Here is a 56,491-nt window from a genome sequence, read left to right on the forward strand (position 1 = left end):
GTGCGTGGTGGTGGAGGACAGCCCGTTCGGGGTGACCGCGGCGATGCGCGCGGGCATGCGCTGCCTGGCCTTCGCCGGCGGCCTCATCCCCGGCGACCGCCTCGCCGGTCTGGGCGCCACCCTGTTCCACGACCCGGCCACGCTGCCGGAGCTGATCACCTCCCTCGAACGCTGAGTCGTCACCCCTGGCGGGTACGGCCGTTCTCGTCCAGGTAGTCGCGCCACGACCGCTTCGGGGTCCAGCCCAGCAGGCGGTGGGCCTTGTCGCACGAGATGCCCGAGGAGTCCGGGCGGGAGATCGGCCGCAGCTCGATCCGGTCGCCGTAGTGCTCCCGCAGCTTGACGGCGAAGTCGTGCCCGCCCGCGTTGTCGGGCGCGGCGATGTAGAACACCTCGTGCCCGGGCAGGTCGGACTCGACGGCCAGGACGATCGCGTCCGCGAGGTCGTACACGTCGGTGTAGCTCCACAGCCCCGCGCCGATCAAGGAGGCGTCGCGGACCTGCGGTCCGATGTTGCGCTCGTAGTTGCCCTCGTGCTGCACCCAGCTCGGCCGCAGCGAGATGCACCTGATGTCGGAGCGGCGCACCGCGGCGTCCATGAGCTGCTCGCCGAAGTGCTTGGACAGCGCGTACGGGTCCTGCGGCCGGGCCGGGTGCTCCTCGTCCACCGGCGCGTAGTCGGGCAGGAAGGGCCGGTCGGCGAAGAAGTAGCCGGGGACGGTCTCGCTGGAGATGTTCACGAAGCGGGGGACGCCCAGGCGGATCGCCGCCTCGATCATGTTGAACGTGGCCATCAGGTTGTTCTGGAAGACCACGTGCGGCGCGTTGGCGGTGGGGTCGGGGATGGCGGCGGCGTGCACGACCGCGTCGGCCCCGTGGACCACGGCGTACGCCTGCCCGGCGTCGGTCAGCTCGGCCTGCTTGTAGGCGGGTTCGCCGGGCTCGTGCCGCTCCCAGACCGGGCGCGTGAGATCCACGCCGGTCACCTCGTGACCGGCCTCGGCCAGCGCCTTGACGGCCGCCCGGCCGACCTTGCCATGGGCTCCGGTGACGACGACGCGCATGGGTCCACTCCTTCATGGGGTTCGTGCGAGCAATCTACGCGAGATCGCTCCGCCGTCGCCGCTCAGCCCACCCCTGTCAGCGACACGGTGGACCCGGCGCGGGTCTTGGTGACCTTGAGCTGCGCCGTGATCCTCGACCGCAGCTCGGCGACGTGGCTGACGATGCCCACGGCCCGCCCGCCGTCGCGCAGCCCGTCGAGGATGTCCAGCACGCCGTCGAGGGTGTCCTCGTCGAGGGTGCCGAAGCCCTCGTCCACGAAGAGCGTGCCCAGCTCGGTGCCCCCGGCCTCGGCCGTGACGACGTCCGCGAGCCCCAGCGCCAGCGCCAGTGACGTGATGAAGCTTTCACCGCCGGACAGCGTGGCCGGGTCGCGGTCGACGCCGGTCCACCCGTCGGCCACCCGCAGCCCCAGCCCGCCCCCGGAGCGCCCCCGGGACCCGGCCGTCTTGCGCAGGTCGTGACGCAGCAGGTAGCGGCCTGCCGACATGTGGTCGAGCCGTTCGTTCGCGGCGTCCACCACCTGCCGCAGCCGCTCCCCCAGCACGTACGACGACAGGCTCATGCTCCACTGGTTGTCGCCGGACGTGCCGCTGGCCAGCGCCGCCATACGCTCGGCCAGCCGGTGCCGCTCGGCCGCCGGGCGCCAGCGCTCGATGCGATCGGACAGCTCGCCGTGCAGCTGGGCCAGCCGCTCCGCCCTGGCCACGGCCCGGTCGCGCGCGCTCGACAGCCTCGTGTGCGCCTCCTCCAGCCGGTCACGCTCGCTCCCGATCGAGGCCAGGTCGGGCGCGGGCGCGGCGGCTGCCGCGACCAGCTCGGGGTCGGCCAGGACGCTCGTGACGGCGGCGTGCTCGTCGTCCAGCCGCCGCAGCGCCTCCGCCCGCCGCTCCCGCTCCACGGGACTCCGGAACGCCGCCTCCGCCTCCGGCACATCCGCGAACCCGGCCTCGGCCGCCGCCTCCTCCGCGGCCCGCCGGGCCCTGCCCAGCTCGTCGATGGACGCCACCGCCGCCTGCGTGGCCTCCAGGGCCTCCCGCAGCAGCCCGGCCTCGTCGTGCAGCCTCGACAGGCGCGCGGTCAGGGTGGGATCGTCGCCCCGCGCCGCGTCCAGCCGGGCGCCGAGCCGTCCGGCGTCGCCGCTCAGCTCCTCATGACGGGTGCGGTACGAGGCCAGCCGCGCCTCGACCCGGCGCCTCTCCTCCTCCAGCTCCAGGCGTTCCCGGCCGAGCGCCGCCGCCTCCCGCGCCAGCACCGGCTCCCCGTCCGCCGACGCGCGCAGCCTGCGCAGCTCCCCCTCGGCCCGCGCCAGCACACCCCGCCCGTCCGGACGTGCGGATTCCGGGTCCGCGGTGGGCAGGGTCGTCTGGAGGAGGCGGGTGCGTTCGGACTCCAGGTGGGTGTGGTGGGCGCGGTGGCCGGCGAGGGTCTCGGCGATCTCCCTGGCCTGGTCCCTGACCCGTTCGCGCTCGATCTCGACGCGTTCGAGCGCCGCGGCCAGGGCGGGCTCGCGGTCGGCCACCGCCTCGAGGCGGGCCAGCTCCTGCTCCGCCCCCAGCACCTGCGCCTCGGCCGTATCGACGTCCAGACCCCCGGTGGCCTCGACCGCGTCGGCGTGCCGGGACTCCAGGGAGGCCAGGGCGCGTTCGGCGGCCTCGCGCTGGGCCAGGGCGGCTTCGTGGGCGCTCTCGGCCTCGTGCTCGTCGTCGGCCGACGGCGCGCTGGGGACCGGGGAGGCGGGATCGGGGTGGTGGTCGGAGCCGCAGACCGCGCAGGGCCGGCCGTCGGACAGGTCACGGGCCAGCTCCGCCGCCATGCCGTCGATGCGCGCCTGGCGCAGGTCGAGCCAGCGTTCGCGGAGCGCCTGGGCGTGGTCCACGAGCGCCTGGTGGGCGGCGGCGGCCGCCTCCAGCTCAGCGGCGAGGGCCTCGCGGCGGTGGGTTGCCTCCAGCGCGGCCCTGGCGGCGTCGAGCCCTGCCGACGCCGCGGGGATGGCCGCCGCCTCCGCCTGGACGTCGGCCAGGGCCGCGGCGGCGTCGGCGATCCGCTCGGGCAGCTCGGCCTCGGCGGCGGACACCTCGGCCTCGCGCTGGGCCAGCGCGTCGAGCTCGGCCGCCAGCCTGGCCAGCTCGTCGTCGATCTCGATCAGGTGGGCGGCGGCGTCGCGTACGGCCTGCGCGGCCGGGATCCTGGCGGCGTCCATGCGCGCCCCGGCCAGCTTGCCCTCGGCACGCTCGATGAGGGCGGGCAGGGCGGCCAGCCGCGCGCTGACGGCCTCGTCGGCGCCGACCAGCTCGGCCAGCTCCTCCTCCACGCGCAGCAGGTCACGCCGGACCACCGACAGCCGGGCCTCCTCGGTGAGCAGCTCCGACAGCCGCGCGATCTCGGCCTGCCGCTCCCGCTCCAGCGCGGCCAGCTCGGCCGCCGACGGCTCACCCACCGACCGCCCTCCCTGCACGGGCCCGACGACAGCTGAGCCCTCCGAAGCCGAGCCGCCCGGTGAGTGGCCGGTGGCGTCGGCCGTCTGCCGGGCGAGGAGGGGGCGGGCCCGGGCGAGGGCGTCGGCGGCGAGGGCGCGTGCCTTGGCGGCGGCCTCCGAACGCTGCCTGACCGCCGTGATCAGAGGCAGCACCCGATCGGCCCTGGCCGCGTCGTCGAGGATGGCCTGCAGGTCGGCCCGTTCGTCCGCCCGCTCGTCAAGGGTGCGGCGCATGGTGAGCGCCTCGGCGTGCCGGCGCTGCCGGTCGGCCAGCGCGGCGGCCTGCTCGAACCGCAGCCGCGCCGAACGCGCGGCCTGCCCGGCCGCCTCGTGCTCCTCGCCCGCCCGGCCCACGACGGCCCGCGCGGCGTCGAGCAGCGCCCCCGCCCATCGCAGGAGATCGTCCTCGGGCTCGGAGGCCTCGTCCAGGTCGTCGCCCGCCGCCTCCTCGACCCGCTGGACGGCGAAGTCGACCTCCTGCCGGAGCTCCTGCGCCTCCCGGAAAGCCAGCTTGCGGTGCTCGGCCAGCCACGACTCCGCCTGGGTGAAGACCTTGACCGAGAACAGCCGCTCCAACAGCCTGCGGCGCTCCTCCCCCTCGGCCCGCAGGAACTTGGCGAAATTGCCCTGAGGCAACATCGCCACCTGGCAGAACTGGGCGGCGTTCATGCCCAGCAGCCCGCCGATCAGGTCGCCCGCCTCGTCCAGCCGGGTGGTCAGGCCCTGCCACTCCGACCCGCGCCACTCCGAGACGACGACCTTGGGCTTCTCCTCGGTGAACCCCGTCCCGCGCAGCTTGGGCCGCTGCCAGGACGGCGAGCGCTGGATGCGGAGTAACCGCCCGCGGATGGTGACCTCCAGCGTGACCGAGGGTCCGGCCGACGGCGGGGCGTGGTCGCAGCGCAGGCTGCGGGCGTCGTTGCGCTGCGGGTCGGGCACCTGACCGTAGAGGCCGAAGCAGAGCGCGTCGAGGATGGTGGTCTTGCCCGCCCCCGTGGGCCCCTGGATCAGGAACAGGCCCGCCTCGGCCAGCGCGTCGAAGTCGACCGCCTCAGTGCCCGGGAACGACCCGAACGCCGTCAGCGAGAGCCGGTGCGGCCGCATCTACGCCATCGTCTCCTTCACCCTCGACGCCTCGATGGCCTGTCTTAGCAGGTCTTCCTCGTCACGTGCGGCAGGCTCGCCGCGTACTTCCCTGACGAAATCGAGGGCCACCTCCGCCTCCGGCCGCCCGCTCAACCGTACGGGCTGGGCGGCGGGCGCGGCGCCGACCGGGTCGAAGGAGAGGGCGAGGGTGTGGGGGAAGCGGGCGCGGAGCCGGTCCATGGCCGATTTGGGGCGGACGGCGTCGGTGAGGGTGACGTGCAGCCAGTGGTCCTCGTACGGGGTGTGCCGGGCAGAGGTCAGCAGCTCCTCCAGGTCCCCCCGCAGCCGCCCCACGGGCCGCGGCACCGGCGCCGGCACGAAGTCGGCCCCCGAGCCGAGCGTGACCAGCCACGAGCCCTTGACGTGGCCGACCTCCGAGAACGAGTACGCCAGCGGCGACCCCGAGTAACGCACCGTCTCCGACATGCGCTGCCGCCCGTGGAGGTGGCCCAGCGCGACGTAGGACACCCCGTCGAAGGCCGACAGCGGGACGTGGGCCACCCCGCCCACGCTGATGTCGCGCTCGCTGTCGCTGGCCCGGCCCCCGACGACGAAGCAGTGCGACAGCACCACCGAGGCGCGGTGGCGGGCGGCGTCGGCCCTGACGCGGTCCATCGCGTACGTGAGGGCGGCCGTGTGGCTCCGGTCGGGCAGCTCCCAGGCGTGGCGGACCAGCTCGGGCTCCAGGTAGGGGATGCCGTAGAAGGCCACGTCGTCGATCAGCACCGGCTCCCAGGAAAGGTCGGGCGAGGTGCGTACGTGCACCCCGGCGGCCTCGAAGAGGCCCGAGCCGAAGCGCAGCCGCAGCGCCGAGTCGTGGTTGCCGCTGATCAGCACCACCCGCGCCCCCGCCGCGCGCAGCCGCCCGAGCGCCGAGTCCAGGAGCGCGACCGCGTCGACCGGCGGCAGCGCGCGGTCGTAGACGTCGCCCGCGACCGCCACCACGTCGACCCGCTCCGCCCGGACCGTCTCCACCAGGTGGTCGACGAACGCCTCCTGCGCCGAAAGCAGGCTCTCGCGATGGAACGAGCGCCCCAGATGCCAGTCTGAGGTGTGCAGGATCCGCATGTCGCAGGAAGCTAACAGCTCTCACCGACAAATGCGGCCTCATCTGTCCCGCAGGCCGGGAGTAGGCTAGAAGATCGGCGGGCAAACCAACGCACATGGGGAGGCCGATGCGCACTGGCCGTGGCACCTTGAGCGTCGCCGCCGGTCTGGTGCTGGTGGCTCTCGCGACGGTCGGATACGTGCTGCCGCCCGCGTTCGATCCGCCGCCGCTCAAGGTCGATCCAGCCTTCCAGACGATCCCGGCGCAGCCCACGAGCGAGCTGCGGCCGGTGGTGGCGGTCGATCCCGTCCGCAGGGAGGAGATCTCCGTCTCGGCGGAGGGTCAACGCCTGGACGGAACACTCCGGTTGCCGGTGACGCCAGGGCGGCACCCGGCGATGGTGTTCGTGTCGGGTTCGGGCAACGGGTCGCGGACGGAGTTCACGCCGCAGGCGGAGTTCCTGGCCAAGGCGGGCGTGGTGACGATCGCGTTCGACAAGCGCACGGTCGGCTACAACTTCCGCCAGCGGGACTTCTCGCTGCTCGCCGACGACGCCCTGCGCATGGTGGAGCTCCTGCGCACGCGTCCCGAGGTCGACCCGGCCCGCATCGGCCTGTGGGGGGTCAGCGAGGGCGGCTGGGTGGTGCCGATCGCCGCGGCGAAGAGCACGGCGGTGGGGTTCGTGATCCTGGTGTCGTCCCCGAACGTCTCCCCGCTGCGCCAGGTCGCCTGGGCGCTGAACGAGCAGCTGCTCCGGCTGCGGGCCCCGATCGGCGCCCGCGACCTGCTGACCCGGGCCATGGGCGGGGTCGGCTTCAACTTCCTCAGATATGACGCGCTGCCGGCATTAAGCGGGATCAGACAACCGGTCCTGGCCTTCTACGGCACCACCGACCCCTCGATCCCGTTCGTCGAGTCCACCCAGGCGCTCGTCAAGGGCATGAACAAGGCGGGCAACGACGACTACACGATCCGCTTCATGGCCAACGGCGACCACGCCATGCGGGTGAGCGGCGGCCCCTTCACCAAGGGCTACCTCGAGACCCTGGCCAACTGGATCACCGGCCTGCCCGGCACCGCGCGGCCCGCCCTGCACATGGCGGGCGCCACGCCGGTGCAGCGGTTCGAGGCCAGCGACGTGCCGGCCGCCCCCTGGTACGCGGGCGGCACGATGCTCGGGCTGACGATCTGCCTGGCCGCCGTCGGCTACGTGGCGGGCCCCGTCGCGGCCATGGTCGTACGCCTGCGCGGCCGTCCCCAGGTCCCCGCCGAGACGAACGCCAGGCTGTGGCCCCCGATCAGACGCCGGCTCAGCCGGATGGTCTGGACGGGCGTGGGCCTGCTGGCCTCGGTGATCGCGTTCATCACGTTGCTGGTGCTGTTCTCGGTCAACCAGGCGGGCGCCTGGCCGGCCGTGCTGGCCGGCTGGCTCATCGTGCGGCTGCTCGCGGCGCTCATGCTGATCCAGGAGGTGACGGCCGTGGCGGCGTTCGTGTCGGCGCTGCGCGAGGGCATGCGGCCCGGCCGCTGGCAGCACGTGGCGGTCGCCGGCGTGCTGGGCGGCACGGGGCTGCTGCTGGTGGCGGCGGCCTACTACGGGCTGTTCTCCTTCCCCTGGTAGACATAAGCGTCCATCCAGCGGTCCAGCTCGGCGAAGACCTGCTTGCGCGCCGGCTCCGCCGACAGCACCAGGTCGTGCAGGCCGTCCGGGATGCGCACGCACGTGACGTGCGGGCCGAGCGAGGTGGCCCAGCGGGCGATGTGCTGGGGATCGAGCACGATGTCCGCCGAGCGGGCCTCCGGGACGAGGTCGCGTACCCGCAGCCCGTTGGTGGAGGCCAGCACGAGGACCGGCACGTCCACCGCGAGCCCCGCCTGCAGCCGCCGCTGCGCCCGGCGGATGGCGGCCAGCCACATGGCGTGCACGGAGAAGCCGCCCAGCGGCTTGAGCTCCAGGTCGTAGTCCCACTCGCCGCCCTCGCTGCGGTGCAGCGTCTGCCCGTAGACGGTGCTGACCCCCAGCGGGAGCGCCCACCGCGTGTACGAGAGGGGCGTCTTGAACAGGTCGGCCGCCATGCGCAGCGGGGCGGGCACGTTCAGGTCGAAGAACGGGCTGTTGAGCACCATCCCCTGCACCAGCCCCCGCCCGCGGACCCGGTCGGCCCACAGGGAGGCGACCAGGCCGCCGGTCGAGTGGGCGTTGATCGTCAGCTCGTCGTGGTCCTGCCTGACGATGCGGACGGCCTCGTCGATCTCGGGGAAGTAGTCGGTGACGCTCCTGATCAGGCCCCTGGTCTGGTGCGGCAGCAACGAACGCCCGTATTTGCGCAGGTCGAGAGCGTAGAAGTCGATGCCGCGCTGGATGTAGTGGTCGGCGAGGTGGTCCTGGAAGAAGTAGTCGGTGAACCCGTGCAGGTAGAGCACCGCCCTGCGGGATCCCGCCTTCCTGGAGACCAGCGTCGCGACGACCTCGCCCTCGAAGTCGTCCGGCAGCTGCAGCACGGTGATCTCGTACATGCTAGACACCATAAGGATTGTCCGGCCATGACGGGACACCGGGCGGCAGATCCTCGCTCACCCGCATCGGGAAGTCCGCCGGGCGCTTCTCCAGGAACGCCGTCACCCCCTCGACCGTGTCGGGCGCGCCGCCCAGCTCGGCCATGACGCGCGAGTCGGCCGCGTGCGCCTCCCACGGCGAGGACGACGACAGGCCCGACCACATCAGCCTGCGGATGGCGGCCACGGAGACGGCCGAGGTGTTGTCGGCGATCTCGCGGGCCAGCGCGTACGCCGCCGGCAGCAGCTCCTCGGGCGGATACACCCGCGAGACCAGCCGCCCTTCGAGCGCCTCGGAGGCGGGGAAGATCCGGCCGGTCGCGGCCCATTCCATGGCCTGGGCGATGCCGGCGATCCTGGGCAGGAACCAGCTCGACGCGGCCTCGGTGACGATGCCGCGCCGCGCGAACACGAACCCGAACCGGGCCTGCGCCGAGGCCAGCCGGATGTCCATGGGCAGCGTCATCGTCAGCCCGACGCCCACGGCGGGGCCGTTGATCGCGGCGATGACCGGCTTGAGCGAGCGGGCGATCCGGAGCGCGACCGTGCCGCCGCCGTCGCGCGGCACCCCGTCCACCAGCTCGCCGCGCGCGCCGTCCGCGCCGTGCGCGAAGGTGTCCCCGCCGCCGCTCAGGTCCGCCCCGGCGCAGAACGCGCGGCCCGCCCCGGTGACCACCACTGCGCGCACCCCGTCGTCGGCGTCCGCGCGGTCGAACGCCTCGATCAACTCTCCGCGCATCGCAAAGGTGAAGGCGTTCAGCCGCTCCGGGCGGTTCAATGTGACGGTGGCGATCTGGTCGGCGACTTCGTACGCGATTTCGGTGAAGTCTGTTCGGCTACTGATGTTCATCCTCCGATAAAGACATATTTCGTATTAGGTGCGTAGGCTGCCGCCTCTGTAAGAGGCCTATTGTGGTAATTCGGGGAAACGGGGAAGGCGTGCGGCAGGCAAAGGAACCCTCGAGCGCCGGAGCGGTTCTCGGATGGCTGGCGCTGGCGGCGCTGGCGCCCGGGGCGGCCCATCTGCGCACCGGTTGGCGCAAAACCGGCCTCGCCCTGATCTCCTGCTACGTCGTCGGCCTCCTGGCGCTGGTCGCGTTCGCGCTGACGACCGACAACCTGGTGGGCACGCTCATCGAGCGGATGACGACGATCATCGTGAGCGCCGCCGTGCTGGGCGTGACCTGGTTCGCCGTGATCGTGCACTCGTTCATCGTGCTGCGGCCGGGGCGGCTGCCACAAGGCGGGCAGATCGTCACCGGGACGCTGGCGGGGCTCCTCGCCGTCGCCGTGGTGCTCCCGTTCGGCGTGGTCACGCAGTACGTGTGGACCTTGCAGAGCACGGTCAACGACATCTTCCAGGAGACCCCGTCCGACGCCCCGCCGTCCGACGCCGCCGCCGCGGAGCGGCCGGAGGACCCGTGGGCGGGGCGGCAGCGGGTCAACATCCTGCTCCTGGGCGGCGACGCCGACGACAACCGGATCGGCGTCCGCACCGACAGCATGAACCTGGCCAGCGTCGACGTGAAGACCGGCAACACCGTGCTGTTCAGCCTGCCGCGCAACCTGGAGAACGTGCGCTTCCGCCCCGGCACGCCGATGGCCCAGCACTTCCCCAACGGCTTCCGCCTCCCGCCCGACCCCGGCGGCGGGCGCAGCGACCTGCTCAACAGCGTCTGGGAGTACGCCGACGCGCACCCGGAGATCTTCGGCGGCAAGCAGCACCAGGGCCCCAGGGTGCTGATGGACACGATCGGCTACACCCTCGGGGTCAAGGTCGACTGGTACGCCCTGGTCAACATGTGGGGCTTCGCCCGCCTCATCGACGCCATCGGCGGCATCACGATCACCGTCGAGCAGGACGTGGTGTTCGGCAAGTACAACGAGGGCCTGGTCAAGGCCGGCACGCGCAAGCTCAAGGGCGCCGACGCCATGTGGTACGCCCGCTCGCGCACGTTCAGCGACGACTACACCCGCATGCGCCGCCAGCGCTGCGTGCTCGGCGCGCTGCTCACCCAGGCGGACCCGGCGACCGTGCTGGCCCGCTTCAACCGGATCGCGCTGGCCACCAAGGAGCTGATCAGGACCGACATCCCGCGGGGGATGCTCAAGAACCTGGTGCCGCTGGCGCTGAAGGTCAAGAACGCCAAGGTGACGAGCGTGCAGTTCGTGCCGCCGCTGATCAACACCGGCTATCCCGACTGGGAGAGGATCCGCACCATCGCGGCGAAGGCGATGCGGGACTCGGGCGAGACCAAGCCGCCCGTCGCCGCCACCGCCTCCGCCGGCCCTTCTCCCAAGAAGACGGCGGCCGCCAAGAAGGCCGGCCAGAGCCCGGCGAAGGGCATCACGGACGGCTGCGACGGCTCGCTCTGACCTCCCGCGATGCTCTGACCTTCCGCGACTTACCCGCGGGCGACGATCCGGCCCACGGGGGCCCCGCCGCCCAGCACGTCCACCTGCTCGAACGCCGCCGCCGTCGAGACGTCGCAGCCCATGCGCCGCAGGACCGCCAGGGCGACGGCCGTGGTGGCGCGCGGGCTGCCGTCGATGACCTTGACCGCCACCGAGTGGCCCGACTCCAGGGCCACCACCAGCACGCCCTCCGCGCCGCCCTTGGCCACGGCGCCGGGCAGCGCCCGCATCAGCTCGGTGTTCTGGTGCCCGGTCCCGCCCACGTACTCGGGGTGCGCGCGCATGGCGTCGGCGACCTGGTGGGGCGCGCTGCCCGGCGCGGCCAGCACCAGGCCCTGCACGGCCCGCGCCAGCCCGGTCAGCGACAGGCCGAACAGCGGCGCGCCGCAGCCGTCCACCGCCACGTGCGCGGACTTCTCCCCCGCCAGCTCCTCGGTGACCGAACGGACCTGAAGCTGCAGGGGATGGCCGGCCGACAGGTAGCCGGGCACGTCCCAGTCGTTGGCCACGGCGGCGGCGAGCATGGCGGCGTGCTTGCCGGAGCAGTTCATGCGCTCGCGGGACTGGTCGGCGCCCTGCCTGATGAGCCCGTACATGGTGGGAGCGTCCTCCGGCCACGACGGCGGGCACGCCAGCGCGCCGAAGTCCAGGCCGTAGTCGTCGAGGATCTCGCGGACCAGCTCCACGTGGAAGTCCTCGCCCGTGTGGCTGCCCGCCGCGATGGCCAGCCGCGGCCCCGCCAGCGCCGCGCCGGCGGTGAGGCAGGCCAGCGCCTGGAACGGCTTGGCGGACGAGCGCGGCAGCACCGGCGCGTCCACCTTCCCGAGGACCACCTCGGCACGCCCGGACGGATCCAGGCCGACGGCGCTGCCGTAATGGACGCTCTCCACGAATCCGGAACGGATCACCTCGGCGAGCACGGCGTAGTCAGGCACGAGCGGCTCTCCTCCTGAAAGTGACGGGCTGGCGCGCTTCCAGGGTGCGGGCCAGCTTGGACAGGGACACGTTGACCGCAAGATAGACCAATGCGACGACCAGATACGTCTGGATGAGCAGGCCGTTATAGGCCGCCAGCACCTTGCCGCTGTAGAGCAACTCGCCGTAGCTGACGACGAAGCCCAGCGAGGTGTCCTTGAGCAGGCCGACGGACTGGCTGACGATCGACGGCAGCACGCGGCGGGCCGCCTGGGGCAGCACGACGAGGCGCATGGTCTGGAGCGGCGTGAGGCCGACTGCCAGGCCCGCCTCGGTCTGGCCGCGTTCGACGGAGTTGATGCCGGCGCGGAAGATCTCGGCGAAGGCGGCCGCGTTCGAGGCCGTCAGGGGCACGACCAGCTTCCAGAACAGCGGCAGGTCCAGGCCGTAGCGTGGCAGCGCGAACAGCACCACGTACACCAGCAGCAGCGCCGGCACGACCCTGACGACCTCGACGTAGGCGGCGGCCGGGAGGCGGATCCACCTGCGGTGGGAGAGCCGTCCCAGGGCCAGGACCAGGCCGAACGCCATGGACAGCGCCGCCGACACGATCGCCGCCAGGGACGTGGACCACAGTCCCGTCAGGAGGTAGCGCCACATCGGCCAGGTCGCGTACGGCTGCCAGCGGGCGGCGTCGAGCTGCCCGTTCGCCGCGAACTGCCGCACGGCCAGGACGGCGAGCGCGACGGCGGCCAGGACGCCGAGCACGGTCGCGACGCGGATGCGCCCGCGCGCCTTGGGGCCGGGCTCGTCGAAGAGGACGCTCACCGCAGGATCACCAGCTTGCGTTCGAGCCGGCCGGTGGCGAATCCCACCGCCGCGGCGATCAGCGCGTACGCCAGGCCCGCGCCGACGAAGATCGGGATGGGCTGCGCCTCGACGAGGTTCACCCGGTTGGCGGCGGCCGTCAGGTCCACGACGCCGACGGCTGCGGCCAGGGCGGTGTTCATCGTGGTGGCGATGAAGATGTTGCCGAGCGGCTGGACGACCGTGCGCAGCGCCTGCGGCAGGACCACGTGCCTGAGCGACTGGCCGAACGTCAGCCCGATCGCCCGCGCCGCCTCGCCCTGCCCCCTGCCCACCGAGTTCACGCCGGAGCGCAGGGCCTCGCCGACGTACGCGGCCTCGTACACGGCGATGACCACGATGGCGGTGACCAGCGGCTCGGCCTTGACGCCGATCTCCGGCAGGCCGAAGAAGGCCAGGACGAGCAGGACGAGGAGCGGCAGGTTCTGGAAGGACTCCACGTACGCGGTGCCGATGGCGCGCAGCACCCGCACCGGGCTGACGCGCAGCGCGCACACCAGTGCCCCCAGCACCGCCGCGCCCGCGAAGGACGCGGCGGTGAGCTGGAACGTCACGATCAGCCCATGCCACAGCTCGGGCAGGTGATCGAGGAGAACGGACATCAGGACCCCGGCACGGAGCCGATCTGCGGCGGCTGGGGAGCGTCGCCGGTCACCACGGTGCCGATGGACTTCTTCCAGATGTCCTGCCAGACCCCGGTGTCCTGGGTCTTCTTCAACCAGTCGTTGACGAACTTCTTGAACTGGTCGTCACCGTGCTTGAGCCCGATCCCGTACGGGTCCACGGTGAACGGCTTGGTCACGATCTCGATCGACGGGTCCTTCTTGGCGTCCGCGATGAGGATCGTCTCATCCTGCACGTAGGCCACGCCCCGGTCCTGCTTGAGCGCCTGGACGCACTCCGGGTCGCTGCCGAAGGTGATGATCTCCGCCTGCGGCGCCAGCTTCTTGATCGCGGGGATGGCCGGGGTGTTCGCGCCCGCCAGGACCTTCTTGCCGTTCAGGTCCTCCGGCTTGGCGATGCCCGTCGCGCCCTTCTTCACCGCGATCGTCAGCCCCGAGGTGTAGTACGGGCCCGCGAACGCCACCTGCTTCGCCCGCTCCTCGGTGATCGTGTACGTCTGGAAGACGACGTCCACGGTCCCGTTGGCCAGCAGCGCCTCCCGGGTCTCCGACGCCGAGTTGACGATCTTCACCTTGGGCTCGCCCAGGATGTACTTGGCCAGCGCCTTGCCCATGTCCGCGTCGAACCCCTCGACCTCGCCGGTGGCGGGGTTCTGCTGGGAGAGCAGGGGCGCGTCCAGCGAGCCGCCCACGAGGAGCTCGCCGCGCTGTTTGATCTTCTCCATGGTGGAGCCGGGCAGGATGTCGGCCGCCGCCGCGACGGGCGCCTTGGCCAGGACGTCGCTGCCCTTCTCGGACGGCGCTCCGGGCACGGCGGGACTACTCGACTCACCACAGGCCGCCAGCCCTAACAGCGAGACGGCGACGAGGGCGACAAACCTCTTCATGAACGGTCACTTCCTTCGATTTCGAAGATAGGCCGGACCGTAGTGGGAGATTTCGTAGCAAGTCAATACGTTGTCGGCCTAAGTCTGAACATGGTAGGTATCTCACATGAAGCAGCGGCTGCCCGTGCAGGGGGCACAGGGCGACCTGCTGAGACTCGTCGCCACCGGCAGGGCCGAGTCACGCGCCGACCTCGCGCGCTTATCGGGCCTGGCGGCGTCCAGCGTGTCGCTGCGCGTGGAGGAGCTCATCGACGCGGGCCTGCTGGCCGAGGAGGGCTCGGGCACCTCGCGCGGCGGCCGCCGTCCGCGCCGGCTGCGGCTCTCCCCCGGCGCCGGCGTGCTGGCCGTCGCCGACCTGGGCGCCCACCACGTACGCCTCGGCCTCCTGGACCTCAGCGGCACGCCGCTCGTGATCGAGGAACGCGGCTGCGAGATCGCCGACGGCCCGCAGGTCACCCTGGACCGCATCGCGGACGCGTTCGACGAGCTGCTGGCCGCCCACGTGCCCCCGTCGGTCCCCCTGCGGGGGGTGGGCACCGGCATCCCGGGCCCGGTGGACCCGTCGAGCCTGCGCGTGGTGACGCCCTCGCGCATGCCCGGCTGGAACGAGTTCCCGGTGGCCGACCACCTGGCCGCCCGCTACGACCTGCCGATCCTCGTCGAGAACGACGCCAACCTGATGGCCGCGGGCGAGGCGCGCTGGTGGCCCGGCAGCCAGAACCTCATGATCGTCAAGGCCGGCACCGGCATCGGCTGCGGCGTCATCGTCAACGGCCACCTGCACCGGGGCAGGGGCGCGGCCGGCGACATCAGCCACGTGCGGGTGCGCTCGGACTCCTCCGTCGTGTGCGCCTGCGGGCATCCGGACTGCCTGGAGGCGTACGCGAGCGGTGCCGCCCTGATGGCGGCCCTGCGCGAGTCCGGCATCGAGGTGACCCGCACGGCGGACATCGTCACCCTGGTCAACGACGCCATCCCGGAGGCCACGAGCCTGGCCCGCACCGCGGGCCGCCGCATCGGCGAGGTCCTGACGGTGCTGGTGAACTTCTTCAACCCGGACGTGGTGGCGGTGGGCGGCAGCCTGTCGGCGGCGGAACCCTTGATCACCTCGATCAGGGCGGCGGTGTGGGAACGCTGCCTGCCGCTGGCGACGCGCGACCTGGAGATAGCCCCGGCCCGGGGCGGCCGGGACGCGGCCCTGCTGGGGGCCGGCACCCTCCTGCTGGAGGCCGCCCTGGCCTGAAGGAGAACCCTCCCCCGTCCGCGGTGGCCGGCCTCCAGACGTACGTCGCCCGGCTGCGCAGAGTGCTGCCGCCCGGCGCGCATCCTCACCAGGGGCTCCGGCTACCTCCTGCAGACCGCCGCCGACGAGGTCGATCTGCTCGCGTTCGACGAGGAGGTGCGGCAGGCCCGGGTGACCGACCTCGCGGAGCGCCGTACCGAGGCCCAGCTCGACTGCGCGGAGATCGGGCTCAACCTGGGCCCGGACCAGGAGGTCATCGACGATCTGCGTGACGGGAGCCCGGCAGCTTGTACGGCTCGCCGCAGAAGTAGCGGTTGAGCGCGTCCACGGCGGCCAGCAGCATCCGCGCGACCGCCCGGTCGTTGCGTTGCACGTTGACCGACAGCGTCATCCGGCGTTCGCCCGTGGCGTCGGCGAAGCTGAAGGTCTGGTAGCCGGGGATCGAGCCGGTCGCGCCCCACGTCTCGCCGCAGGTGAGTCCCACCGACTCCAGCCCGAGCCCGTACCGGGGGAAGACCGGGGCCTGTGGCGTGGTGACGCCGGTGCGCATCTGCGTCAGCAGCTTCGGGCCGACGAGGCGGCCGCCGAAGAGCACCTGGTAGAAGCGGTTCAGGTCGCGGGCGTCGGACACCACCCCGTACGCGGCCCAGGCGAACGACGGGTTCAGCCGCGTGATGGGCCGCAGCGAGCCCGGGACGTCGGGGTCGGCGCCCGTGGGCAGGTGGTAGCCGGTGGCGTGCGGGCCGCGGATGCCGTCCCAGGTCGTGGGCAGGTAGGAGCGCGTCATGCCGGCCGGGCGGAAGATCCTCCGGTCCAGCTCGGCGCTCAGCTTGTGGCCCGTCACCTGCTCCACGAGCAGACCGAGCAGGATGTAACCGGTGTTGGAGTAGGAGAAGCGGCCCCGCTCGGGCCGGGGCAGCCGCTCGGCCTCGTCGATGAGCTGCCGCGGGGTGTAGGTCCGCTTGCCGTACTGCTCGGGGTCGGCGAACTCGGCGGCGTGGTCGTAGGTGGCCAGGCCGCCGGTGTGGTTCAGCAGCTCCCGCACGGTGATCCGGTCGCCGCCGTCGATCTGGCCGGGCAGCCGCTTGCCGATCGGCTCGTCCAGGCTCAGCCTGCCCTCCTGGACCAGTTGCAGGACGACCGCGGCGACCATGCTCTTGGTCACGCTGGCGACCCGGAACCGCGCCTCTCTCGGCATCGGCTCGCGGGTGTCCAGGTCGGCGGTGCCGCCGGTGCCGATCCAGGTGCCGCGGTCGTCGTCGATGCGGGCCAGCACGCCGGGGGCGCCGGCGGCCACGGTCGCGTCGAGCGCCTCCCGCAGCCCGGCGGGCTCTTCGCGCTGGGCCAGCCGCGGATCGGCGGGCTCCTGCTGCTGTGCCTGCCGTGATCCGGCGGGCTCTTGCTGCTGGGCCTGGGCGGCGGCCGGGACGGGTGACAGCAGGCCGGCGACGGCGAGCGCGGCGACCGCCATGCGGGTGCCGTTCACTGGCGGCATGCTTCTCCTTCGGTGGGGGTCGTGGAAACGATCTCCATCCTGGCGACGCGGGCAGCCGTCCTCGTCCGCACTCGTGATGATCTCCGCCTGCGACCGCGGTCGCAGCCCCCGTACTCCCCAGGCCGACCCCGGCCCGGATCGCCGTCGCGTCGGCCGCTCAGGCCGGGCGGGGCGGCGTGATCGCCTTCGTTTCGTAGGTCCGCAGCACCAGCGACGTCGTGACGGGCCCGAAGCGGGCGATGCCGTCGACGATCGTCTCAAGGCGCCCGGCGCCGGAGGCGTGCACGTCGATCAGGAAGCAATCCTCACCGGTGAGCCGATGGACGTTCGTGACCTCGGGCAACCGCGCGAAGTGGTCGAGGCACGCGGAGATGCGGGCATGGGTGGTGCGCAGCCGGATCACCGCGTGGATGCTCAGGCCGAGGCGGGCGGGGTCGACCACGGCGCGATAGCCGGTGATGACACCCGACTGTTCCAGGCGTTTGATGCGCGCCGACACGGCCGGCTGCGAGAGGTTGATCCGCCGGCCGATCTCGGTGACACCGAGCCGCCCCTCGGACTGCAGGATGTCCAGGATCGCATGGTCGACCGAATCCAATGAAACCGTCGTCTCGCCCGTCATCGACCTTCCATCCATCAGCGGTAGGCGACTCTACTCGACCGTTCGCACATACTGACGCCCTGGACGCGGACGAACGCCGCGAACGACGAAGGAATGACAAGCCATGCGCTACGTGATCGTCCCTGGGATCAACGGCTCCGACGCGGACCACTGGCAGACCGTCTGGCAGGCGGAGTGGGGAGCCGCCGCTGCACGGATCTCCCCCCTCCTCCTGGGACGAACCGGATCTGGACGACTGGTGTCACGCCATCGATCGGGCCGTGGACGAGCGCCCATCGGCCGACGTGGTGCTCGTCGCGCACAGCCTGGGTTGCCTTGCCGCCGCCCGCTGGGTCGCCCGGCGTCAGCCGGACATCCGCGGAGTGTTCCTCGTGGCCCCGCCGGACAACACCGGCCCGAACTTTCCTGCCGAGGCCCCCACCTTCACCGCAGTGGACGCGACCCCTCTTCACGTGCCCGGCCTGGTCGTCTCCAGCGACGACGACCCCTACTGCTCCCCAGAGGTCGCGTCGCGGCTGGCCGCCGGCTGGCGACTCCACCATGTCAGCGCCGGCTCGGCGGGCCACATCAACTCCGCGAGCGGGCTGGGCCGATGGGATTCCGGGCGCGAGCTGCTCGCTCGCCTTTCTGATCTTCGACGGTGCAGGGCCAGGCGCTCGTCAGGCCGGCATCTGGAGGTCGGGGAAGGCCTGTCCGGCTGACAGCCGTTCGACGAGAGTTCGTACGGCCTCCTTCCCGCCGTTCGTTCCCGCCCATCGACTCACCTGGCAGGCGGCCTTGGCGTACATCTGGGGATCCGCCGATGCCGCCCGCAGCCACTCGTCCAGCGTGACCGGGAGGGGCTGACGGGAGTCGGCCAGGCACCGGTCGCCGGTCGGCGCGAGGTAGCGGGGGTCGTCGCTGACCACGACGGCGAGACCCTCGTCGAACCACTGCGGAACGTCGGCGCCGTTGAGACGGGCGTGCAGCTCCACGTGGGTCATCTCGTGCGAGGCGATCACGGGATCGACGCCGCGCGGGGACAGCATCACCGACCGGTTGAGCACGGCGATGCCGCGTTCGCGGCCGCCGCCGATCCTGCGGTAGCAGTCGTCGGACAGGCACACGAGGAGGTCCGGAGCGCTCTTCCGTCCGCCGAAGTAGTCACGCACCCGCTGGTTCGCCTGCTCGACGACCTCGCTCACCTGCCGGCGCCGGTCCGGCGGCAGGCCGGGTTCGGCGTACACGCCGGGCTGGAGCCGTTCCAGGCCGTAACAGCCGGGGCAGGTGGTGGCCGCGACGGACGGGAAGGCGATCGCCGTCACCACCACGGCGGCGGTGAGGAGGACCGCGACGGCGGCGCCCGCGATCCACCAGCGTCTCCCTTTGCGTCGCTTCACGGGCACGTGGTCCCCCGGGACGGCAGCCGGCGTTCGGTGACGTACTTGCTGACGAGGTCGATGACGCAGGGGTTGGCCATCGCGCCGAAGAGGTTGTGGCCGGGGCCGTCGTGTTCGATGGTGCGGCTGCCGGGGATCTGCTCGACCACTCGGCGGGTGGACCCGTAGTCCTGCCAGGTGCCCGCGCCCAGGAGCGGCGGCAGCGTACGGGGCATCGGCGTGGGCGGGTTGGTCACCCGGGTCGGCCAGCCGGCGCAGGTGAGCGGCAGGTGCCAGGCCAAGGGGAAAGCGGCGCCGGTATTGGGCGCGATGGCGCGCAGCCGCTTGACCGTGCGCGCGACGTCCCGCTGGGTGGCCGGGCGCGGGAAGTCCAGGCACTCCTTGACTCCGCCGCCGGGCAGGCCCGGGTAGGGCTGGCGGCTCGACAGCGCGAAGCCCGACGCGTCGCCGGCCTCGGCCGCCGTGATGGACGCCACGACGTCACCCCATCGCGTGGGGCCGGGCCGGAGCTTGAGGAACGCGAGCGAGCGCAACTGCGTGCCGTCGTAGCGGGCGTCGGCTTTCGGGGCGGGGATCGGCTCGCGGTCCGCCTTGGCGATCAGCGCCCGCCAGCGCTTCTCCGTTCCGGCGGGCGCCCAGGCGAAGAACCGGTCCATGAAGCGCTCGTTGTCGCGGGCGATGGAGTCGAGTTCGCGGTCCCAGTCGCGCGGGCTGTGGTTGCCGGCGCCGTCGAGGTACATCGTGCGTACGCGCTGCGGGAACAGCCGGGCGTAGGACTGCGCGATCGTGCTGCCGTACGACAGCCCGAGGAAGTTCATCCTGTCCTCGCCGAGCGCCTTGCGGATGGCGTCGGCGTCGCGGGCGTCGGAGGCCGCGTCCAGGTGGTCGAAGAGCTCGGGGTCGGTGGTACGGCACTTGTCGGCCCTGGCCTTGTTCGCCGCGGCGAGCTGGTCGAACCCGGCCTGGTCGGCGGGGAACGCCGGGGTGCGCACGAAGCCCCAGTCGCACTGGAGCACCGCGCCGCTCAGCCCGGGATAGCCGCGCGGGTCCCAGGTCACGACGTCCATCGACGTACGGATCTTGTCGAAGATCTGCGTACGCGAGCCCAGCGAGGCGATCTGGTACCCCTGGGGGCCGCCGAAGTTGACCAGCACGGACCCCTTCTTCGCGCCGGTGGCGGGGAGGCGGGCCACCTTCAGGGTGATCGTGCGGTCGCTCTTGGGCGACAGTGCGACGGGCAGGTCCGCGCACTGGAGCTCGGGCGCGTTCGCGACCGGGCAGGAGCTCCACGGCAGGGACGGCTGCGGCGTCGCGACGCTGACCGGCGTCGTGAGGACGGCAAGCGCCATGAGTGTGTTGTGCATGGGCAGAACGTTAGGAGTCGCCGGTGGCCGGGGTCTGCCCGCGAAAGTCATCGATGGCTGTTCACCAAAGTTGACTATGAGCGCTGCCGCGGTTCAACAAAGGTCGGTGTGGCGCATCCCGAAAATCGAAGTGCATCGGTAGATGTTCGGATGCGATCCTCCAGGCGTGCATGAGCCCGCAGCATTCCAGATATCTCGCATCACCGGCTCCGCCGAGCTGGCGGAAGTCACCGCAAGGCTCCTGGACCGGTTGCCGACGTGGTTCGGGATCCCGGAAGCCAACGCGGAATACGTGGAGTCGGCGACCCGCCTCCCCGGCCTCCTGGCTCACGCCGGCGCAGAGGTCATCGGCGTCCTGCTGTACCGGCGGCATTTCGCGGAGGCGGCCGAAATCCACTTGATGGCGGTCTCCCCGGGCTGGCATCGGCGCGGTGTCGGCAGGGCACTGGTCGACGCCGTCACCTCGGATGTCCGGGCGGACGGCTGCCGGCTGCTGCAGGTCAAGACCCTGGGGGCAAAGCACCCGGACCCCGGCTACGCCAGGACCAGGGCGTTCTATCGGGCGGTCGGCTTCCTGCCGCTGGAGGAGACGGACGACCTGTGGCCGGGCAACCCTTGCCTCATCATGGTGAAGTGGTGTCGCTGACTGTCCAAGCGGTCGAGAACCTGCCCTCCGACCTGGTCTATGCCGGCTTCTCGGTCGGTGTGCTCTGTGCGCAGAAGCTGGCGCAGACACGATCGGGCGCGCGGGGCGCGCTGCTGTACTATGCCTGCGCACCGCTCTCGGAGTTCGGCGACGCCTGGCCGGACGGCGTGCCGGTCCAGGTGCACGGCATGGATGCCGATCCCGTCTTCGTCGGCGAGGGCGACATCGGTTTCGCTCGGGAGGTGGTCGAGTCGGCCGGGCAGGGTCGGCTGTTCCTCTATCCCGGCGACCAGCACTGCTTCGCCGACCGCACGCTGCCCTCCTACGACCCGGACGCCGCCGCGCTGCTGCTTTCCCGCACACTGGACTTCTTGCGGTCCGTCGCGTGACGAGCCTGCGATGAGAGGAGGCCGGCAGCGGTGAGCGATGCCGAGCGCATCGACGCAGAGGTGATCGAGTGCCTGCTGTCCCAACACGTGACGGGGTATGAGCCGCTGTCCGGGTTCGCGGCCAACACGGTCGCCGCGGTGACTCTGGGGTCCGGTGCACGCGCCGTCTTCAAGGCCGCCGCCGCGCGCGAGGTCGAGGTGGAGCTATGGGCCCTGCGGTCCATGTCGGAGAGGGGCGTTCCGGTCCCCGAGGTCATCGCCGGGGCGCCGGACGCGGAGATCCCGTACCTGGTGACGCGGCTCGTCTCCGGTGAGCCGGGGGTCGCGACGCGCGAGGCGGCGTCCGAGGTGGGACGGCTGCTGCGTGCCGTGCACTCTCTTCCCGTGGAGGGGGCGGGCTTTTTCAAGGAGGCGTCCGGCTCGCCACCATGCGCCGGTGCGGCAACATGGGCTGATCAGGTCGCGGGGCTGGCGGATCGGCTCGGCCCTGTCGCCGATGCCGGAATCCTGCCCCCGACGCTCCATGCTCGATGCCGGGATCTCCTCCTGGACGGACCTCGGTGGGATCAGCCCTGCGTGTACGTGCACGGTGATTTCCACCCGCGGCATGTCCTGTCGGCCGGGTCCCGGATCGAGGGGATCATCGACTGGGCGGACTGCGGTGCGGCCGGCCCATGGCTGGACCTGGCCAGGATGGACTTCCGCGAGCCCGGCTTGCAGCGCGCGATGCTCGACGCGTACTTCCCCGCGGGCATTCCGGACGACGCGCCGTCGCACCTGGCGAACCACCGGCTGCTCTACATGCTGCTGGCCCTCATGTGGGAGTACGAGTGCGGCGGGGACTGGCTGCACGAGCGCGTCCCCGGCATCGAAGCGGCACTCGCCACGACCTAGACGCGTCGGCGAACCACGCGGGTGGTTCCGGCTCGCCTACCGGGTTTCGGTGGTGGCCGCCCATACCGCGGCGGGGGTCAGGGGCATGTCGACGTGGTCGATGTCGAGGGCGTCGCAGACGGCGTTGACGATGGCCGGGGGGATGCCGATGCAGCCGGCCTCCCCCGCGCCCTTGGCGCCCAGGGGGGTGTTGGGGTTGGGGGTGACGGTCTCCAGGAGGGTGACCGGGGGCATGTCGGCGGCGGTGGGGAGGAGGTAGTCCAGGAGGGTCGAGGCGTGGGGCAGGCCGTCCTCGCCGATGACCGCCTGCTCGTAGAGGGCCTGGCCGAGGCCCTGGGCGATGGAGCCGTGGCCCTGGCCGGTGACGATCATGGGGTTGACGACCACTCCGTAGTCGTCCACGGCCACCAACTGGCGTACGTGGACGGTGCCCAGGTCAGGGTCCACCTCGACCACGGCGACGTGGGCGCCGTACGGGAAGGCCTGGGGTGGGGCGACGATCTCGTCGGCGCGCAGGGGGCCGGTGCGGGCGACCAGTTCGCCGATGGGCAGCCCGGGGAGGGGGCCGACCTCGACGTTGGGCAGCCCCGCCGTCTCGCCGGTGGGTAGGCGCGGGAGAGGGCCGGGCTCGGCGAGGGGCGCTGGGCTCTCCTCGGTGTCGCTCTGGAGGCCGGTGTGGGGGTCGCCGCCCACCATCAGGCGGCCCGCGGCGTACGAGACGTCCTCCTCCCCCACCCCCAGGAGTTCCGCGCAGCGGCGGCGGGCGGCGGCCACGAGGGCTTCGGCGGCGCGCCACAGGGCCGCGCCGCCCACCTGCATGGACCGGCTGCCGAAGGTGGCGAAGCCGTAGGGGACCTCGCCGGTGTCGCCCTCGACGACGCGGACCCGGCCCACCTCCACGTCCAGGACCGAGGCCACCACCTGGGCGAACGCGGTGAAATGGCCCTGACCGGTGGACGTCGATCCGACGCGGGCGATGAACGTCCCGTCCGGGCACGCCTCCACGCTCCCGAACTCGTCGCTGTCCGGCGGTCCTCCCGAGCGTTCGATGTACGTGGCGATCCCCACCCCGAGCGGCCGTCCGCCGTCCTCGCGGCGGCGGGCCTGCTCGGCGCGGACCTCGTCGTAACCGACGGCGGCCAGGGCCCGATCGAGGGCGGCGGTGTAGTCGCCCGAGTCGTACGTGCGGCCGGTCGGCGTCAGGTAGGGGTACTGGTCGGGGCGGATGAAGTTGCGGCGGCGCAGCTCGGCCGGGTCCAGGCCGAGCCGGCGGGCGAGCCGGTCCACGGTGCGTTCGAGGGCGTAGGCGGCCTCGGGGCGGCCGGCGCCGCGGTAGGAGGTCGTCGGGGCGGTGTTGGTGAGCACGCACCTGACGCGCGTGTGCACCCTGGGCGTGCGATAGGCGCCGGTGCTCATCGCTCCGGTCATCATGGGGACGAAGGCGCCGATGTGCGAGTACGCGCCGATGTCGGCGTCGATGAGCAGTTCGTACGCGAGGAAGGTGCCGTCCTCGTCGGCCGCCAGCCGTACCCGCTGATGCTGGCCACGGCCGCGCGGGCCCGCCAGCATGGCCTCGGCGCGGTCCTCGCACCAGCGGACCGGGCGGCCGAGGTGGACGGCGAGCAGGGCGGCGACCAGATACTCCGGGTAGGTCTGGCTCTTGGCGCCGAACGCCCCGCCGGTGGCCGGGACGATCACCCGGATCCGCTCCCGGTCGTACCCGAGCGCCGCGGCGAGCGCGTCGCGCAGCCGGTGCTGGGCCTGGTGGGAGACCCACACGGTGAGGCGGTGCGCGTGTCCCGGGTCCACCAGGATCGCCCGTGGCTCCAGGGACGTGGGGAGGATGAGCTGCTCGCGGTAGGCGGCCTCGACGACGACCGGGGCGGCGGCGAACACGTCGTCGGCCGGGCGGCCGAAGGTGCGTTCGGCGGCCAGGTTGTCGCGGTCGTCGAACAGCCGGGGCGCCTCCGCCGCCAAAGGATCGCCGAACAGCCGGGGCGTCCCCGCCGCCAAAGAGCCCCCGGGGGCGTCGGATGTGCGAGAGGTGTCGGTGCGGGTGAAGGGCAGGAGCTCGAGGTTCAGCCGGACGGCTTCGGCGCCGTCCTCGGCCTGGGCGCGCGTGCCGGCCGCGACCACCGCGAGCCCCTCCCCGGGATAGCGGACGCGGCCCGTGGCGAGCAGCGGCCACGGCGGCATGCCCTCCTCGCCGGGCACCGACCGGGCGGCGAGGTACGGCAGGTCGGCGGCCGACCACGCGCCCGCCACCCCCTCCTCCTTGAGCGCGGCGGCGACGTCGACCCCGCGGATCACCGCGTGCGGCACCGGGCTGCGGGCGAACGCGAGCTCCAGCGTGCCCGGGATATCCAGATCAGCGACCCGGCGCGCCCGTCCGGTGACCAGGTCGCGATCCTCGCGCCGCGCGAGCGGCATCCCGATGTACCGCAATGTTTGGACACCCCCGCTTTCGGTACCAACGTCGATATCGGATGCCCGGGATGGGGGACATGAAACCGGCACAATTCGACTACGTCGCGCCTGCCTCCGTACCGGAGGCGGTGGCCGTGCTGGCCGAGCACGGGCCGGAGAGCCGCGTGCTGGCCGGCGGCCAGAGCCTGCTCATCGAGCTGCGCTACCGGACCACGCGCCCGGCCCTGGTGGTGGACGTCAACCGCATCCCCGGGCTCTCGCAGGTCACGGTCGAGAACGGCTCCGTGCACGTCGGCGCGCTGGTCCGGCACGCCCAGCTGGAGCGCGCCCGGTTCGACGACCCGCTGGCCGAGCTGTTCCGCCAGGTGGCGCCGTACGTCGGCCACCCGCCCATCCGCGCCCGCGGCACCTTCGCGGGCAGCCTGGCCTGGGCGCATCCGGCGTCGGAGTGGTGCGCGCTGGCCATGGCCCTGGACGCCGGGATCGAGGTGAACGGCCCTGCGGGACCGCGTACGGTGCCCGCCGGCTCATGGTTCCGCGGCGCGTTCGTGACCGCCTGCCTGCCGGAGGAGCTGGTCACCGGCGTCCTGCTGCCGCGCCCGCCGGCCGGGGCCGTCGCGGCCTTCGCCGAGCACCGCCGCACCCACAGCGGCTTCGCGCTGGCCGCCGCCCTGGTGATGCTGCGGCTGGCCGAGGGCCGCGTCGCGTGGGTCCGCATCGGGCTCGCGAACGCGGCGGACGTCCCCCTCCGCGCCGTCGGGGCCGAGCGGCTGATGACGGGCGAGCGGCCGGAGCAGGAGCTGTTCGCGGAGGCCGGAGCGCTGGCCGCCGCCGAGGCGGACCCGCCCGGAGCGCCGCACGCGCCGGCCGCCTACCTCAGGCACGCGCTGTCCACGCTCGTACGGCGCTGCCTCGCCCGAGCCGTCCACCACGCGGGGACCCCATGAACGTCCGGCTCACGGTCAACGGCCGGACCCACCAGATCGACGTGGAGCCGCGGACCAGCCTGGCCGACGCGCTGCGCGACCGGCTGGGCCTCACCGGGACCACGCTGGGGTGCGAGCACGGGGTGTGCGGCTCGTGCACCGTGCTGGTGGACGGCACGGCCATCCGCTCCTGCCTGACCCTGGCCGTACAGGCGGAGGGCGCCGACATCCGCACCGTCGAGGGGCTGGCCGACGGCGACGAGCTGCACCCGCTGCAGGAGGCGTTCGCGGCCGAGCACGCGCTGCAGTGCGGCTTCTGCACCCCGGGCTTCCTCATGCTGCTCGCCGGCGCGCTGGCCGAGGAGCCGGAGCTGGACCGGGACGAGCGGCGGCTCGACGCGGTGCTGGCCTCCAACCTGTGCCGCTGCACGGGGTACGCGGGCATCCGCCGCGCCGCCGCCCGCGCGGCGAAGAGCATGCGCGCGAACGGCGGCTGAAGCCACCACCGAGGCCGCCACGCGCACCAGGTCAGGTCAGGGTCCCAGCTGGAGGAACCGGTCGCGGGCGGCGGCGAGGTGGGCCCGCATGGCCTCGGAGGCGGCCTCCGCCCTGCCCGCCACGACGGCCTCGGCGATGCGGGCGTGCTCGGCCAGCGTGGGGTCGCCGTCGCGCCGGCCCGCGTACTCGATGCGGAACAGGTGCAGGTGGCCGTGGGTACGCCGGAGGGACTCCCGCAACGCGCCGCTGCCCGAGAGCTCGGCGATCAGGTCGTGGAAGCGGGCGTCGTGGTCGGCCAGGCCGTGGTAGTCCTCGTACCTGGTGCCCTGGGGCGCCTTCGGGACGCTGGCCAGCTCGGCCCGCACGCGCTCCCCCGCCTCGGCCGTCACCAGCTCGGCCGCGCGCCCGGCCGCCCACGGCTCCAGGAGCAGCCTGAGCTGGTAGAGGTCGGCGATCTGGCCGGGCGTGAGCAGGGGCGCCACGGAGTAGCCGCGCAGCGCCTCCTTGGTCAGCAGGCCCTCGGACTCCAGCGCGGACAGCACCTCGCGCACCGGCGTCTGGGAGACCTCGAGCAGCCTGGCGAGGGCGTAGATGTTGACGCGGACGCCGGGCTCCAGGTCGCCGTTCATGATCAGGCCCTTGACGCGCTCGTGGACGTCCTCGGTGAGAACGCTCCGCCGGGCCGCCGGCACACGGCCCATCAGGCGCTTTTCGAGCTCACTGGCCAACCTTCACGCTCCGGTACTCGGGACTTGACGGGCATCGTGCGATGTATGCAACATAGCGGAAATATCCAATAGGAAATATTACTGAGGATCGCGATGGCCACAACCCTCCGAACCACTGTCCGCGGCCGGTTGCGCTGGTACATGATCAGCTACGTCTTCGCCGGGCTCGTCATCAACTACCTGGACCGCGCGAGCCTGGGTGTGGCCCTGCCGTTCATGGGCGAGACGTTCAAGCTCTCCAAGACCGAGGAGGGCATGATCCTGGCTGCCTTCTTCTGGTCGTACGACTTCTTCCAGCTCGCCGCCGGCTGGTTCGTGGACCGGTACGGCCCGCGCAGGACGTTCACATTCGCCTCCGTGTGGTGGTCGCTGTTCACCTCGCTGACGGCGCTGGCCAGCAGCTTCGCGGCGCTGTTCGGCGTACGGCTGCTGCTCGGCATCGGCGAGAGCCCGGCCGCCACGACCAGCGCCAAGGTCGTGGCCCGATGGTTCCCCCGGCGCGAACGCGCGCTGGCCACCGGGATCTGGGACTCCGGCTCGCGCGTCGGAGGCGTCATCGCTCTGCCGGTGGTCACGGGGCTGATCGCGTGGCTGGGGTGGCGGTGGACGTTCGCGATCATCGGGGTGATCGGGCTGGCGTGGGCCGTCGGATGGTGGCGGACGTACCGGGATCCGCAGGACCACCCGAAGATCACGGAGGAGGAGCTGGCGTACCTGCGCGAGGGCGGGGCCCGCTTCGAAGGCGACGACGACGGGGACGCGGCCAGGATGCGCTGGCGCGACCTGTTCCGCTACCGCACGATCTGGGCGATGATGCTGGGCTTCTTCTGCCTCAACATGGTCGTCTACTTCTTCCTCACGTTCTTCCCGACCTATCTGGTGGAGGAGCGCGGCTTCAGCCTGCTGAAGCTCGGCCTGTTCGGCGCGCTGCCCGGCCTGGTGGCGATCGGCGCCGAGTGGCTGGGCGGCTGGCTGTCCGACCGCCGCATCGCCAGGGGCGACTCGCTCACGCGGGTCAGGAAGACGTTCATCGCGGGCGGGTTCCTGGTCTCGACGGTGATCGGCGTCGCGGTCTGGGTGCCGGAGGCGTGGATGGCGCTGGCCCTGCTCTCGGTCGCCTACGCCGGCTCGACGTTCGCCGCCTCCAACATCTGGGCGCTGCCCGCCGACGTGGCCCCGGCCGACCGGTACGTGGCCTCGATCGGCGGCATCCAGAACTTCGCCTCGAACTTCGCCGGCATCATCAGCCCCATCATGGTCGGCTTCCTGGCGGACAGGACGTCGTCCTTCGCCGTCCCCCTGACGGTGATCTCGTGCGTGGCCCTGCTGGGCGCCTTCACGTACGCGGTGATCCTGAAGCGGGTCGAGCCCATCGGTCTTCCGCCGCGGCCCGAACCGTAAAGATCCGCTCTTGCCCCTGTGGCGGCGCGGCCCTCCCCCGACCTGCCGTGATCTCCTGAGCGGTGTTCGAACCATCACTCAGGAGGTCCGCATGCGCCGACGCGCTCACCTGCTCGCCACCGCCGCCCTGTTCACCGCTCTCGGCTCGGCCGTCGCCCTAAGCTCCGGGAGCCTCATCCCGGGCGGCGAGTTCCACCCGATCAGCCAGCGCATCGTCAACTCCCTCGCCCTGGCGAACGGTTACGTCTCGACGCTGGACGCCATCCTGAGCGACTCCCTGGGCAGCCTCAACCTGGACGTCTGATCACGCGGGCCGGTGGAAGGCCGCCCGCCAGCGGTGACGCTCGCCGTCACGCAGGTCCTCGACCTTCCCGCTCTCCAGCCCGCCGGTCGCGAAGGCCCCGATCTCGGACGGGGTCAGCGGCCACGGCGGCGCGAACACCGGCCCGCCCTCCTCCCGGCCCGACGCGATCACCAGCAGCGTGCCGCCGGGCCGGACGAACTCCGCGATCGCGGCGATGGCCCTGCCGTGCAGAGGCTCCGGCAGGGCCTGCACGGTCATGATCTCGACCACGAGGTCGAACGCGTGCCGCCACTCCGGGGGCGGCGCCAGCAGGTCGGCGACCTGGTAGCGCACCTCGCTCCCGGGGAAGCGCTCCTGGGCGAGCCGGACGGCCGACTCGCTCACGTCGAACGCCACCGTCTCGTAGCCGAGGCCCGCCAGATGCTCGGCGTCGTCACCCAGCCCCGCGCCCACGACCAGCGTCCGCCCGTGGCCGGGGTGGGCCCACTCCGTCAGCAGGAAGTGCGGGGACCGCGAGTCCCACGGCACGATCGCGTCGCCACTGGCCGACTCGGCGTAGAGCCGCTCGAACCAGCCGGTCGGGTCGCCGTGCGCGAGCGACTCGGCGGCCAGCCTGCTGGCGTCGGCGTCCGCGTCCCGTCCCGTCATCAGTCCTCCCAGCAAGATCCCGTACGGCTCGCCACGCTCCGCCTTGGCGGCCAGCTCCACCAGGCCGACCCGGTCCCCGAGGGGGCCGACCAGCTCGCGCTGGGCGAAGGTGTGCTCGTGCACATATCCCTTGCGCCGCAGCGCCACGTCGAACAGCGGGAGCAGCACGCAGACGCCCGGTGTGGGATGCGGGCAGGGCTGCTCCTTATGCCACCATTCAAGCTCATTTGCGCGCCCGGCGACCGCGAGCTCGACGACGTCCAGGTTGGTGGCCTCCCGGCCGAGCAGCTTGGCCGCCGCCTCGAGCACGACCTCACGCTGGTGCGCGCCGACCCGCGCCCAGGCCTCCACGGGGAGGTCCGCCATGCGGAATGGCCTCATGCCCAGCGCGAACCCGCCCCGGCCGATCAGCTTGTGCGAGACGACCTTCCCGAGCCTGGTGGCCGGCTTGGGGGGCACCGTCGCCATCACGCCCGAAGGCACCGGCATGAGCGCCACCCCGTCGCCGATCGGCTGAGCGGTGTCCCAGTCGATCACCTCGGCCATGCCGGGAAGAGCGGGCGCGGGCCGGACGCGGGTCAGCAGCCCATCCCTCTGGGCATGACAGGAAATTCTTTGTCAGCAGGATCCATAACAGCTGCCACCGCGTCAGTCGCACGGCCTAATGATCGGGTAGGACCCTTACGCGTGGAAAGTGTCCTTCGCCAGCCTTCGCACCCGCGTCTCGTCGATGTCGTGCCCCAGCCCCGACTGGGTGAGCGGGACCGCGATGACGCCGGCGTTGGCGCCCACGATCGGCGTGACGATCTGGTTCTGGCGCGGCGGCTGCGTCACGTCGCACGGCAGCGTGCAGCCCGGCAGGCTCGCGACCGCCACCGTCGCCGCCCTGGCCAGCCCCGCGCCCTGGCCGCCCGCGCACTGGATGTCCAGGCCCGCCGCCGCGGCCCGGTCGTGCGCCCGGCGCGCCTCCGTCAGCGAGGGGAACGCGTTCGGCCGCAGCAGCAGCACCCTGGCGGCCCGCACGGTCAGGTAGTCGTCCAGCTGGGCGGTGGAGGCGACCTCGACCGCGACCGAGGCGGAGATCTGGTCCTGGAGCGAGGCGTGCGCGTAGACGTCGCCGACGGCGAAGGGCCGCTCGATGACCTCCAGCCCGTAGGAGTCTAGGGCGACGAGCTGGCCGAGGTCGGTGTAGGCGTTGCCGCAGTCGACGGCCAGGGTCAGCGCGGGGTACGTCTGGCGCACCGCCCGTACGGGCTCGACGTCCCAGCCGGGCCTGATGTCCAGCGTGACGTGGCCGTACCCGGCGCAGATCTGCTGGTTGACCCGGGCCACGAGGCTCTCCACGGACGGGTCGGGGGCCAGCCGGACGGTGGCCATGAGCGAGGTGCGGGTGCCGCCGATCGCCTCGGCGAGCGGCACCCCGCGCATCCTGGTCCACAGGTCCCAGCAGGCCATGTCGACCGCCGGGTCGCCGCTCGGCACCGTGTCGGGGTGCTCCCAGTCGACGCCGATCAGCAGGGCGGCCAGCGTCTCCTCCAGCCTGGACCACGTCTTCGGCTGTGGGGCGATCGACTCGCCCCAGCCGGTCATGCCGCCGTGGTCGGTGAGTTTCACGAGCAGGGTCTCCGACTTCCTGCCGAACGGCAGGACAAGCCGGAAGACCTCAAGCTCCCGCACTCGCGGCATGTATCCCCCTTTTATGACGCGGCTCCCTCCATAGTGCCTGCTGTACGGGACTGGGCAAAACGGGGGGCCAGCAGAAAGGCCACGGCCGCGAGCACGGCGGTGAAGGACAGGCCGATCGCGTAGTTCTCGGCGGTGGCGGTGAACAGGGCGCCGCTGATCGCGACGGCCACCACGGTGAAGACCGACTCGCCCACGCCGACCGCCGCGCTGTTCTGGCCCTCCTCGCCCTCCTTGGACATCTCCAGCACCAGTACGGACACCGTCGGGTGCAGCGCGCCGATGCCGAGCCCGGCGATCGTCATCGCCACGAACGCGAGCGCGAGCGGCAGGGAGTCGATGAGCACGAGCGTCATCAGCGCGATGCCGACGGTGATCATGGCGGCGCCGCCGCGGATGGCGGCCAGGTGGCCGATCGTGCCGCGGCCCTTGATCCAGGAGCCGGTGGACCAGCCCAGGGCGCCGACGGTGAGCACGAGGCCCGCGCCGGTGGGGGTCAGGCCGCGCTCGTTGATCAGCATGAGCGGGATCAGCACCTCGGCGGCCGTCAGCGAGCCGAAGGCCAGGCCGCGCAGCACGGGCGCGGTCGGCAGGCCGGGGGCGGCCCTGAGCGAGCCGGGCAGCAGCAGCCTGGGCAGGGCCACGGCCAGCAGGACGATCCCCGCGAGGAGCAGGGGCAGGCCGGCGAGCCCGAGCGCGCTGCCGTACTGGATCAGGGCGGCGGCCACGGCGGTCAGCGTGGCCCAGACGAGCTTGCGGCCGAGGCCGGGGGCGGGCGCGGCGATGCCGTCGCTCACCTCACGCCCCGCGGTGCCGCGCCAGAGCAGCAGCGCCGACGGGATGACGATCAACGAGACGCCGATGAAGATCCACCGCCAGTCGATGTTCTGGGCCACGAACCCGGCGATGGCCGGGCCGACCATGGACGGCACCACCCAGGCCGCCGAGAACAGGGCGAACACCTTGGGATGCATGGCTCCCGGATAGACCCGGGCGACCAGCACGTACAGCGATACCTGGATCAATCCCGCCCCGAGGCCCTGCACGAACCGGCCCGCGACGAACACCTCCATGTTCGGCGCGAACCCGGCCAGCAGCAGCCCGGCCACGAAGCCCGCCACGCCGGCCGCGATCGGCTGCAGCGGGCCGCGCACGTCGCTCCACCTCCCGCCCAGGACCGTCGCGATCACGCTGGCCGCCAGGGTGGCGCTGAAGGCCAGGTTGTACAGGTGCATCCCGCCCAGCTCGCGGGCCACCACGGGCATCGCCGTGGCCACCGCCATCGCCTCGAAGGCCACCAGCATGACCAGCGCGACCAGCCCGATGCTGATCGCCCGGTACTGCGGCGACACCACGCCCGCCGCGGATCTCTCAACCGTCATCGTCATACCGGGCAAGGTATGGCTGACCCCCACGTCAGCACCTCCGGCGGGGGTCCTAGGCCGCCCTCGGCAATTGGGCCTAGGGCGTGCGGGGCATGCGGGCCTCGATGCCGTCGAGGAGCAGCTCGAGACCGTACCGGAAGCGCTGCTCGCCGTCGTCGGCGACCAGGTCGTCCACGAACTTGGTCATGTGCGGGAACCGCGCCGCCGGCAGCGCCCGGTAGTAGCCGGCGATCTGCCCGATGAAGGACTCGAAGTACTCCTGCGGGTCGGTCATACCGGCCGCGCGCATCCTGGCGAAGTGGACGGAGCCCTCGTACGCGTCGCTGACGACGTACAGGGAGATCCGGTCCATCGACAGGGACGCGTCCCTCGGCGACATGCCGGCCTCGATCAGCAGGCCGAAGACGAACTCGCCCATGCGGATCGAGTTCTCCCCCGTGGGGATGTTGGCCAGCGCCACCCGGGCCAGGTCGGCGTGTTTCTCCAGCACCCGGTGCACCTCCACCATGTACTCCCGCAGCTGCTCCTTCCAGCGGCCCGGATCGCGCTCGGGCAGCCGGATCTCGCTGAGCACCCGGTCGTAGACCAGCTCCAGCAGTTCGTCCTTGTTCGCCACGTGCGCGTAGAGGGAGGCGGGCCCGGTGTCGAACTCCTGGGCCACGCGTCTCATGCTCAGCGCGTCGAGCCCTTCGGCGTCGAGGATCCGCAGCCCGGCCTCGACGATCAGATCCTGGCTGAGCTGCCGCCTGAGCTGAGCCGGCTTGCGCGACTTACGCCACGGGGGGAGCGGGACGTCCTCGGTTGCCATACGAACACTGTACTTGACACGAACGCTGTTCGCCACTAAAACGGTGTTCGTAGCGAACAGCGTTCGTTAATAGAACACCGTTTTTAAGGAGCCCCCCATGACAGTCACCGCCTCAGCGGCGACGACCGAGACCCAGCCCTACCGCTGGCGCTGGGTCGCACTGTTCGTGATCCTGGCCGCCGAGGTCATGGATCTGCTCGACGCGCTCGTCACCACGATCGCCGCCCCCACGATCCAGAAGGAGCTGGGCGGCAGCGACAGCATCGTGCAGTGGCTCGGCGCCGGATACACCCTGGCCATGGCCGTCGGCCTGATCACCGGCGGGCGCCTCGGCGACCTGTTCGGCAGGAAGCGCATGTTCGTGATCGGCGCGCTGGGCTTCACCGCCGCCTCGCTGCTGTGCGGGGTCGCGATGAGCCCGGAGATGCTGATCGGGAGCCGGGTGCTGCAGGGCCTGTTCGGGGCCGTCATGCTCCCGCAGGGCCTGGGGCTGATCAAGGAGATGTTCCCGCCGCAGGACCTGGGCAAGGCTTTCGGCATGTTCGGCCCGGTCATGACGATCTCGTCCGTGGGCGGTCCCGTGCTGGCCGGCTGGCTGGTCGACGCCGACTTCTTCGGCACGGGCTGGCGCATGATCTTCCTGATCAACCTGCCGCTCGGCCTGGCCGCCGCGCTGGCCGGCATGCGTTTCCTGCCCGAGTACCGTCTCTCGAACGCCACCAGGCTCGACCTCGTCGGCGTCTTCCTCGTCTCCCTGGCCTCGTTCCTGCTGATCTACCCGCTCATCCAGGGCCGCGAGCTGGGCTGGCCCATGTGGACGTTCGTGTCCATGGCGGCCTCGATCGTGATGTTCGCGATCTTCGCCCGGTACGAGTCCCGCCGCGCCAGGTCCGGCAAGGACCCGCTGGTCACGCCCGGGCTCTTCCGCAAGCGCGCCTTCACCGGCGGTCTGGTCGCCGGCCTGGCCTTCTTCTCCGGCATGATGGGCCTCGGCCTCGTCTTCAACCTCTACACCCAGCTCGGCCTCGGCTTCACACCGCTCGAGGCCGGTCTCACCGGGCTGCCGCAGGCGCTCGGCGGCGTCGTCGGCTTCGGGCTGGCGATGTCCGGCCTGCAGGAGAAGCTGGGCCGCGGCCTGCTGCAGATCGGCACCGCCGTCATGGCCGCGGGCGCGGCCGCGCTCGCCCTGACCATCCACCTGGCCGGGGTCGACGTCAGCGGCTGGCAGCTGGCTCCCAGCCTCGCCTTCGTCGGCATCGGGATGGGCCTGACCATGGCGCCGTTCTTCGACATCGTGCTCGCCGGCGTCGAGCCGCACGAGTCGGGGTCGGCCTCCGGCACCCTGACCGCGATCCAGCAGCTCGGCGGCGCGCTCGGCACCGCCGTGCTGGGGACGCTGTTCTTCAACCTGCTGGCGCGCCAGTGGAGCTTCGGCTCGTCGATGCAGGTCACCGTGTGGGTCGAGGTCGGGCTGCTGGTCCTGACGTTCGCCCTGTCCTACCTACTGCCCCGCAAGGCCAGGCCGGGCGAGTCCGGCCACTGACGCCCGTGGCGGGGCGCACGGTGAACCGGCCGCTTGACGGCTCACACCGCGAGGTGACGCTCGGCCCACTGCGCGATGTCGCGCCGCTCGATCGCGGCCGCCATCAGGTCGGGGAAGGCGTCGGGCGTGCACGCGAAGGCGGGCACGCCCATCGCGGCCAGCGCGGCGGCGTTCTCGTGGTCGTAGAACGGCGCGCCCTCGTCGGAGAGCGCCAGCAGCACGATCACCTGGACGCCGGCCTGCGTCATCGCGGCCACCCGGCGCAGCATCTCCTCCCTGACGCCGCCCTCGTAGAGATCGCTGATCAGGATGAAGATCGAATCGGTGGGCCGTGTGATGAGACCCTGGCAGTAGGCGATGGCCCGGTTGATGTCGGTGCCGCCCCCGAGCTGGGTGCCGAACAGCAGCTCCACCGGGTCGTGCAGCTGGTCGGTGAGGTCCACCACCGCCGTGTCGAACACCACCAGGGACGTCTTGAGCGACCGCGTCGAGGCCAGCACCGCCCCGAACACGCTCGAATAGACCACCGAGGCCGCCATCGACCCGCTCTGGTCGATGCAGAGCACCACCTCGCGCTGCACCGACCGCTGCCTGCGGGCGTAGCCGACGAGCCGCGAGGGGACGACGGTGTTCTTCTCCGGCAGGTAGTTCTTGAGATTGGCCCTGATCGTCCGGTCCCAGTCGATGTCGGCCACCCGCTTGGGGCGGTGCGTCCTGGCCGAACGGTCGAGCGCGCCGGTCACGGCGGCCCTGGTCTTCTGGGCCAGCCTGCGTTCGAGCTCGTCCACCACCTTGCGCACCACGGCCCTGGCCGACTCGCGGGCCTGGTCGGGCATGACGCGGTTGAGCGCGAGCAGCGTGCCGACGAGGTGCACGTCCGGCTCGACCGCCTCCAGCATCTCGGGCTCCAGGAGGAGCCTGGTGAGGTTGAGCGTCTCGATGGCGTCCTTCTGCATGACCTGGACGACCGTGGAGGGGAAGTACGAGCGGATGTCGCCGAGCCAGCGGGCCACCCGGGGCGCGGACGCGCCGAGCCCGCCCTCCCTGCCGCCCTGGTCGTAGACGGCCGACAGCGCGGCGTCCATCCGCGCGTCCAGGCCCTCCAGCCCGAGCCCGGTGCCGTCGGCGTCGCCGCCGCCCAGCACCAGCCGCCACCTGCGCAGGCGCTCGTCGTCGGTCATCCGTCGTCCTTTCCGAGGATCGCGAGCACGGTCGCCACGGCCGCCGCCGCGCGCCGCTCGTCCACGTCCTGCCGCTGCCCTTCCCGCGCGCCGCTCCCGGCCGAGCGGACGCGCTCCCCGATCGCCCTGCGCTCGGGCGCGGCGAACCCGCCGAACGTACGGCGCAGCAGCGGCAGCACGTCGGTGAACTGATCGCCGGACAGCCCCGTGAGCCACCCGTCCACCAGGCTCAGCAGCCGCGGATCGTGCACCAGCAGCAGCCCGCCGCCCGCCAGGAACCCCTCGACCCACGCCGCCGCCCTGACCGGGACCTGCCCCCTGGACATCGCCCTGGCCATGCGGTCGCCCGCGTCGTCGAGCTCCCCCGCGTCCAGCAGGATCCTGGTGAGCCGCCCCTCGATGAGCCCGTGCAGGTCCTGCCGGTCGCTGACGCCCCGCAGGGTGACCAGCCACCGGCTCCGCGGCGACACCTCATCCCCGGTGCCCTCCGTCTCGAGGAGCGCGACGGCCGCGTGTACGGCGTCCACGTGTTTGAGCAGGCCGGCCGCCGCGTCCTCGTCCAGCCCCGTCACCGCGACCGGCAGCCCGACGCAGATCCGCTCCAGCATCGAACGGACGATCACCGCCAGCCCCTCGGCCGAGGTGCCGCGCACGTCGCCGTAGCGGCGGGCGCGCACCATCGCGGGCAGCGCCGCCATCAGGTGCGTCACGTCGGTGTCCAGCGCCGCCCTGGCCGACAGCGCCGCCAGCACTTCGGGCAGCGCCTGCGGCAGGTCGGCCAGCAGGCACTGCTCGACCAGCGAGGTCAGGTCCGCCAGGGCCGTCCGGTCCGTCGCGGCCAGGTCCCTGGCCCGCTGCGCCGCCGCCCCGGCCACGGTGGTGCCCAGCGCGGCCTGCTCGATGAGCGCCAGGTCGTGCTCGGGCCGCCACCGCAGCGTCCACGTCTCCCTGAACGTGCCCTTCCCGCGCGACTCGCCCAGCGCGCCCCAGTCGACGCCGAGCAGCCCGAGCCGGTGGAGCAGGTGGCTGCGGTCGAGGTCGAGCGGCTTGCGCAGGTCGAGGTCGATCTCGCGGTCGAGCGCCTCCGGCCTGAGCCGCAGCCGCCGCTGCTGATCGCGCAGGTCCCGCTGGAGCGGCACCATCGGGGTGCCGTCGGTGACCTGGCCGAGCCGGTCGCCGACGACCATGCGCCGCTGGATCAGCTCGACGGCCAGGTCGTCGCCCTCGCACAGCACGGCCCTGGCCGCCTCGGTGACCTCGCCGAGCCCGGCCAGGGGCCTGCCGCGCAGCGTGGCCAGGGTGTGCGCGAGGCGTACGGACTCGATGACGTGCGCGGACGACACGGCCAGCCCCTCGTCGCGCAGCACCGCGGCGGCCTCGGCCAGCCACCGCTCCACGGGCCGGTCGGGCGCGCCGAACAGGTGGTGGTACCAGCCGGGCGAGGTGATCCCCGCGCCGTAGCCGCTCCACGAGGCCAGCCGCCCGTACGTCCACGGCACCCACGTCAGCTCGGCCTTGACCTTGGGCAGCCCGCGCAGGACGGCGTTGTCCCTGGCGGCGGGCGGGAGCGGGCCGGTCAGCGCCGGGACGTGCCAGGCCCCGCAGATCACCGCGATCCGCCCGTAGCCCTCCTTGAGGGCCGCGCGGAGGGTCTTACGCATGTACGCCTCGCGCCTGGCCTCCCGCTCGTCCGGCTCGTAGCCCTCGCGTACGGCGGCCATGGCCTCGGCGATCACCTCGAAGGGCGTGTCGCCGCGGTGCTCGACGACGTCCTCCCACCAGCGTTCGGGGTCGTCGTATCCGGCGGCCGCGGCGAGCGAGCCGATGGGATCGGCCCGCAGGCCGGACGTTTCGCCCCGGTCGTCGTCCCCGGTCTCGCCCCGGTCCTCATCCTCGGTCTGGCCCCGATCTTCGTCCTCGGCCAGCGAATGGGCCGCAGGGAGGTCGCAGAAGCGCACCGGGACGCCGGCCGCGGTGCCGTACAGGATGGCCTGCCATTCGGGCGAGAACGCGGCGAACGGCCAGAACGCGGCCCGCGCCGGCGCCCCCGGCACGTGGGCCAGCAGCGCGACGGGCGGCTCAAGCTCGGGCGCGAGCGTGACGAGCGGGTCGGCCTCGGGCGGGCCCTCGATGAGGATGGCGTCGGGGCGCAGGCGTTCGAGCTCCTGCCGCACGGCCCGCGCGGAGCCCGGCCCGTGGTGCCGCACGCCGAGCACCGAGACGATCGGCCCGCCCGCGCCGCCGGGGACCGGGAGGGCGCTCATGCGCACTTCGCGACTGTGTCCAATGGGTCGCTCGCTGCGCTCGCTCATGACACCTCGCGGCAGGCGCGGTAGAAGTCGCGCCAGTCGGAACGCTCGCGCACCACCGTCTCGAGGTATTCGCGCCACACCACCCGGTCGGAGACCGGCTCCTGGACCACGGCTCCCACGATCCCGGCCGCCACGTCGGAGGGCCGCAGCACGCCGTCGCCGAAGTGGGCCGCCAGGGCGATGCCGCTGGTGAGCACCGAGATGGCCTCGGCCGTGGACAGGGTGCCGCTGGGCGACTTGACCTTGGTGCGCCCGTCCTCGGTGACGCCCGTGCGCAGCTCGCGGAACACCGTCACCACCCGCCGGATCTCGGCCAGCCCGGTCGTCGTCTCCGGCAGCTCCAGGGCGCGGCCGAGCTGGGTGACGCGGCGCGCGACGATGTCGACCTCCTCCTCGGCGGTGGCCGGGACCGGCAGCACGACCGTGTTGAACCGGCGGCGCAGGGCGCTGGACAGCTCGTTGACGCCCCGGTCGCGGTCGTTGGCCGTGGCGATCACGTTGAAGCCGCGCTCGGCCTGGACCTCGCGGTTGAGCTCGGGGATCGGCAGCGTCTTCTCCGACAGCACGGTGATCAGGGCGTCCTGCACGTCGGACGGCATGCGGGTGAGCTCCTCGACGCGGGCGACCCGGCCCTCGGCCATCGCGCGCATCACGGGCGACGGGGTCAGCGCCTCGATCGAGGGGCCCTCGGCCAGCAGCCTGGCGTAGTTCCAGCCGTAGCGGATGGCCTCCTCGGCGGTGCCCGCGGTGCCCTGCACGAGCAGCGTGGAGTCGCCGCTGATGGCGGCGGCCAGGTGTTCGGACAGCCAGGTCTTCGCCGTGCCGGGCACGCCGAGCAGCAGCAGCGCGCGGTCGGTGGCCAGCGTGGCGACGGCCACCTCGACGATGCGGCGCGCGCCCACGTATTTGGGGGTGATGCGGTCTCCGTCGCCCAGGATGTACGTGGTCACGGCCCACGGGGAGAGCTTCCAGCCGGGCGGCCTGGGCCGGTCGTCGTCCTTGGCCAGGAAGGCCAGCTCCTCGGCGTACTGGTCTTCCGCGTGCGGACGCAGAACGGTCATGGGTGAAGCTCCTTGTACATGTCGGCACGGAAACGCAGCAGGGCGGCCACCTGCTGGACGGACTCCACGGGCGAGTAGCTCAGCGCCAGCGGGAACAGGGCCGGGTCGATGCGCTCGCCGGCCAGCTTGACCAGCTCGCCGAGGTTCCACGGCTGCGTGGTGGCCACCTTCACGATCTTGCGGAGGACGGCCGTGGCCAGGCCCTCGCGCCAGTGGGACGACACTCCGCCCAACACCATGATCAACTGACTGTCCAGATCATGCTTTTTCACGAAATCGGCGGCAAGTTCCTGCTGCTCGTCGGGCGGCAGGGACTCCAGGAGGTCGGCGATCGGGTCCCAGCCGAACATCGCCCGCGCCCACTCCGGGTCCTTCTGCAGCACGGCGGCGCGCACCCAGGCCGCCTTCACCTCGGCATCCCAGTCGGGGATCTTCATCGTGAGCAGCGCCGCGGGCGGGTGACCCCAGATCGACAACGGGGCTCGGGCGAGGATCTGCTGCAGCCACCAGGCCCGCTCGCCGATGCCCCTGGGCGGTTTGGGACGGATGCCGTCGCGTTCCATGGCCTTGTCGCAGTCGTGGGGGGCGTCGACGGCGATGACCTTCCGGGAGATGGTCACGCAGGCCCGCGCCCTTCCGGCCATGCGCTGGGACATGCGCGACCCGGGAAGGCGGGTGAGGAGGTTGGCGGCGGCCTGACGCACCTCCCGGCGGCGGTCGTCGAGCGCGCTCTCCAGGAACGGCTCGTCCTCCATGCTGAGCCCGTCGGCCAGCACCTCCACGAACTCGGCCCGGTCGTCGGGCGTCTCGCGCTCCCACGTGCTCTCCAGCAGCCGCCTGGCCTGCTCGGGATCGGCCGTCCTGAGCGTACGCAGGTGCGCCCGCCGGTCCGCGGCGCCGCCCAGCTCCCACGTCTCCCCGGTCGGCTCCTCGAGGAGGTAGTCCCAGGCGGGATTGAGCCCGGCCAGCCATCGGCCCCGCTGCCCGGCCAGGACCCCCAGGTGCACCCGGATCGAGCGATCCCGCCGTCCTTTCTCCAGGAGCTCGGGCAGCACGTACGGCGGCACCCTCCGGCCGGTGGCGGCGGCCGCGGCCAGCCATTCGGGCAGCAGCCGCTCGTGCTCGCCGCCCATGATCCGCACCAGCCGCTCCGCCGCCCGCCTCCCCACAGCCACCCGCTCCTCGGCAGGGGCAGCCTGGGCTTCGAGGGACGCCGCGGAAGACCCGTCCTGCGGCCCGGCCGCGCCAGACGGCGGCTCCCGCTGCTCAGCCGCGCCAGCCGTCTGCTCCCGTCGCTCGGCCGCGCTGGGTGCCTGTTCCTGCGGCCCGGCCGCGCCGGTCTTGCGGCCGGCCCTTCGCCGCGCCACTTCCACAGCGGCGGCATCGAGCAGATCGCCCTCGTACGGCCTGCGATCGGTCCCCACGAGCGCCGTCGAGGCCAGCTCCTCCCAGCTGGTCACAGGATCACCGCCGTTCCTTCGTCGTCCCAGGTGGTGAGGGGCCGCAGCCCGCGCGGCGTCCATTCGACGGCCACGGTGACCGGATGCCCTCCGGAGACGGCGATCAGCCGCCACGGGTCGCGGGCCGCGCGATGCAGCGGCAGGCCGCCGATCGAGTCCCGCCCCGGGACCACCCCGGCCAGCACGAGCGGCCACGACTCGGTCCAGGGATCCTCGCCCAGCACCCCGGCCACCTCGTCGAGCGCCTGCTCCGGCGACACCCCAGGCGGCGTCCCCGCGACCGCGCCACCCGCGCCGGAGCCGCACCGGGCAGCGTCGTCCGCCCCGGAGGCGGGCCACTCGGCGCCGCCCGCGCCGGGGCCGGACCGCATGGCGTCGGTCGCGCCGGGGCCGTGCCGGGTGGCGACCAGCGCGCGCAAAGGGGCGGCGCCCGGGTAGTACGTGAGATCGGCCTCGATCGTCGTCCCCGTGACCAGGGAGGCGTCCAGCGGCTGCCCCTGCGGCGCGAACGAGAGCACCAGAGCCGCCCGCCCGCTGCGCCGCCCCCGCAGCCAGACGCGCCGGGAGGTCAGCCGGTCCTGCTCCTCGTCCCGCCGGCCCAGCACGTCCCACTGATCGCGCACCGCGGCCCCGGCCAGCACCTCCTCCTTGGGGACCGGAAAACCGACCCGGCTCAGCACGGTCTCGGCCAGCGCCCCGGGCAGCTCCGCCCGGCGGCGATAGGCGACGGCGAGCAGGTGGATCAGCGCGTATTCCTCCAGCAGCCGCCCCGGCCAGTCGTCGTCCGCCCGGACCCGGACCAGCCTGGAGACGACCCCCGCCACGCCGGGCGCCTGGGCGTCGATGAGCCGCTTGGCCAGCCCTTCCCATTCGTGCTCGGCGGCCCCCGCCAGCCCCTGCCGCACCTGGTCGTCGAGCCACCGCTCCAGCTCGCTCAGTCCGGCGGCGACGCGCCCGTGGCGGACGGACTCCGCGCCCGACCGCGACGATCCACCGGACCGCCCGGCGCCGTGAGCCCCATCGCCGGGAGCCCCACCGTCGGGAGCCCCACCGCCGGGAGCCCCACCGCCGGGAGCCCCACCGTCGGCCTCCCCCGAGGACACCTCGGCGGCCTTCCTCGCCCGCGCCTCCTCGATCTTGGCCGCTTCCTTGGCGGCGCGCTCGGCCCGCGCCTCCACCCACTCGGTCACCCACTGCGGCGCGCCCTGCTCGACGGGCACCCCGTCGGCCGCCCACATGAGCAGCAGCCCGAGCGCGTGCTTGCACGGGAACTTCCGGCTCGGGCAACTGCACCGGTAGGCGGGCTCGGTCAGATCGACGCAGGCGAGGTAGGGCCTGGCGCCGCTGCCCTCGCACTCGCCGTACACGACCGTGCCCGTCGTGCCGCACGCCGACCATTTCCCGGGCGCCGCCACCTTCTGCGCAGCCGACCGCGACGCCGCGTCCGGGGCCAGGGCGAGCACCTGATCACGGCTCCACCGTTCGATCACCTGCCGCAGACTAGCCACCTCCACCGACATTTCGCGCCCCGTCCGCGAGATGCCCATCGACCGGAAATGAACCACCCATCTTGTCCCGATTTATCGGCATAAACTCTCCTAGGTGGAGCTGCGAACCTACCCCAACGGCCCGTCCATCCAGGTGCCCGACGAGGCGGCGGCCCTGGCCAGCCCGCTCGACGGGCAGCTCGTCCTGGACGGGAACCTCTTCCTGCGCAGGGACGTGACGGGCGCCCCCGTGGCGTTCGTCGAGCGCCCGCCTGTCGCCGCGGCCCTCGACCTGCTCCCCCACCCCGAAGGCGGCTGGTTCAGGGAGACGTGGAGATCGTCCGTGACCTTCCACCCGGACGGCTACCCCGGGCCACGGGCCAGCGCCACGGGCATCTACTTCCTGCTGCAGCCGGGCGAGGAGTCGGTGCCGCACGTGGTCAGGTCGGACGAGGTCTGGCTGTGGCACCGCGGCGGCCCGCTGAGCCTGACGATCGGCGACTCCGTGGTCACGCTTGGGGCCGACGTGGAGAAGGGTCAGGTGCCCCAGGCGATCGTGCCCGGCGGCGTGTGGCAGTCGGCCCGCCCGGCCTCCGACGAGGCGGTACTGGTGAGCTGCGTCGTGTCCCCAGGCTTCGATTTCGCCGACTTCACCGCTTAGCAAAGCCTGTATATAGGGAGGCATGCCAGGCATTGAGGCGGCGCTGACGGCCGCGGGCAAGTCGATCGCCGAACGTGCCATGCGGGAGTGGCTCGCCACCCGGGCCGCGCGCAAGGAGCAGGGGTCGGAGCTGAAGGACCTCATCCAGGGCGGCTTCCGCGACCGGCTGGCGCCCAGGAAGTTCGACAACCAGCTCGAGGGCATCGCGCTGGCCGTGGAGGGGCGGCTGTCCCGGCTGCTGGAACAGGAGTTCCGCGGGCTGGACGAGCAGGCGCGGGCCGCCGTACTGCTGGAGGTGGTCCACGCCCTGCGGCAGGCGGACCTGTCCGACGCCGCCCTCTTCGAGGCCGACGCCGACGCCGCCAAGCTCGCCGGGCGCGTCATCTCGCGACTGCCGGAGCCCCGGCTCGGGGAGGCGGAGGACCAGCTGTACGGGGTGCTGCTCGCCGAGTGCGTCGAGTGCCTGACGGGCATGATGCGCCAGCTCCCCCAGTACGTGCCGCGGGCGGCCACGGAGAGCCTGGCCCGGCTGAGCGGCCTGGCCGAGGGCATGGAACGCCTGCTCGCCCGCATGCCCCTGCGAACGCTGGAGGCCCCCGAGGGCCGCCAGGACGACGACGCGTTCCAGCGCCACTACCTCGGCTTCGTCAGCCGCACCCTGGACGAGGTGGAGCTGTTCGGGGTGCGGGTGGAGAACTACCGGCCCCGTACGTCGCTGAGCGTCGCCTACATCAGCCTCAACGTCTCGGCGGGCGAGCGCGGGCGCCGCGCCCCCGAACGCCTCTCGGTCGCCTCGCTCACCGGCCGCCCCGCAGGAGAGCTCGGCACCGAGCGCATCGAGTCGGCGCTGGGCCGCGAACGCCTCATGCTGCTCCGCGGCGACGCGGGCTCGGGGAAGAGCACGCTGCTGCGCTGGCTGGCCGTCACCGCGGCCCGCGGCGACTTCTCCGGCGCCCTGTCCGGCTGGAACGGCTGCGTCCCCCTGATGATCAAGCTCCGCAGCCACGCCGGAGGCAGGTTCCCCGCGCCGTCCGCGTTCCTGGACGACGTCGCCCAGGAGGTCTCCGGGCGCATGCCGCGCGGGTGGGTGGAGCGGATGCTGGAGTCCGGCCGCGGGCTGCTGCTGGTGGACGGCGTGGACGAGCTGCTGGTACGGCACCGCCCGGCCGTCCGGGAGTGGCTGTCGCGACTGCTGGCCGCGTACCCGGGGATGCGCGTGGTGGTGACCTCGCGGCCGACCGCGGCGGACGCGCGGTGGCTGGCCGACGAGGGGTTCGCGGCGGCGACGCTGGAGCCGATGACGCCCGGCGACCTGCGGGAGCTCATCCGGCAGTGGCACGTGGCGATGCGCGACTGCCCCAGCCTGCCGTGCGCGCCCGAGGAGCTGGAGGGCTACGAGGTCGCGCTGCTGGCCCGCATGGAGTCCAACCCGCACCTGGGGGTCGTGGCGTCGACGCCGCTGCTGGCCGCGATGTTGTGCGCGCTCAACCTCGACCGCCGCACCCAGCTGCCGCGCAACCGGATGGGCTTCTACGACGCGGTGCTCAGCCTGCTGCTGGAACGGCGGGACGCCGAACGCCGGATCACCGACGAGGTCTCCCTGGACCCCGACCAGAAGGTCTGGATCCTGCGCGACCTCGCCTGGCGGCTGGTGTCCATGGGCCGGTCGGAGCTGTCGAAGGCCACGGCGCTGAAGAGCGTCGAACGCAAGCTGGCCCTGATGACCCGCATGCCGTATCCGGCCGCCGACGTGCTCGAACACCTGCTCCGCCGGTCCGGCGTGCTGCGCGAGCCGGTGCCGGGCCGCATCGACTTCGCGCACCGCACGGTGCAGGAGTACCTCGCGGCTGGTCAGCTCGTGGAGGACGAGGACGTGGAGGCGGCGGTCGAACGCGCGCATCTCGACCAGTGGCGCGAGGTCGTGGTGATGGCCGCCGGGCACGCGACCGGCCGCGTGCGCAGGGAGCTGCTGGCGGGCCTGCTGGACCGCGCCGACCAGGGCGGGCCGCACGCGCGGCGGCTGCGGCTGCTGGTGGCGGGGTGCCTGGAGACGATCCAGGAGCTCCCGGTGGAGCTGCGCGACCGCATCGAGGCGTGCCTGGCCGAGGTGATCCCGCCGCGCTCGGAGGTGGAGGCGGGCGTGCTGGCGGCGGTGGGCGAGGAGATCCTGCGGCGGCTGCCCGACGATCTGTCCGGCCTGACCGACCGGCGAGCGGCCATGACAGTACGGACCGCCTGGTTGATCAACGGCCCGGAGGCGCTGGACAAGCTGGCGGGGTACGCGGCCGATCCGCGATGGGAGGTCCGCAGGCAGCTCAACGAGGGCTGGAATTACTACGACGCCGAGGTCTACGCACGACGTGTGCTCGCTGAATCGGACCGCGTCACGGTCACGAGCAGCCGTCTCCTTCGCGGTGTGGCGCACCTGCGGATGGCCGAGACCTTGATCGTCGACCTGGACGAACGGCTCACCGATCTCGGCTTCTTGCGAGAGGTGCCGCAGTTGAGGGCTCTGGAACTGAGCGACGTCGCCACGGACTCCCTGAAGGACGTGGAGGCGTTGCCTGCCCTGAAACGCCTCTTTATCTCACTCGACACGTCACGCCCCATGGGCTTGGAGGCTCTCGGCGAACTTCCGCGACTGAGCGATCTCACGCTCTGGAACGTCGAGTTCGACGATCCGAGCTTCCTCGACCGGATCCCGCGCCTGAAGTCGCTCGGACTGGAACTTCCGGCGCACGACCAATCCGACTGGGCGGGCCCGCTGTCCCGGCAAACCGAGCTGCGTGAGCTGGTTCTCCATCGCGACCGCCTGCCCATCCCGCCGGTGGCGTTCGCCGGAATGCGGGACCTGGATTGGGTGTCGTTGGCCTCCGTCACAGGGGTCAGCGATTGCCTGGACGCTCTGGCGCAGTCCTCCCCTGCTCTGACGAGGCTCCAGCTCACCGGCCCCACCCGCTTGGACCTGGCGGAGCTCGACCGCTTCCGCCTGCACAGCCTCTGGCTGAGGAACATCGACATCGGGGATCTCACTCCGCTCCGCGGCCATGAGCACCTTGTCACGTTGGGCGTGGATCATTGCGACCGGCTGCCCGACCTCGCACCGCTCGCGAGCCTTCCCCGGCTCCGGACGTTGCGTCTCCTGGACGCGGCAGAGGAGATCGACCTCAGCCCTCTTGCCGGGAACCCCGACCTCAACGTGATCCTCAGGACCGGTCAGCGGGTCGCGAACGAGCAGCTGCTGCCCGGCACGATCAAGATCCGGCGCCTTTGACGGGCCCCTCGCCGCCCATCAAAACGGCTGGGGTAACGTCGGCTCTCTCCCCGCACGATCAAGCCGCACGATCAAGGAGAGACGCATGGTCCACAAAGCCGTCATCCCCGTGGCCGGCCTCGGCTCCCGGCTGCTGCCGCTGACCAGGGCACTGCCCAAGGAGATGCTGCCGATCGGCGACAAGCCCGTCATCGAGCACACCATCCGGGAGCTCGTGGACTCCGGCATCGACGAGATCACCATCGTCACCTCGTCCCGCAAGGACCTCATCCAGCGGCACTTCGCCCCCGACGCCGACCTCGAGCTCCAGCTCCGCGCCGCGGGCAAGGACGACCTGGCCGACGCGGTGGCGGAGCTGTCGTCGCTGGCCCACATCACGTACCTGTACCAGAACGGCCCCTACGGCAACGGCACGCCCGTGCTCAACGCCGCCCGCGTCATCGGCGACGAGCCGTTCATGGTGCTGTGGGCCGACGACGTGTTCGTGGCCGAGGTGCCCAGGGCCAAGCAGCTCAAGGCCGCGTACGACGCCACCCACGCCCCCGTGCTGGCCCTGATGCCGATGGCCGTCGAGGACGCCTCGCGGTACGGCGTGCCGATCGTCAAGGAGGACCTCGGCGGCGGCCGCCTGCTGATCTCCGGGCTGGTGGAGAAGCCCTCCCCCGAGCAGGCCCCCTCCCGGTACGCCGCCATCGGCGGATATGTCGTCACCCCGGGCGTCATCGAGGAGCTCCACGAGCAGACACGCAGGTGGCAGGAGAACCCGCAGGGCGAGATCTACCTCACCGACGCCCTGCACCGGCACGCCGCGGACCACCCGGTGTACGGGCAGGTGATCGACGGCACCTGGTGGGACACGGGCTCGCCGCTCAACTACCTCAAGGCCCAGTTCGCCGCCGCGCTCGCGCACCCGAGGTTCGGGCCGGAGCTGCGCAAACTCGCCCAGGAGAGCGGCTGACATCTTGGGGTTTCCGGTTGGGTTTTTTCCGGCGAGATGATTGTCTGACCGAAGGAACTACGAGGAGGACACCGGTGAGCCGTCAGATCGTTTCCATCGTGGGTGGCAAGGAGACGGGAAGCGCCACCACGTACCCGTCGACCAACCCGGCGCGCCCCGGCGAGGTCGTGGCCCACGTCGGGCTGGCCGACGCCGGCACGTTCGCGGCCGCCTGCCGCACCGCCAAGGAGGCCCAGCGCGAGTGGGCCAAGGTGCCGGCGCCGGTGCGCGGCCGGGTGATCGCCTCCATCGGCCGGCTGGTCGAGGCCAACGCCGAACGGCTGGCCCACCTGGTGACGCAGGAGATCGGCAAGCCGTACGCCGAGGCCCTCGGCGAGGTGCGGGAGATCGTCGACACGTGCGACTTCTTCCTGGGCGAGGGCCGCAGGCTGTACGGGCAGACGGTCCCGTCGGAGATGCCGGCCAAGAACCTGTTCACGTTCCGCAACCCGATCGGCGTGGCGGCGGTCGTCACCGCGGGCAACTTCCCGGTCGCCGTCCCCTCGTGGTACCTGGTCCCGGCGCTGCTCTGCGGCAACGCCGTCGTCTGGAAGCCCGCCGAGTACGCCGCCGCCTCCGCGCACGCCATGTACCAGCTCTTCGTGGCCGCCGGGCTGCCCGACGGCGTGCTGAACATCGTGTTCGCCGACGGCGCCGCGACGTACGAGGGCCTGGAGCAGGCGCTCGGCGAGGGGAGCGTGCAGAAGGTCGGGTTCACCGGCTCCAGCGAGGTGGGCCGGAAGATCGGCGAGCTGACCGGGCGGCACCTGCAGTCGGCCTGCCTGGAGCTGGGCGGCAAGAACCCGATGGTGATCATGCCGGACGCCGACCTCGACCTGGCCGTGGAGGGCGCGCTGTTCTCCGGTTTCGGTACGGCCGGTCAGCGCTGCACCAGCCTGGGCACGGTGATCGTGCACGAGAGCGTGCACGACGAGTTCGTGGAGCGGTTCGCGCGGGCCGTGGGCGAGGCCAGGATCGGCGACCCCGAGGAGGACGTGCTGGCGGGCCCGCTGCTCGACCAGAAGTTCGCAGATAGGTACGAGGAGTACCTGACCTGGATCCAGCCCCACCACCAGGTCGTGTCCGGAAATATCGGGAAAATTACGGGGGACAACCCGCGCCGTGACTTCGACGGCGGTAGGGGCCTCTACTATCACCCGGTGGTCGTCGACGGCGTCCGGCCCACCGACCGCCTGTTCCTGGAGGAGACGTTCGGCCCGATCGTCGGCGTCACCACCTTCAGCACCCTCGACGAGGCCATCGAGCTGGCCAACCTGCCCGGCTACGGCCTGTCGAGCTCCATCTACACCACCGACCCGCAGCACGCCTTCCGCTTCCGCGAGGGCATCTCGGCGGGCATGGTCAGCGTCAACAACTCGACCTCGGGCGCCGAGGCCCACCTCCCGTTCGGCGGCAACGGCAAGTCCGGCAACGGCAGCCGCCAGTCCGGCATGTGGGTGCTCGACCAGTTCACCCGCTGGCAGGCGATGAACTGGGACCATTCGGGCCGCCTGCAGAAGGCCCAGATGGACGTCGCCGAGATCGAGCCCGACCTGGCCTTCCGCCTGCCGTGATCAAACGCGAGAACGGGCCCCTCGGAGGCGAGGGGCCCGTTCTTCGTCGCTTGCGGGCGGGTCAGACCTGGCCGGCCTTCGCCAGGGCCGAGCAGCAGGTGTTCACCAGCAGGCGGGTGACCACGTACGGGTCGACGTTGGCGTTCGGGCGACGGTCCTCGATGTAGCCCTTCTTCTCCACCTCGACCTGCCACGGGATGCGCACGGACGCGCCGCGGTTGGACACGCCGTAGCTGTACTTGTTCCACGGGGCGGTCTCGTGGGCGCCGGTCAGGCGGCTCTCGACGCCCGCGCCGTACTGCGTGATGTGCTCCATCGGCTTGTCGCCCTCACCGAGCGCCTCGCAGGCGGTGATGATGGCGTCGTAGCCCTCGCGCATGGCCTTGGTCGAGAAGTTGGTGTGCGCGCCGGCGCCGTTCCAGTCGCCGCGGGCGGGCTTGGCGTCGAGGGTGGCCTCGACGCCGAACTCCTCGGCGGTCCGGTAGAGCAGCCAGCGGGCCACCCACAGGTGGTCGGCGACCTCGAGCGGGCCCGCCGGGCCCACCTGGAACTCCCACTGGCCGGGCATGACCTCGGCGTTGATGCCGGAGATCGCCAGACCGGCGGCGAGGCAGCGGTCGAGGTGGAGCTCGACGATCTCGCGGCCGAAGATGGCGTCGGCGCCGACACCGCAGTAGTACGGGCCCTGCGGGGCGGGGAAGCCGCCCTCGGGGAAGCCGAGCGGGCGGCTGCCCTTGAAGAAGGTGTACTCCTGCTCGATGCCGAACCAGGACTCCTGAGCGGCGTACTTCTCGGCGATCGGGCGGAGCAGAGCGCGGGTGTTGCTGACGTGCGCGTCGCCGTTGATCTCCTCGACCTCGGAGAGGACCAGGACGTTGTCACCGCCGCGAATCGGGTCGGGGCAGACGAACACCGGGCGGAGCACGCGGTCCGACGAGTGGCCCTCGGCCTGGTTGGTGCTGGAGCCGTCGAAGCCCCAGACCGGCGGCTCGGCCCCGTCGGCGAGGATCCTCGTCTTCGAGCGCAGCAGAGCCGTGGGCTCGGTGCCGTCGATCCAGATGTACTCAGCCTTGTAGCTCACGGCGGTCCTTTTCTTCACGGTGTTCACAGCCACGCCGAGTCTTACGGACGGCCGTTTCCCGGTTTTTGCCCGAATGTGAACGCCGTGTTAATCAGGCAACCCAAAGGTAAAAGATGGCGTGGCGCCGAGGGCGCCACGCCATGCGGTCAGAGACGTCGTGTCAGGTACGGCCCTCCGTCCCGTTCCCGTCGTAGCCGAGCAGCCGCATCGCCGTGTCGGGATCCATCGCCGCCGCCAGGAGCTGGGCTCGGGCGTGGGCCTGGTCGCGTTCGCGTTCGGCCTTGGCCTGCGCGGCGCGTACCCCCTTGATCGCGACGAGCGCGAGCCCGGCGCCCACGATCACCGCGACCACCACGACGAACAGCAGGAGCAGCAACCCCGGCGAGGCCACGGTCGAGGTGGCCGCGTTCGTGCCGACGCCCGCCACCGTACCCGTCACCGCGAGCGCCGCGATGATGGACAGCGCCACGAGCCCGAGCAGGCTGGCGACGACCAGCCAGACCCGGCCCGCGCGCCGCGGCGCAGGAGGCGGGACCGCGGCGGCGGTCGGTGTCCCCACCACGACGGGCACGGGCGTGGGAGGCGACGAGGCCGCCGCCCACGGCACGAACTCGGGGCGCTCGGCCGCCTCTCCGTTCACCTCGTGCGTGATGAGGGGCGGAGCCTGGATCACCGAGGGCTGCGCCGCCGGGGACGCCGGCTGGACGGCCGGCACGCCGGGACCGCCGTAGGCGACCGGCTGCAGCTCGACCGGCTCCTCCACGGGCCCGGGAAGGTCCCGCTCGATGTGGCTGTGCTCCTTGTGGGCCCTGGCCGCGTCGCGGTGGTAGTCCTCCAGTTCCTGGCAGAGCTCGTCGGAGGCGTAGATCGTGCCGTCGATGAGCGGCCCGGGCTCCCGGCGGATGATGGCCACCACGTCGTCGCCGTTGAGCGTCTTGTGCGTCTCCAGCGCGTGCGCCACACAGAGGACCTCCCTGCGGTGCTCCTGCAGCAGCTCCTCGGTCTTCTCCAGCAGCCGCACCAGGTTGAACTCGATCCGCTCCCCCAGCACGTCGGGGGTCAGGTCGGGCTGGTTCCTGGCGGGCTCCCGCTCGGTGATGCCGATCGCGCCGCCGGCGCCCGGACGGGCCTTGCGCATGGCCTTGCCGCCCATGATCTCCAGCTCCTGGAGGGCCGGCAGCGAGGTGACGCCGGAGCCCATGCCCCAGTACGACTCCATCATGGCGGTCAGGTACGTGGCCGAGTACAGGTCTCCGGAGACCCCGGAGGAGTTGTCCTCCCCGAAGAACATCCGCTCGCCGGCCAGCGAGGCCAGGGAGACCATGATGTCGGCCTCGTGCTCGGACTTCCACCGGGTGAACTGGTCCTCGGGCTTGATCGAGGCGACCATGCCCAGGTAGTCGGCGCCCTTCTCGATGGTGGCGATGTCGATCTCGAGGTGGAAGCGGGTCACGTACGCCACGACGGCGTGGCAGGCCTCGTGCACGGCCACGGCGTGCCGCTCGCGCTCGATGTACTCGACGTCCTCGGGCGGGCCGAGCTGCTTGAGCCGCTTGGCCCGCAGCACGTCCGACCAGGTGATGACCTCGCGGCTGTCCCTGATGGCGGTGATCAGCGACTCGTTGACCAGGTCCTTGATCGTGGCGCCGGTGGCGTACGGGGTGATCGTGGCCAGTTTGTCGATCTGCTCGGGGGTGAGCTCGTGCCACACCTTGTCGAAATAGCCCTGGTACGTGCGGACCCGCCCGGCCTTGGACGGGTAGCCGACCTTGTAGATGCGGTCGATGCGGCCCGGCCGCAGCAGCGCCTCGTCGAGCGCGTCGGGCCGGTTCGTGGCCATCATGACGAGGATGCGGTACTTGGGCGGGGGCTTGGGCCGCATGCCGAGCAGCCGGCGGACGAGCCGGTTGAAGAACCCGCGCGGCTTCTTGAGCCCGGACAGCTCGGTGAGCAGCGCCTGCAGCGTGCCCGGGTCGCCCGAGCCGTTCATGCCGCCGCCCATGAAGAACCGGTTGCGCCGCCCCGGCTCGTCGGGCGACTCGCGCCCGGCCCGGAAGGCCAGCACCTGGCGGGTCTCCTCGGACAGGTAGTTGAGCCCGTGGCAGCCGTTCACGCCGGACATGCCGGAGAAGCCGCCCTGCCCGGGCGGGCCCTGCTGGGCGAGGCGGCCGCGCTTGCCGAGCGAGTCGGCCTCGTCGAAGAAGACGATCACGCCGCCGTACCGGAGCGCCAGCTTGCGCAGCTTCCTGAACAGCCCCTTGACCTTGAGGATGCCGACACCCATGAACATGTTCGTGAACGCGCCCGGATCCACGAACACGTACGGCTTGCCGGTCTCACCCGCGACGGCCTCGGCCATGAGGGTCTTGCCGGTGCCCGGCGGCCCCCACAGCAGCAGGCCGCTGGGGACGTACCCGCCGCGCCGCTCGATCTCGTCGGGGCGCTCGAGGAAGACGATGTTCTCCCGGACGCGCTCGACCACGTGGTCCTGCCCCCACACGTCGTGGAAGCGGGTCTTGATGTCGTCGGGGAAGTACGTCTCCACGCCGCCCCTGGACAGGAACCAGAACAGGCCCACGAACTGGATGATGACCACGAAGAACAGGAAGACGATCTGGATCAGGAACGGCATCGCGTTCCAGAGCAGCGCCGGCGCCTGCATCACCGCCACGAACGGGCTGACGTCCAGCACCGCCCCCAGCACCAGGGCCGTCAGCACCACGAAGAAGGTGACCTTGAGCGCCCGCGAGAGCCGGTACCTCGTCCAGTCGTCGAACCGCCGGTGCGTCCAGCGCTCGAACCCGCCGAACACCCGGTGGCTCCAGAAGCGGTGGTAGGCCGACCAGTGCTCGCTGACCAGGAAGTGGAGTTGCCGCACGACCTCCACGCCGAGCAGCCAGAAGATCCATGGGTATTCGTACGCGATCTTCTGGGCCGCCTCGGGGAACGCGACGACGCCCTGCCAGTCGGCCATCACCTTCCACGTGAGGATGAGGAAGGCCACCACCAGGGCGATGAGGAATTTGCTCCGGTCCCAGAACTGCATCTTCTTTCTGGTCACGGATTCGGGGTCGGAGGGCCCGCTGCCGGGGGCACGCAGCCCTTCATGGTGATTGGTCGTGGTCAATGGTGCTCCCTCATCCAGGCAGCCGGAGCAGCTTGAACGTACTCTCGATCTTGTCGAACTCGGCGGCGCGCTTCCGGAAACAGACGGATTGGCAGCCGATGAGCATGACGGAGACCGTGGCGCCCTTCTCGTCGAGGATGGCGGTCTGGTCGAACGTCTGGACGTCCTCGCCGATCTGGTATTCGAAGCGGACCCGGACTCCCCTCGCGCCGTTGTCCATCGTCATGACCTCGTCGTTGAGGAGCGCGAAGTTCTTGAACATCGACGGCTGGCCTGTCGCCATGGCCTGCTGCGCGTAGAGCTCGCGCATCTGCGAGGTCACCGGCAGCACGAAGTCGCGCAGCCGGTTCAGTGAGATGGCGTCCCGCTGCTCCTCCGTGAGCTGGTGCACGGTGGCGTAGACGAACGGCTCCGTCGAGCCCAGCAGGTGGTTGACGGACGGCTCCGCGGACTGGTCGAACGCGGTGGACCACACCCGCTGGGCCCGGAGGAGGGCCGCCACCGAGTTCGGCTGGTCTCCGGACAGGTACAGCTCAATGGGGTCGGCGTTGAGCTGCGTGAACGAGGACGGCACCTTGAAGTAGGTCGTGCCCGCCGAGTCGCGTACGTAATGGAATTCGGGCTGTCCGGCGCACGCGGACAGCATCAGGATCGCGACCGTGACCGCGATCAAACCCCGTGCCTTTTTCACCAGGGCTTACCTCCGCTTTACGGACCAACGGAGTTGTTGTGCCCGCTTTCCGACACAATGAGCGCGAAGCGGAGGGAAAAATCTTGACCAAATCTTGGCCGTGCCTTGGCTTTACTTGTTACAGATCAATTAAGGCTTTGTGCACGGTCCGTAGCGCTCCGTGGCGGGTCACCCTGGGGGCGGTTCAGGTGGCTACAACGTTCATGCAACCCCCATTGGTTCATCTGGGGAAGTAGCGAAAGATATGAGGATCCCTTCCGACCGCCCCGGGAGCGCACAATGTCAGAACCCGCAATGGAGACCGTCGACTCCTTCGGCATGACAGCGGAACGACAGTTCGCCGAGGTCTGGTCGAGGACGGTCCTGTCGGTGCGGGAGCGCCGCCTGCTCCTTCTCGGGCTGCTCGTCGGCCAGGGACTCCACGAGCAGACGGACGTCCATCTCGACACCGCGCTGCGCTCGTGCGAGCTCACCGAGACCGAGTTGCGCGAGGTGGTCGTCTTCCTCACCCTCTACGCGGGCTGGGCCCGGGGCAGCAAGCTGAACGACCAGGTCGAGGGGCTGATCGAGCGGGTCAGGCAGGCTCGATCCGGTAGATCGGACCACGCAGGCTGAGCGCGTACAGCTCGCCGTCATGCCCCTCGCCGAACGACGAGAGCTGCTCGACCCTCCCGACCTCGGCCCCATCGGTCGGCCCATCGGCCGGTGCGGCCTTGATCCAGCCGGCGCAGAAGTCTCCGTACAGGAACCGGCCCCGCAGCCAGGGGATCTTCTCGCCGCGGTAGACGTATCCGGCGATGACGGAGCAGTTCCCGCCCTCCCCCAGGGGATACGTGATCACCGGGTCGACCATGTCGCGGCCCTTCGCGCCCCGGAAGCGGCTCTTGCCCTCGCGGGTGTTCCAGCCGTAGTTCTCGCCGCCCCGTGACCCGGCCGGCTGGTGGTCGACCTCCTCCCAGGCGTTCTGCCCGACGTCGCCGATCCACAGGTCTCCCGTGCCGCGGTCGAAGCCGAACCGCCAGGGATTGCGAAGCCCGTAAGCCCATATTTCGGGCTTTGCGCCTTTCTTGTCGGCGAACGGGTTGTCCTCCGGGACCTTGTACGGCCGGCCGCCGCGCGGGTCGATGCGCAGGATCTTGCCGAGCAGGGTCGTCAGGTCCTGGCCGTTGCCCTGGGGGTCGCCGGCGCTGCCGCCGTCGCCGAGCGCGATGTAAAGGTGGCCGTCGGGGCCGAAGGCGAGCTGGCCGCCGTTGTGGTTGGGGTAGGGCTGGTCCTGGGTGAGCACGTCGCGCCTGGCCGTGGCCCTGGAGCCGTCGAAGGCCCATTCGGTGACGTGGGTGTCGCCCCGCGCGTCGGTCCAGTCGAGGTAGACCCAGCGGCCGGAGGGGTGGAACGCGACGCCGAGCAGGCCCTGCTCGTTGCCGCCGCTCACCTCGCGGGACAGGTCGATCACGACGTCTCCGTCGGAGGTGCGCAGCCTGCCGGTCTGCTCGGCGACATAGAGGCGGTCGTCGCCCTTGCGCACGGCGAACGCCACCGGCTGCTCCAGCTTGGCGATCTGCTTGAAGCGTAACTCCCCGCGCTCCGGAGGCTGCGTATCGGTGGGCTCCGGCGTCGGGGCGGCGCTCTCCACGGGGTCGAGCGGGGCCGGCGCGGGCTCCTGCGCGCACGCGGTGAGGGTCACGAGGACGAGGGCCGTCGAGGCCGCCACGAGTCGCACGAGGCCCATCCTCGCACGGCATTAGGGTTCAGGTATGCCTACCGCATTGATCACCGGCGCGACCTCCGGCCTCGGCGCCGCCTTCGCCCGGCGCCTGGCCGCCGACGGCTTCTCGCTCGTCCTGGTGTCCCGTGACGAGCGACGGCTCTCCGAGAGCGCCGACCAGCTCAAGCTCAGGTACGGCGTCGGCGTCGAGGTGCTGTCCGCCGACCTCGCCACCGAGGAAGGGCTGGCCAGGGTGGAGTCCAGGGTCGCCGGCGGCGTCGACCTGCTGGTCAACAACGCCGGGTTCGGCCACCCGGGCCGGTTCCTGGAGGTGCCGGTCGAGGACGAGGTGCGCATGCTCAAGGTGCACTGCGAGGCCGTGCTGAGGCTGACGCTGGCCGCGCTGCCCGGCATGCGGGAGCGCGACCGGGGCGCGATCGTCAACGTGGCCTCGGTGGCGGCGTTCTTCCCGCGGGGCACGTACAGCGCGTCCAAGGCGTGGGTGGTGAACTTCAGCGAGTCGGCCGCGAGCGACGTGGGCAACCCGCGCATCAAGATCATGGCGCTCTGCCCCGGTTTCGTGCGGACCGAGTTCCACCAGCGGGCCTCGATGGACACCTCGGGGATCCCCGGGTTCCTGTGGCTGAAGGCCGACGACGTGGTGCGGGAGACCATGCGCGACCTGGCGCTGGGCAAGCGGGTGAGCGTGCCGGACCTGCGTTACAAGGCCATCGTCGCGATCGGCAGACTCGTGCCGCGCGGCCTGCAGGCCCGCGTCTCGTCGAGCATCGGCCGCTGACCCCGTACCGGTGCCCGGGGTCGATACCGGATCCAATGGAACGGGCCCCCGCCGCGGGAGGGGGTCGCGGTGGGGGCCCGAGCGGTCGTGAGCGAGGCTCACGGCCGGGAATGCAGGAGTCGGCTAGCGGTTGGCCTCGTGGCCGATCGACAGGCCGCTCTCGGGGTCGAAGAAGTGCAGGTTGTGCGTGTCGAGGACCAGGTCGATGTTCTGGCCGGGACGGGCGTGGCTGCGGGCGTTGACGCGGGCGGTCCACAGGGACTTGTCGCCCGACAGCGGCAGCGCGGCCTCTTCGTCGTCACCGGCGTCGGCGGCGGCGACGGTGTCCTTGTGCTCGACCGGCGGGGCGTCGATCAGGAACAGCACGTTGATCTCGGAGCCCAGCTCCTCGGTGACCTCCGCCTTGACCGGCAGGGTGGCCCAGCCGTTGGCGTGGTTGCCGGCCGAGGCCGCGTCCTCGAAGTCGGAGGGGCGGATGCCGAGGATGATCTTCTTGCCGACGTACTGGTCGAGGCCCGGCTTGTCGGTGAAGGTCGAGTCGGGGATCGGCAGCTTGATGCCGGCGAAGGTGACGGCCGCGTCGCCGCCGTCGCGGACGAGCTCGGCGGTGGCGAAGTTCATCGAGGGCGAGCCCATGAAGCCGGCGACGAACAGGTTGACCGGCTTGTCGAACAGGTTCTGCGGGGTGTCGACCTGCTGG

The 56,491-nt window shown here is 71.8% G+C and carries 48 protein-coding genes and 1 pseudogene (2 of these 49 only partly in view); 20 read left to right on the forward strand and 29 right to left on the reverse strand.

The features are described from left to right. Positions 1 to 175 carry the 3' end of an HAD family hydrolase gene (locus ACWEPL_RS00720; protein WP_350722345.1) on the forward strand. 461 nt of this gene lie to the left of the window's left edge, so 175 of the gene's 636 nt are visible here — the last part of the coding sequence; the start codon falls outside the window, past its left edge; it ends in the stop codon at positions 173 to 175. 4 nt (positions 176 to 179) lie between these two features. Here ACWEPL_RS00720 and ACWEPL_RS00725 read toward each other — a convergent pair whose 3' ends face one another. The 3 genes from ACWEPL_RS00725 to ACWEPL_RS00735 all read right to left on the reverse strand — a co-directional run bounded on the left by ACWEPL_RS00725 (position 180) and on the right by ACWEPL_RS00735 (position 5,755). Next, positions 180 to 1,064: an NAD-dependent epimerase/dehydratase family protein gene (locus ACWEPL_RS00725; RefSeq protein WP_363965507.1), complete on the reverse strand. Its 885-nt coding sequence runs from the start codon at positions 1,062 to 1,064 to the stop codon at positions 180 to 182. Between the two features lie 62 nt (positions 1,065 to 1,126). Further along, positions 1,127 to 4,645 carry an AAA family ATPase gene (locus ACWEPL_RS00730; protein WP_452434511.1) on the reverse strand — a complete coding sequence of 1,173 codons (3,519 nt, stop codon included), beginning with the start codon at positions 4,643 to 4,645 and terminating at the stop codon, positions 1,127 to 1,129. Further along, positions 4,646 to 5,755: an exonuclease SbcCD subunit D gene (locus ACWEPL_RS00735; protein WP_363965511.1), complete on the reverse strand. Its 1,110-nt coding sequence runs from the start codon at positions 5,753 to 5,755 to the stop codon at positions 4,646 to 4,648. A gap of 107 nt (positions 5,756 to 5,862) precedes the next feature. Here ACWEPL_RS00735 and ACWEPL_RS00740 point away from each other — a divergent pair, with 107 nt between their 5' ends. Next, positions 5,863 to 7,356: an alpha/beta hydrolase family protein gene (locus tag ACWEPL_RS00740; protein ID WP_363965513.1), complete on the forward strand. Its 1,494-nt coding sequence runs from the start codon at positions 5,863 to 5,865 to the stop codon at positions 7,354 to 7,356. Here the strand turns inward: ACWEPL_RS00740 and ACWEPL_RS00745 are convergent. Together ACWEPL_RS00745 and ACWEPL_RS00750 are read right to left on the reverse strand one after the other, a co-directional pair. Further along, on the reverse strand, positions 7,329 to 8,252 hold the full coding sequence (locus tag ACWEPL_RS00745) for an alpha/beta hydrolase (RefSeq protein ID WP_363965515.1): 924 nt from the start codon (positions 8,250 to 8,252) through the stop codon (positions 7,329 to 7,331). The genes ACWEPL_RS00740 and ACWEPL_RS00745 overlap by 28 nt on opposite strands. A 1-nt stretch (position 8,253) precedes the next feature. Next, positions 8,254 to 9,141, reverse strand: coding sequence for a crotonase/enoyl-CoA hydratase family protein (locus ACWEPL_RS00750; RefSeq protein WP_452434512.1), 888 nt, complete (start codon positions 9,139 to 9,141; stop codon positions 8,254 to 8,256). Between the two features lie 89 nt (positions 9,142 to 9,230). Between ACWEPL_RS00750 and ACWEPL_RS00755 the strand changes: the two genes are divergently transcribed. Continuing rightward, positions 9,231 to 10,667: an LCP family protein gene (locus tag ACWEPL_RS00755; protein WP_452434514.1), complete on the forward strand. Its 1,437-nt coding sequence runs from the start codon at positions 9,231 to 9,233 to the stop codon at positions 10,665 to 10,667. Positions 10,668 to 10,696: 29 nt separating this feature from the next. Here the strand turns inward: ACWEPL_RS00755 and ACWEPL_RS00760 are convergent, their stop codons facing one another. The 4 genes from ACWEPL_RS00760 to ACWEPL_RS00775 are packed head-to-tail and all read right to left on the reverse strand — an operon-like array spanning position 10,697 to position 13,998. Next, positions 10,697 to 11,641 carry an asparaginase gene (locus ACWEPL_RS00760; RefSeq protein WP_363965521.1) on the reverse strand — a complete coding sequence of 315 codons (945 nt, stop codon included), beginning with the start codon at positions 11,639 to 11,641 and terminating at the stop codon, positions 10,697 to 10,699. Beyond that, on the reverse strand, positions 11,634 to 12,449 hold the full coding sequence (locus ACWEPL_RS00765) for an amino acid ABC transporter permease (RefSeq protein WP_452434516.1): 816 nt from the start codon (positions 12,447 to 12,449) through the stop codon (positions 11,634 to 11,636). Before ACWEPL_RS00765 ends, ACWEPL_RS00760 begins: the two co-directional genes overlap by 8 nt. After that, entirely contained in the window at positions 12,446 to 13,090 is a 645-nt protein-coding gene (locus ACWEPL_RS00770; RefSeq protein WP_452434518.1) for an amino acid ABC transporter permease, read from the reverse strand. Before ACWEPL_RS00770 ends, ACWEPL_RS00765 begins: the two co-directional genes overlap by 4 nt. After that, entirely contained in the window at positions 13,090 to 13,998 is a 909-nt protein-coding gene (locus tag ACWEPL_RS00775; RefSeq protein WP_350722363.1) for a glutamate ABC transporter substrate-binding protein, read from the reverse strand. Before ACWEPL_RS00775 ends, ACWEPL_RS00770 begins: the two co-directional genes overlap by 1 nt. Before the next feature lie 106 nt (positions 13,999 to 14,104). Between ACWEPL_RS00775 and ACWEPL_RS00780 the strand changes: the two genes are divergently transcribed. Then, on the forward strand, positions 14,105 to 15,241 hold the full coding sequence (locus ACWEPL_RS00780) for an ROK family transcriptional regulator (protein WP_452434520.1): 1,137 nt from the start codon (positions 14,105 to 14,107) through the stop codon (positions 15,239 to 15,241). Positions 15,242 to 15,494: 253 nt separating this feature from the next. Here the strand turns inward: ACWEPL_RS00780 and ACWEPL_RS00785 are convergent, their stop codons facing one another. Beyond that, a complete protein-coding gene (locus ACWEPL_RS00785) occupies positions 15,495 to 16,736 on the reverse strand; it encodes a serine hydrolase domain-containing protein (protein WP_452434522.1) in 1,242 nt (413 codons plus the stop codon). 157 nt (positions 16,737 to 16,893) lie between these two features. Further along, positions 16,894 to 17,358, reverse strand: a complete 465-nt coding sequence (locus tag ACWEPL_RS00790) for an Lrp/AsnC family transcriptional regulator (protein WP_452434524.1) — start codon at positions 17,356 to 17,358, stop codon at positions 16,894 to 16,896. 103 nt (positions 17,359 to 17,461) lie between these two features. On the opposite strand from ACWEPL_RS00790, the pseudogene ACWEPL_RS00795 reads away from it, so the two are divergent. Beyond that, a pseudogene (locus ACWEPL_RS00795) lies at positions 17,462 to 17,539 on the forward strand (alpha/beta hydrolase); the annotation flags it as partial. Between the two features lie 7 nt (positions 17,540 to 17,546). After that, entirely contained in the window at positions 17,547 to 18,059 is a 513-nt protein-coding gene (locus ACWEPL_RS00800; RefSeq protein ID WP_452434669.1) for an RBBP9/YdeN family alpha/beta hydrolase, read from the forward strand. On the opposite strand, the gene ACWEPL_RS00805 is transcribed toward ACWEPL_RS00800, so the two are convergent. Both ACWEPL_RS00805 and ACWEPL_RS00810 read right to left on the reverse strand, forming a co-directional pair. Further along, positions 18,018 to 18,737: a hypothetical protein gene (locus ACWEPL_RS00805; protein WP_452434525.1), complete on the reverse strand. Its 720-nt coding sequence runs from the start codon at positions 18,735 to 18,737 to the stop codon at positions 18,018 to 18,020. The two genes, ACWEPL_RS00800 and ACWEPL_RS00805, sit on opposite strands and share 42 nt — an antisense overlap. After that, positions 18,734 to 20,101, reverse strand: coding sequence for an alpha/beta fold hydrolase (locus tag ACWEPL_RS00810; protein ID WP_452434526.1), 1,368 nt, complete (start codon positions 20,099 to 20,101; stop codon positions 18,734 to 18,736). The genes ACWEPL_RS00805 and ACWEPL_RS00810 overlap by 4 nt, the downstream gene beginning before the upstream one ends. A 166-nt stretch (positions 20,102 to 20,267) precedes the next feature. On the opposite strand from ACWEPL_RS00810, the gene ACWEPL_RS00815 reads away from it, so the two are divergent. The 3 genes from ACWEPL_RS00815 to ACWEPL_RS00825 are packed head-to-tail and all read left to right on the forward strand — an operon-like array spanning position 20,268 to position 22,030. Continuing rightward, the gene (locus tag ACWEPL_RS00815; protein WP_452434527.1) at positions 20,268 to 20,747 is read left to right on the forward strand and encodes a GNAT family N-acetyltransferase; all 480 of its coding nucleotides are present in this window, start codon (positions 20,268 to 20,270) and stop codon (positions 20,745 to 20,747) included. Beyond that, positions 20,735 to 21,136 (forward strand): dienelactone hydrolase family protein, encoded by a 402-nt coding sequence (locus ACWEPL_RS00820; protein WP_452434528.1) that lies wholly within the window; start codon positions 20,735 to 20,737, stop codon positions 21,134 to 21,136. The genes ACWEPL_RS00815 and ACWEPL_RS00820 overlap by 13 nt, the downstream gene beginning before the upstream one ends. Before the next feature lie 30 nt (positions 21,137 to 21,166). Next, positions 21,167 to 22,030 (forward strand): phosphotransferase family protein, encoded by an 864-nt coding sequence (locus ACWEPL_RS00825; protein ID WP_452434529.1) that lies wholly within the window; start codon positions 21,167 to 21,169, stop codon positions 22,028 to 22,030. 36 nt (positions 22,031 to 22,066) lie between these two features. On the opposite strand, the gene ACWEPL_RS00830 is transcribed toward ACWEPL_RS00825, so the two are convergent. After that, positions 22,067 to 24,475, reverse strand: coding sequence for a xanthine dehydrogenase family protein molybdopterin-binding subunit (locus tag ACWEPL_RS00830; RefSeq protein WP_452434531.1), 2,409 nt, complete (start codon positions 24,473 to 24,475; stop codon positions 22,067 to 22,069). Between the two features lie 59 nt (positions 24,476 to 24,534). On the opposite strand from ACWEPL_RS00830, the gene ACWEPL_RS00835 reads away from it, so the two are divergent. Continuing rightward, positions 24,535 to 25,404, forward strand: coding sequence for an FAD binding domain-containing protein (locus ACWEPL_RS00835; protein ID WP_350722382.1), 870 nt, complete (start codon positions 24,535 to 24,537; stop codon positions 25,402 to 25,404). Next, positions 25,401 to 25,880, forward strand: a complete 480-nt coding sequence (locus tag ACWEPL_RS00840; protein WP_363965544.1) for a (2Fe-2S)-binding protein — start codon at positions 25,401 to 25,403, stop codon at positions 25,878 to 25,880. Before ACWEPL_RS00835 ends, ACWEPL_RS00840 begins: the two co-directional genes overlap by 4 nt. 36 nt (positions 25,881 to 25,916) lie before the next feature. Here the strand turns inward: ACWEPL_RS00840 and ACWEPL_RS00845 are convergent, their stop codons facing one another. Continuing rightward, the gene (locus tag ACWEPL_RS00845; protein ID WP_355194786.1) at positions 25,917 to 26,582 is read right to left on the reverse strand and encodes a GntR family transcriptional regulator; all 666 of its coding nucleotides are present in this window, start codon (positions 26,580 to 26,582) and stop codon (positions 25,917 to 25,919) included. A 120-nt stretch (positions 26,583 to 26,702) separates the two neighbouring features. Here ACWEPL_RS00845 and ACWEPL_RS00850 point away from each other — a divergent pair, with 120 nt between their 5' ends. Both ACWEPL_RS00850 and ACWEPL_RS00855 read left to right on the forward strand, forming a co-directional pair. Further along, entirely contained in the window at positions 26,703 to 28,010 is a 1,308-nt protein-coding gene (locus tag ACWEPL_RS00850; protein WP_363965548.1) for an MFS transporter, read from the forward strand. 91 nt (positions 28,011 to 28,101) lie between these two features. Continuing rightward, on the forward strand, positions 28,102 to 28,314 hold the full coding sequence (locus ACWEPL_RS00855; protein ID WP_350722389.1) for a hypothetical protein: 213 nt from the start codon (positions 28,102 to 28,104) through the stop codon (positions 28,312 to 28,314). Here ACWEPL_RS00855 and ACWEPL_RS00860 read toward each other — a convergent pair whose 3' ends face one another. From ACWEPL_RS00860 to ACWEPL_RS00875, 4 genes are all read right to left on the reverse strand, one after another. After that, entirely contained in the window at positions 28,315 to 29,508 is a 1,194-nt protein-coding gene (locus ACWEPL_RS00860) for a class I SAM-dependent methyltransferase (RefSeq protein ID WP_452434533.1), read from the reverse strand. 135 nt (positions 29,509 to 29,643) lie between these two features. Next, positions 29,644 to 30,648 (reverse strand): enolase C-terminal domain-like protein, encoded by a 1,005-nt coding sequence (locus tag ACWEPL_RS00865; protein WP_363965552.1) that lies wholly within the window; start codon positions 30,646 to 30,648, stop codon positions 29,644 to 29,646. Positions 30,649 to 30,659: 11 nt separating this feature from the next. After that, positions 30,660 to 32,033, reverse strand: a complete 1,374-nt coding sequence (locus tag ACWEPL_RS00870) for an MFS transporter (protein WP_452434535.1) — start codon at positions 32,031 to 32,033, stop codon at positions 30,660 to 30,662. 73 nt (positions 32,034 to 32,106) lie between these two features. Further along, the gene (locus tag ACWEPL_RS00875) at positions 32,107 to 32,838 is read right to left on the reverse strand and encodes a TetR/AcrR family transcriptional regulator (protein WP_363965556.1); all 732 of its coding nucleotides are present in this window, start codon (positions 32,836 to 32,838) and stop codon (positions 32,107 to 32,109) included. Between the two features lie 97 nt (positions 32,839 to 32,935). Here ACWEPL_RS00875 and ACWEPL_RS00880 point away from each other — a divergent pair, with 97 nt between their 5' ends. After that, a complete protein-coding gene (locus ACWEPL_RS00880; protein WP_452434537.1) occupies positions 32,936 to 34,381 on the forward strand; it encodes an MFS transporter in 1,446 nt (481 codons plus the stop codon). A gap of 41 nt (positions 34,382 to 34,422) precedes the next feature. Here the strand turns inward: ACWEPL_RS00880 and ACWEPL_RS00885 are convergent, their stop codons facing one another. The 5 genes from ACWEPL_RS00885 to ACWEPL_RS00905 are packed head-to-tail and all read right to left on the reverse strand — an operon-like array spanning position 34,423 to position 41,885. Next, a complete protein-coding gene (locus ACWEPL_RS00885; RefSeq protein WP_452434539.1) occupies positions 34,423 to 35,562 on the reverse strand; it encodes a VWA domain-containing protein in 1,140 nt (379 codons plus the stop codon). Further along, positions 35,559 to 37,826 (reverse strand): DUF5682 family protein, encoded by a 2,268-nt coding sequence (locus ACWEPL_RS00890; RefSeq protein WP_452434541.1) that lies wholly within the window; start codon positions 37,824 to 37,826, stop codon positions 35,559 to 35,561. Before ACWEPL_RS00890 ends, ACWEPL_RS00885 begins: the two co-directional genes overlap by 4 nt. Before the next feature lie 44 nt (positions 37,827 to 37,870). Continuing rightward, positions 37,871 to 38,935, reverse strand: coding sequence for an ATP-binding protein (locus tag ACWEPL_RS00895; protein WP_192786357.1), 1,065 nt, complete (start codon positions 38,933 to 38,935; stop codon positions 37,871 to 37,873). Further along, complete coding sequence (locus tag ACWEPL_RS00900; RefSeq protein WP_452434542.1) at positions 38,932 to 40,395, reverse strand: DUF5691 domain-containing protein; 1,464 nt, start codon at positions 40,393 to 40,395, stop codon at positions 38,932 to 38,934. The genes ACWEPL_RS00895 and ACWEPL_RS00900 overlap by 4 nt, the downstream gene beginning before the upstream one ends. Continuing rightward, positions 40,392 to 41,885 carry an SWIM zinc finger family protein gene (locus ACWEPL_RS00905; RefSeq protein ID WP_452434543.1) on the reverse strand — a complete coding sequence of 498 codons (1,494 nt, stop codon included), beginning with the start codon at positions 41,883 to 41,885 and terminating at the stop codon, positions 40,392 to 40,394. The genes ACWEPL_RS00900 and ACWEPL_RS00905 overlap by 4 nt, the downstream gene beginning before the upstream one ends. Before the next feature lie 112 nt (positions 41,886 to 41,997). Between ACWEPL_RS00905 and ACWEPL_RS00910 the strand changes: the two genes are divergently transcribed. From ACWEPL_RS00910 to ACWEPL_RS00925, 4 genes are all read left to right on the forward strand, one after another. Beyond that, on the forward strand, positions 41,998 to 42,543 hold the full coding sequence (locus ACWEPL_RS00910; protein WP_452434545.1) for a cupin domain-containing protein: 546 nt from the start codon (positions 41,998 to 42,000) through the stop codon (positions 42,541 to 42,543). Positions 42,544 to 42,565: 22 nt separating this feature from the next. Next, entirely contained in the window at positions 42,566 to 45,817 is a 3,252-nt protein-coding gene (locus tag ACWEPL_RS00915) for an NACHT domain-containing protein (RefSeq protein ID WP_452434546.1), read from the forward strand. An 85-nt stretch (positions 45,818 to 45,902) separates the two neighbouring features. After that, positions 45,903 to 46,775, forward strand: coding sequence for a UTP--glucose-1-phosphate uridylyltransferase (locus ACWEPL_RS00920; protein WP_350722412.1), 873 nt, complete (start codon positions 45,903 to 45,905; stop codon positions 46,773 to 46,775). 74 nt (positions 46,776 to 46,849) lie between these two features. Further along, complete coding sequence (locus tag ACWEPL_RS00925; RefSeq protein ID WP_452434548.1) at positions 46,850 to 48,388, forward strand: aldehyde dehydrogenase family protein; 1,539 nt, start codon at positions 46,850 to 46,852, stop codon at positions 48,386 to 48,388. 61 nt (positions 48,389 to 48,449) lie between these two features. On the opposite strand, the gene glnII is transcribed toward ACWEPL_RS00925, so the two are convergent. From glnII to ACWEPL_RS00940, 3 genes are all read right to left on the reverse strand, one after another. Next, positions 48,450 to 49,469 carry a glutamine synthetase gene (glnII, locus tag ACWEPL_RS00930; RefSeq protein WP_350722416.1) on the reverse strand — a complete coding sequence of 340 codons (1,020 nt, stop codon included), beginning with the start codon at positions 49,467 to 49,469 and terminating at the stop codon, positions 48,450 to 48,452. Positions 49,470 to 49,629: 160 nt separating this feature from the next. After that, entirely contained in the window at positions 49,630 to 52,596 is a 2,967-nt protein-coding gene (locus ACWEPL_RS00935; RefSeq protein WP_363965574.1) for an AAA family ATPase, read from the reverse strand. Positions 52,597 to 52,606: 10 nt separating this feature from the next. After that, the gene (locus ACWEPL_RS00940; protein ID WP_355194751.1) at positions 52,607 to 53,287 is read right to left on the reverse strand and encodes a hypothetical protein; all 681 of its coding nucleotides are present in this window, start codon (positions 53,285 to 53,287) and stop codon (positions 52,607 to 52,609) included. 279 nt (positions 53,288 to 53,566) lie between these two features. On the opposite strand from ACWEPL_RS00940, the gene ACWEPL_RS00945 reads away from it, so the two are divergent. Further along, positions 53,567 to 53,902 carry a carboxymuconolactone decarboxylase family protein gene (locus ACWEPL_RS00945; RefSeq protein WP_350722421.1) on the forward strand — a complete coding sequence of 112 codons (336 nt, stop codon included), beginning with the start codon at positions 53,567 to 53,569 and terminating at the stop codon, positions 53,900 to 53,902. Here the strand turns inward: ACWEPL_RS00945 and ACWEPL_RS00950 are convergent. After that, positions 53,862 to 55,016 carry a PQQ-dependent sugar dehydrogenase gene (locus ACWEPL_RS00950; protein ID WP_452434550.1) on the reverse strand — a complete coding sequence of 385 codons (1,155 nt, stop codon included), beginning with the start codon at positions 55,014 to 55,016 and terminating at the stop codon, positions 53,862 to 53,864. The genes ACWEPL_RS00945 and ACWEPL_RS00950 overlap by 41 nt on opposite strands. 25 nt (positions 55,017 to 55,041) lie before the next feature. Here ACWEPL_RS00950 and ACWEPL_RS00955 point away from each other — a divergent pair, with 25 nt between their 5' ends. Further along, complete coding sequence (locus ACWEPL_RS00955) at positions 55,042 to 55,791, forward strand: SDR family NAD(P)-dependent oxidoreductase (protein WP_355194745.1); 750 nt, start codon at positions 55,042 to 55,044, stop codon at positions 55,789 to 55,791. Between the two features lie 123 nt (positions 55,792 to 55,914). Here the strand turns inward: ACWEPL_RS00955 and ACWEPL_RS00960 are convergent, their stop codons facing one another. Continuing rightward, positions 55,915 to 56,491, reverse strand: the end of a protein-coding gene (locus tag ACWEPL_RS00960) for an ABC transporter ATP-binding protein (RefSeq protein WP_350722427.1). It continues 638 nt past the right edge of the window; 577 of the gene's 1,215 nt are visible here — the last part of the coding sequence; the start codon falls outside the window, past its right edge — the gene reads right to left on this strand; its stop codon occupies positions 55,915 to 55,917.

Source organism: Nonomuraea sp. NPDC004186 (assembly GCF_053603495.1).

What these genes read in the sequence shown, in the direction of transcription:
- ACWEPL_RS00725 (WP_363965507.1), bottom strand. Translation starts at nt 1,064, where the DNA reads ATGCGCGTCGTCGTCACCGGAGCCCATGGCAAGGTCGGCCGGGCGGCC.
- ACWEPL_RS00730 (WP_452434511.1), bottom strand. Translation starts at nt 4,645, where the DNA reads ATGCGGCCGCACCGGCTCTCGCTGACGGCGTTCGGGTCGTTCCCGGGC.
- ACWEPL_RS00735 (WP_363965511.1), bottom strand. Translation starts at nt 5,755, where the DNA reads ATGCGGATCCTGCACACCTCAGACTGGCATCTGGGGCGCTCGTTCCAT.
- ACWEPL_RS00740 (WP_363965513.1), top strand. Translation starts at nt 5,863, where the DNA reads ATGCGCACTGGCCGTGGCACCTTGAGCGTCGCCGCCGGTCTGGTGCTG.
- ACWEPL_RS00745 (WP_363965515.1), bottom strand. Translation starts at nt 8,252, where the DNA reads ATGTACGAGATCACCGTGCTGCAGCTGCCGGACGACTTCGAGGGCGAG.
- ACWEPL_RS00750 (WP_452434512.1), bottom strand. Translation starts at nt 9,141, where the DNA reads ATGAACATCAGTAGCCGAACAGACTTCACCGAAATCGCGTACGAAGTC.
- ACWEPL_RS00770 (WP_452434518.1), bottom strand. Translation starts at nt 13,090, where the DNA reads ATGTCCGTTCTCCTCGATCACCTGCCCGAGCTGTGGCATGGGCTGATC.
- ACWEPL_RS00775 (WP_350722363.1), bottom strand. Translation starts at nt 13,998, where the DNA reads ATGAAGAGGTTTGTCGCCCTCGTCGCCGTCTCGCTGTTAGGGCTGGCG.
- ACWEPL_RS00780 (WP_452434520.1), top strand. Translation starts at nt 14,105, where the DNA reads ATGAAGCAGCGGCTGCCCGTGCAGGGGGCACAGGGCGACCTGCTGAGA.
- ACWEPL_RS00785 (WP_452434522.1), bottom strand. Translation starts at nt 16,736, where the DNA reads ATGCCGCCAGTGAACGGCACCCGCATGGCGGTCGCCGCGCTCGCCGTC.
- ACWEPL_RS00790 (WP_452434524.1), bottom strand. Translation starts at nt 17,358, where the DNA reads ATGACGGGCGAGACGACGGTTTCATTGGATTCGGTCGACCATGCGATC.
- ACWEPL_RS00810 (WP_452434526.1), bottom strand. Translation starts at nt 20,101, where the DNA reads ATGCACAACACACTCATGGCGCTTGCCGTCCTCACGACGCCGGTCAGC.
- ACWEPL_RS00835 (WP_350722382.1), top strand. Translation starts at nt 24,535, where the DNA reads ATGAAACCGGCACAATTCGACTACGTCGCGCCTGCCTCCGTACCGGAG.
- ACWEPL_RS00840 (WP_363965544.1), top strand. Translation starts at nt 25,401, where the DNA reads ATGAACGTCCGGCTCACGGTCAACGGCCGGACCCACCAGATCGACGTG.
- ACWEPL_RS00845 (WP_355194786.1), bottom strand. Translation starts at nt 26,582, where the DNA reads ATGGGCCGTGTGCCGGCGGCCCGGCGGAGCGTTCTCACCGAGGACGTC.
- ACWEPL_RS00850 (WP_363965548.1), top strand. Translation starts at nt 26,703, where the DNA reads ATGGCCACAACCCTCCGAACCACTGTCCGCGGCCGGTTGCGCTGGTAC.
- ACWEPL_RS00855 (WP_350722389.1), top strand. Translation starts at nt 28,102, where the DNA reads ATGCGCCGACGCGCTCACCTGCTCGCCACCGCCGCCCTGTTCACCGCT.
- ACWEPL_RS00860 (WP_452434533.1), bottom strand. Translation starts at nt 29,508, where the DNA reads ATGGCCGAGGTGATCGACTGGGACACCGCTCAGCCGATCGGCGACGGG.
- ACWEPL_RS00865 (WP_363965552.1), bottom strand. Translation starts at nt 30,648, where the DNA reads ATGCCGCGAGTGCGGGAGCTTGAGGTCTTCCGGCTTGTCCTGCCGTTC.
- ACWEPL_RS00870 (WP_452434535.1), bottom strand. Translation starts at nt 32,033, where the DNA reads ATGACGATGACGGTTGAGAGATCCGCGGCGGGCGTGGTGTCGCCGCAG.
- ACWEPL_RS00875 (WP_363965556.1), bottom strand. Translation starts at nt 32,838, where the DNA reads ATGGCAACCGAGGACGTCCCGCTCCCCCCGTGGCGTAAGTCGCGCAAG.
- ACWEPL_RS00880 (WP_452434537.1), top strand. Translation starts at nt 32,936, where the DNA reads ATGACAGTCACCGCCTCAGCGGCGACGACCGAGACCCAGCCCTACCGC.
- ACWEPL_RS00885 (WP_452434539.1), bottom strand. Translation starts at nt 35,562, where the DNA reads ATGACCGACGACGAGCGCCTGCGCAGGTGGCGGCTGGTGCTGGGCGGC.
- ACWEPL_RS00890 (WP_452434541.1), bottom strand. Translation starts at nt 37,826, where the DNA reads ATGAGCGCCCTCCCGGTCCCCGGCGGCGCGGGCGGGCCGATCGTCTCG.
- ACWEPL_RS00895 (WP_192786357.1), bottom strand. Translation starts at nt 38,935, where the DNA reads ATGACCGTTCTGCGTCCGCACGCGGAAGACCAGTACGCCGAGGAGCTG.
- ACWEPL_RS00915 (WP_452434546.1), top strand. Translation starts at nt 42,566, where the DNA reads ATGCCAGGCATTGAGGCGGCGCTGACGGCCGCGGGCAAGTCGATCGCC.
- ACWEPL_RS00920 (WP_350722412.1), top strand. Translation starts at nt 45,903, where the DNA reads ATGGTCCACAAAGCCGTCATCCCCGTGGCCGGCCTCGGCTCCCGGCTG.
- ACWEPL_RS00945 (WP_350722421.1), top strand. Translation starts at nt 53,567, where the DNA reads ATGTCAGAACCCGCAATGGAGACCGTCGACTCCTTCGGCATGACAGCG.
- ACWEPL_RS00950 (WP_452434550.1), bottom strand. Translation starts at nt 55,016, where the DNA reads ATGGGCCTCGTGCGACTCGTGGCGGCCTCGACGGCCCTCGTCCTCGTG.
- ACWEPL_RS00955 (WP_355194745.1), top strand. Translation starts at nt 55,042, where the DNA reads ATGCCTACCGCATTGATCACCGGCGCGACCTCCGGCCTCGGCGCCGCC.